Source organism: Streptomyces deserti (assembly GCF_054782695.1).
This window is the reverse complement of sequence record NZ_BAAGRZ010000001.1, coordinates 111739-168716: the sequence shown is the minus strand read 5'-3', so window position 1 is coordinate 168716 and position 56978 is coordinate 111739. Positions and strand designations below refer to the sequence as shown.

The 56978-nt window shown below is 70.2% G+C and carries 48 protein-coding genes, 1 tRNA gene and 4 pseudogenes (2 of these 53 only partly in view); 27 read left to right on the top strand and 26 right to left on the bottom strand.

The genetic code is table 11. The annotated features are described in order from the left end of the window. Positions 1 to 363 carry the final stretch of a cytochrome bc1 complex cytochrome b subunit gene (gene qcrB / locus ACYVMZ_RS00790; protein ID WP_461074319.1) on the top strand. 1290 nt of this gene lie to the left of the window's left edge, so only the last 363 of its 1653 coding nucleotides appear in the window; its start codon lies beyond the left edge, outside the window; the stop codon is at positions 361 to 363. A gap of 84 nt (positions 364 to 447) precedes the next feature. On the opposite strand, the gene ACYVMZ_RS00785 is transcribed toward qcrB, so the two are convergent. Then, positions 448 to 1344 carry a hypothetical protein gene (locus ACYVMZ_RS00785; protein WP_461074318.1) on the bottom strand — a complete coding sequence of 299 codons (897 nt, stop codon included), beginning with the start codon at positions 1342 to 1344 and terminating at the stop codon, positions 448 to 450. Between the two features lie 121 nt (positions 1345 to 1465). Between ACYVMZ_RS00785 and ACYVMZ_RS00780 the strand changes: the two genes are divergently transcribed. From ACYVMZ_RS00780 to ACYVMZ_RS00755, 6 genes are all read left to right on the top strand, one after another. After that, entirely contained in the window at positions 1466 to 1990 is a 525-nt protein-coding gene (locus ACYVMZ_RS00780; protein ID WP_461074317.1) for a GNAT family N-acetyltransferase, read from the top strand. Between the two features lie 11 nt (positions 1991 to 2001). Beyond that, positions 2002 to 2373, top strand: coding sequence for a chorismate mutase (locus ACYVMZ_RS00775; RefSeq protein WP_461074316.1), 372 nt, complete (start codon positions 2002 to 2004; stop codon positions 2371 to 2373). A gap of 168 nt (positions 2374 to 2541) precedes the next feature. Then, positions 2542 to 3093, top strand: a complete 552-nt coding sequence (locus tag ACYVMZ_RS00770; RefSeq protein ID WP_461074315.1) for a response regulator — start codon at positions 2542 to 2544, stop codon at positions 3091 to 3093. A gap of 58 nt (positions 3094 to 3151) precedes the next feature. Then, the gene (gene pepN, locus ACYVMZ_RS00765; RefSeq protein ID WP_461074314.1) at positions 3152 to 5743 is read left to right on the top strand and encodes an aminopeptidase N; all 2592 of its coding nucleotides are present in this window, start codon (positions 3152 to 3154) and stop codon (positions 5741 to 5743) included. A 296-nt stretch (positions 5744 to 6039) separates the two neighbouring features. Further along, positions 6040 to 7413, top strand: a complete 1374-nt coding sequence (locus ACYVMZ_RS00760) for a pyridoxal phosphate-dependent decarboxylase family protein (RefSeq protein WP_461074313.1) — start codon at positions 6040 to 6042, stop codon at positions 7411 to 7413. Beyond that, the gene (locus tag ACYVMZ_RS00755; protein WP_461074312.1) at positions 7410 to 8867 is read left to right on the top strand and encodes a lysine N(6)-hydroxylase/L-ornithine N(5)-oxygenase family protein; all 1458 of its coding nucleotides are present in this window, start codon (positions 7410 to 7412) and stop codon (positions 8865 to 8867) included. The genes ACYVMZ_RS00760 and ACYVMZ_RS00755 overlap by 4 nt, the downstream gene beginning before the upstream one ends. A gap of 38 nt (positions 8868 to 8905) precedes the next feature. Here the strand turns inward: ACYVMZ_RS00755 and ACYVMZ_RS00750 are convergent, their stop codons facing one another. After that, the gene (locus ACYVMZ_RS00750) at positions 8906 to 10711 is read right to left on the bottom strand and encodes a bifunctional metallophosphatase/5'-nucleotidase (protein WP_461076263.1); all 1806 of its coding nucleotides are present in this window, start codon (positions 10709 to 10711) and stop codon (positions 8906 to 8908) included. Between the two features lie 167 nt (positions 10712 to 10878). Here ACYVMZ_RS00750 and ACYVMZ_RS00745 point away from each other — a divergent pair, with 167 nt between their 5' ends. Both ACYVMZ_RS00745 and pyk read left to right on the top strand, forming a co-directional pair. Continuing rightward, positions 10879 to 11604 (top strand): SIMPL domain-containing protein, encoded by a 726-nt coding sequence (locus tag ACYVMZ_RS00745; protein WP_461074311.1) that lies wholly within the window; start codon positions 10879 to 10881, stop codon positions 11602 to 11604. A 168-nt stretch (positions 11605 to 11772) separates the two neighbouring features. Further along, positions 11773 to 13209 (top strand): pyruvate kinase, encoded by a 1437-nt coding sequence (pyk, locus tag ACYVMZ_RS00740; protein WP_461074310.1) that lies wholly within the window; start codon positions 11773 to 11775, stop codon positions 13207 to 13209. Between the two features lie 53 nt (positions 13210 to 13262). Here the strand turns inward: pyk and ACYVMZ_RS00735 are convergent, their stop codons facing one another. Both ACYVMZ_RS00735 and ACYVMZ_RS00730 read right to left on the bottom strand, forming a co-directional pair. Continuing rightward, positions 13263 to 14021, bottom strand: coding sequence for a helix-turn-helix domain-containing protein (locus tag ACYVMZ_RS00735; protein WP_461074309.1), 759 nt, complete (start codon positions 14019 to 14021; stop codon positions 13263 to 13265). Positions 14022 to 14127: 106 nt separating this feature from the next. Then, a tRNA-Leu gene (locus ACYVMZ_RS00730) sits at positions 14128 to 14201 on the bottom strand. A gap of 104 nt (positions 14202 to 14305) precedes the next feature. On the opposite strand from ACYVMZ_RS00730, the gene ACYVMZ_RS00725 reads away from it, so the two are divergent. Next, entirely contained in the window at positions 14306 to 14962 is a 657-nt protein-coding gene (locus tag ACYVMZ_RS00725) for an ANTAR domain-containing response regulator (RefSeq protein WP_461074308.1), read from the top strand. A 77-nt stretch (positions 14963 to 15039) separates the two neighbouring features. Here ACYVMZ_RS00725 and ACYVMZ_RS00720 read toward each other — a convergent pair whose 3' ends face one another. The 10 genes and pseudogenes from ACYVMZ_RS00720 to ACYVMZ_RS00675 form a co-directional block, all read right to left on the bottom strand. Next, the gene (locus ACYVMZ_RS00720; protein ID WP_461074307.1) at positions 15040 to 15756 is read right to left on the bottom strand and encodes an ABC transporter ATP-binding protein; all 717 of its coding nucleotides are present in this window, start codon (positions 15754 to 15756) and stop codon (positions 15040 to 15042) included. Then, complete coding sequence (locus ACYVMZ_RS00715) at positions 15753 to 16661, bottom strand: ABC transporter ATP-binding protein (protein WP_461074306.1); 909 nt, start codon at positions 16659 to 16661, stop codon at positions 15753 to 15755. Before ACYVMZ_RS00715 ends, ACYVMZ_RS00720 begins: the two co-directional genes overlap by 4 nt. 5 nt (positions 16662 to 16666) lie before the next feature. Next, on the bottom strand, positions 16667 to 18496 hold the full coding sequence (locus ACYVMZ_RS00710) for a branched-chain amino acid ABC transporter permease (protein ID WP_461074305.1): 1830 nt from the start codon (positions 18494 to 18496) through the stop codon (positions 16667 to 16669). Positions 18497 to 18501: 5 nt separating this feature from the next. Beyond that, positions 18502 to 19434, bottom strand: a complete 933-nt coding sequence (locus tag ACYVMZ_RS00705; protein WP_461074304.1) for a branched-chain amino acid ABC transporter permease — start codon at positions 19432 to 19434, stop codon at positions 18502 to 18504. Between the two features lie 112 nt (positions 19435 to 19546). Beyond that, complete coding sequence (locus tag ACYVMZ_RS00700) at positions 19547 to 20779, bottom strand: branched-chain amino acid ABC transporter substrate-binding protein (protein ID WP_461074303.1); 1233 nt, start codon at positions 20777 to 20779, stop codon at positions 19547 to 19549. Between the two features lie 292 nt (positions 20780 to 21071). After that, positions 21072 to 21683 (bottom strand): annotated as a pseudogene (locus tag ACYVMZ_RS00695) (Tat pathway signal sequence domain protein); the annotation flags it as partial. After that, positions 21680 to 22090: a hypothetical protein gene (locus ACYVMZ_RS00690; RefSeq protein WP_461074302.1), complete on the bottom strand. Its 411-nt coding sequence runs from the start codon at positions 22088 to 22090 to the stop codon at positions 21680 to 21682. The pseudogene ACYVMZ_RS00695 and the gene ACYVMZ_RS00690, both read right to left, overlap by 4 nt. A 67-nt stretch (positions 22091 to 22157) precedes the next feature. Next, positions 22158 to 23030 (bottom strand): trypsin-like serine protease, encoded by an 873-nt coding sequence (locus ACYVMZ_RS00685; RefSeq protein WP_461074301.1) that lies wholly within the window; start codon positions 23028 to 23030, stop codon positions 22158 to 22160. A gap of 168 nt (positions 23031 to 23198) precedes the next feature. Further along, positions 23199 to 23687: a PaaI family thioesterase gene (locus ACYVMZ_RS00680; RefSeq protein WP_461074300.1), complete on the bottom strand. Its 489-nt coding sequence runs from the start codon at positions 23685 to 23687 to the stop codon at positions 23199 to 23201. A 94-nt stretch (positions 23688 to 23781) separates the two neighbouring features. Further along, on the bottom strand, positions 23782 to 26061 hold the full coding sequence (locus tag ACYVMZ_RS00675) for an FdhF/YdeP family oxidoreductase (protein ID WP_461074299.1): 2280 nt from the start codon (positions 26059 to 26061) through the stop codon (positions 23782 to 23784). Between the two features lie 283 nt (positions 26062 to 26344). Between ACYVMZ_RS00675 and polA the strand changes: the two genes are divergently transcribed. Next, positions 26345 to 29071, top strand: a complete 2727-nt coding sequence (gene polA / locus ACYVMZ_RS00670; RefSeq protein ID WP_461074298.1) for a DNA polymerase I — start codon at positions 26345 to 26347, stop codon at positions 29069 to 29071. A 1027-nt stretch (positions 29072 to 30098) separates the two neighbouring features. Here the strand turns inward: polA and ACYVMZ_RS00665 are convergent. Then, positions 30099 to 30953 (bottom strand): DUF4184 family protein, encoded by an 855-nt coding sequence (locus tag ACYVMZ_RS00665; protein WP_461074297.1) that lies wholly within the window; start codon positions 30951 to 30953, stop codon positions 30099 to 30101. A gap of 340 nt (positions 30954 to 31293) precedes the next feature. On the opposite strand from ACYVMZ_RS00665, the gene ACYVMZ_RS00660 reads away from it, so the two are divergent. The 3 genes from ACYVMZ_RS00660 (at position 31294) to ACYVMZ_RS00650 (ending at position 34373) form a co-directional block, all read left to right on the top strand. Next, a complete protein-coding gene (locus ACYVMZ_RS00660; RefSeq protein ID WP_461074296.1) occupies positions 31294 to 33045 on the top strand; it encodes a lytic transglycosylase domain-containing protein in 1752 nt (583 codons plus the stop codon). Positions 33046 to 33223: 178 nt separating this feature from the next. Next, positions 33224 to 33358 (top strand): SPW_0924 family protein, encoded by a 135-nt coding sequence (locus ACYVMZ_RS00655; protein ID WP_461074295.1) that lies wholly within the window; start codon positions 33224 to 33226, stop codon positions 33356 to 33358. Positions 33359 to 33383: 25 nt separating this feature from the next. Continuing rightward, on the top strand, positions 33384 to 34373 hold the full coding sequence (locus ACYVMZ_RS00650) for a PorA family protein (protein ID WP_461074294.1): 990 nt from the start codon (positions 33384 to 33386) through the stop codon (positions 34371 to 34373). On the opposite strand, the gene hrpB is transcribed toward ACYVMZ_RS00650, so the two are convergent. Both hrpB and ACYVMZ_RS00640 read right to left on the bottom strand, forming a co-directional pair. Further along, the gene (hrpB, locus tag ACYVMZ_RS00645; RefSeq protein WP_461074293.1) at positions 34363 to 36870 is read right to left on the bottom strand and encodes an ATP-dependent helicase HrpB; all 2508 of its coding nucleotides are present in this window, start codon (positions 36868 to 36870) and stop codon (positions 34363 to 34365) included. The two genes, ACYVMZ_RS00650 and hrpB, sit on opposite strands and share 11 nt — an antisense overlap. Positions 36871 to 36944: 74 nt before the next feature. Beyond that, entirely contained in the window at positions 36945 to 37757 is an 813-nt protein-coding gene (locus ACYVMZ_RS00640) for a class I SAM-dependent methyltransferase (protein ID WP_461076261.1), read from the bottom strand. A 367-nt stretch (positions 37758 to 38124) separates the two neighbouring features. On the opposite strand from ACYVMZ_RS00640, the gene rpsA reads away from it, so the two are divergent. The 4 genes from rpsA to ACYVMZ_RS00620 all read left to right on the top strand — a co-directional run bounded on the left by rpsA (position 38125) and on the right by ACYVMZ_RS00620 (position 41879). After that, positions 38125 to 39618, top strand: a complete 1494-nt coding sequence (gene rpsA / locus ACYVMZ_RS00635; protein ID WP_461074292.1) for a 30S ribosomal protein S1 — start codon at positions 38125 to 38127, stop codon at positions 39616 to 39618. Between the two features lie 217 nt (positions 39619 to 39835). Further along, a complete protein-coding gene (locus tag ACYVMZ_RS00630) occupies positions 39836 to 40774 on the top strand; it encodes a PAC2 family protein (RefSeq protein WP_461074291.1) in 939 nt (312 codons plus the stop codon). 54 nt (positions 40775 to 40828) lie between these two features. After that, positions 40829 to 41449, top strand: a complete 621-nt coding sequence (gene coaE / locus ACYVMZ_RS00625) for a dephospho-CoA kinase (RefSeq protein WP_461074290.1) — start codon at positions 40829 to 40831, stop codon at positions 41447 to 41449. Positions 41450 to 41498: 49 nt separating this feature from the next. Beyond that, positions 41499 to 41879, top strand: coding sequence for a tetratricopeptide repeat protein (locus ACYVMZ_RS00620; protein ID WP_461074289.1), 381 nt, complete (start codon positions 41499 to 41501; stop codon positions 41877 to 41879). 21 nt (positions 41880 to 41900) lie between these two features. Here ACYVMZ_RS00620 and ACYVMZ_RS00615 read toward each other — a convergent pair whose 3' ends face one another. Continuing rightward, on the bottom strand, positions 41901 to 42260 hold the full coding sequence (locus ACYVMZ_RS00615; protein ID WP_461074288.1) for a DUF6343 family protein: 360 nt from the start codon (positions 42258 to 42260) through the stop codon (positions 41901 to 41903). Between the two features lie 86 nt (positions 42261 to 42346). On the opposite strand from ACYVMZ_RS00615, the gene ACYVMZ_RS00610 reads away from it, so the two are divergent. The 3 genes from ACYVMZ_RS00610 to ACYVMZ_RS00600 all read left to right on the top strand — a co-directional run bounded on the left by ACYVMZ_RS00610 (position 42347) and on the right by ACYVMZ_RS00600 (position 44906). Continuing rightward, on the top strand, positions 42347 to 43261 hold the full coding sequence (locus tag ACYVMZ_RS00610) for an acyltransferase domain-containing protein (protein ID WP_461074287.1): 915 nt from the start codon (positions 42347 to 42349) through the stop codon (positions 43259 to 43261). Between the two features lie 124 nt (positions 43262 to 43385). After that, positions 43386 to 44084 carry a class I SAM-dependent methyltransferase gene (locus ACYVMZ_RS00605; RefSeq protein ID WP_461074286.1) on the top strand — a complete coding sequence of 233 codons (699 nt, stop codon included), beginning with the start codon at positions 43386 to 43388 and terminating at the stop codon, positions 44082 to 44084. Positions 44085 to 44417: 333 nt separating this feature from the next. Further along, a complete protein-coding gene (locus ACYVMZ_RS00600; protein ID WP_461074285.1) occupies positions 44418 to 44906 on the top strand; it encodes a DoxX family protein in 489 nt (162 codons plus the stop codon). A gap of 147 nt (positions 44907 to 45053) precedes the next feature. Here the strand turns inward: ACYVMZ_RS00600 and ACYVMZ_RS00595 are convergent. The 4 genes and pseudogenes from ACYVMZ_RS00595 to ACYVMZ_RS00580 form a co-directional block, all read right to left on the bottom strand. Then, positions 45054 to 45862, bottom strand: a pseudogene (locus ACYVMZ_RS00595) (helix-turn-helix domain-containing protein). Between the two features lie 137 nt (positions 45863 to 45999). Further along, a pseudogene (locus ACYVMZ_RS00590) lies at positions 46000 to 46503 on the bottom strand (GNAT family N-acetyltransferase); the annotation flags it as partial. 218 nt (positions 46504 to 46721) lie between these two features. Beyond that, complete coding sequence (locus ACYVMZ_RS00585) at positions 46722 to 47192, bottom strand: RNA-binding S4 domain-containing protein (RefSeq protein ID WP_461076259.1); 471 nt, start codon at positions 47190 to 47192, stop codon at positions 46722 to 46724. Between the two features lie 259 nt (positions 47193 to 47451). Further along, positions 47452 to 48075 (bottom strand): hypothetical protein, encoded by a 624-nt coding sequence (locus ACYVMZ_RS00580; protein WP_461074284.1) that lies wholly within the window; start codon positions 48073 to 48075, stop codon positions 47452 to 47454. Between the two features lie 134 nt (positions 48076 to 48209). Here ACYVMZ_RS00580 and ACYVMZ_RS00575 point away from each other — a divergent pair, with 134 nt between their 5' ends. From ACYVMZ_RS00575 to pip, 4 genes are all read left to right on the top strand, one after another. Further along, positions 48210 to 48914: a uracil-DNA glycosylase gene (locus ACYVMZ_RS00575; protein ID WP_461074283.1), complete on the top strand. Its 705-nt coding sequence runs from the start codon at positions 48210 to 48212 to the stop codon at positions 48912 to 48914. A gap of 1228 nt (positions 48915 to 50142) precedes the next feature. Then, positions 50143 to 50883, top strand: coding sequence for a VOC family protein (locus ACYVMZ_RS00570; RefSeq protein ID WP_461076257.1), 741 nt, complete (start codon positions 50143 to 50145; stop codon positions 50881 to 50883). A 401-nt stretch (positions 50884 to 51284) separates the two neighbouring features. Further along, the gene (locus ACYVMZ_RS00565) at positions 51285 to 52085 is read left to right on the top strand and encodes an MBL fold metallo-hydrolase (RefSeq protein ID WP_461074282.1); all 801 of its coding nucleotides are present in this window, start codon (positions 51285 to 51287) and stop codon (positions 52083 to 52085) included. Positions 52086 to 52108: 23 nt separating this feature from the next. After that, complete coding sequence (pip, locus tag ACYVMZ_RS00560; protein WP_461074281.1) at positions 52109 to 53095, top strand: prolyl aminopeptidase; 987 nt, start codon at positions 52109 to 52111, stop codon at positions 53093 to 53095. Here the strand turns inward: pip and ACYVMZ_RS00555 are convergent. Continuing rightward, complete coding sequence (locus ACYVMZ_RS00555) at positions 53092 to 53760, bottom strand: GntR family transcriptional regulator (protein ID WP_461074280.1); 669 nt, start codon at positions 53758 to 53760, stop codon at positions 53092 to 53094. The genes pip and ACYVMZ_RS00555 overlap by 4 nt on opposite strands. Before the next feature lie 178 nt (positions 53761 to 53938). Here ACYVMZ_RS00555 and ACYVMZ_RS00550 point away from each other — a divergent pair, with 178 nt between their 5' ends. Both ACYVMZ_RS00550 and ACYVMZ_RS00545 read left to right on the top strand, forming a co-directional pair. Further along, a complete protein-coding gene (locus ACYVMZ_RS00550) occupies positions 53939 to 55402 on the top strand; it encodes an NCS1 family nucleobase:cation symporter-1 (RefSeq protein ID WP_461074279.1) in 1464 nt (487 codons plus the stop codon). 5 nt (positions 55403 to 55407) lie between these two features. Continuing rightward, positions 55408 to 56136, top strand: coding sequence for an aspartate/glutamate racemase family protein (locus ACYVMZ_RS00545; RefSeq protein ID WP_461074278.1), 729 nt, complete (start codon positions 55408 to 55410; stop codon positions 56134 to 56136). On the opposite strand, the pseudogene ACYVMZ_RS00540 reads toward ACYVMZ_RS00545, so the two are convergent. From ACYVMZ_RS00540 to ACYVMZ_RS00530, 3 genes and pseudogenes are all read right to left on the bottom strand, one after another. Further along, positions 56079 to 56333 (bottom strand): annotated as a pseudogene (locus ACYVMZ_RS00540) (GNAT family N-acetyltransferase); the annotation flags it as partial. The gene ACYVMZ_RS00545 and the pseudogene ACYVMZ_RS00540 sit on opposite strands and share 58 nt — an antisense overlap. Then, a complete protein-coding gene (locus ACYVMZ_RS00535) occupies positions 56270 to 56419 on the bottom strand; it encodes a hypothetical protein (RefSeq protein ID WP_461074277.1) in 150 nt (49 codons plus the stop codon). The gene ACYVMZ_RS00535 and the pseudogene ACYVMZ_RS00540, both read right to left, overlap by 64 nt. Before the next feature lie 40 nt (positions 56420 to 56459). After that, a protein-coding gene (locus ACYVMZ_RS00530; RefSeq protein ID WP_461074276.1) for a gamma carbonic anhydrase family protein crosses the window boundary here: on the bottom strand, positions 56460 to 56978 show its 3' portion. 129 nt of this gene lie beyond the right edge of the window; only the last 519 of its 648 coding nucleotides appear in the window; its start codon lies off the right edge, out of view; the stop codon is at positions 56460 to 56462.

The window sequence follows — 56978 nt, the reverse complement described above, 5'->3', positions numbered from 1 at the left end:
GTGGTGCCGGTCCTCGCCTTCATCGTCACCAAGAAGATCTGCATGGCGCTGCAGCGCCGGGACCGGAACAAGGTGCTGCACGGCAGGGAGACCGGCACCATCAAACGGCTGCCGAACGGCGAGTACGTCGAGGTCCACAAACCTCTCTCCCAGGCGGAGCTGTTCACCCTCACCCAGCACGAGCAGCCCCCGCCGTACGAGATCGGGCCCGTCGTGGACGCGGGCGGCGTCCGCCGCCGGGTCAAGCCGTCGCAGCGGCTGCGCGCCCGGCTCGCCAAGGCCATGTTCGGCCCCGACGCGCGGATCGAGAAGCCGACGGTGGAGGAGTACCGGGAGCTGACCGGCGGGGACCACCAGCACTGAGGACGAGCGCATGCGCTCGGTGCCAGTGATGACCCTTCCGGGCCGGGCCGGTGCCGGGCCGGGCCGGTGCCGGTGACCGAAAACCTAGGTGTCACACTCCAGCACCGTCCGGCACAGCGCACACCGTGCCCGCATCCGCCCCCGTACCGGCACCCGGATCCGCTGGTGGCAGGTCGGGCAGGGGAAGCTGACCCGCAGCGGGCCGTGCCCGTCCGGGGTGAAGGCGTACGGGGTGCCGCCCTCGGCCGGCACGTGCGCGTGGTCCTGTGCGTGCCGCCGGTCGCGTGCGTAGCGGCGGCGCCCGGCCCAGCCCGCCGCCGTCAGCGGCGGCTGCTGCTCGTCGCGGCGGGCCCGCGCCATGCCCTTGACGTACGCCGTGTACGCCTGCGGGCTGGTGAACCACACCGACGGGTCCTCACCGAACAGCAGCGCCCGCTTGGCCAGCACGTACCCGAACTCCTCCGGGGTGAGGTAGCCGAGCTTCTGCGACGACGTGGCGTCCTCCCGGTAGGCGTCGAGCAGCAGCCAGCCCGCGCCCAGGTACGTCGTCGCCGTGTCGGTCAGGATCTCGTTCTCCCGTGTCCCGGGGAACGACAGGTCCAGGCGGTGCAGGTAGACGTGCATGATCTCGTGGGCCAGGGCCGCGCCGATGTCCCGGCGATGCCTGCGGAACCGGTCGTTCAGCTCCACGAAGTACTCCGGCCCCGCCGCGAGTTCGATGTTCGCCGCGTGCGTCATCTCACGGAAGGACACGATCACCCGGGCGTCCGGCAGCCGGTAGTGCCGCACCAGCTCCCGGGCCACGCGCTGCGCCCCGAGATACAGGTCGTCGGTGTCGCAGAACGCCACGTCGGCGGGGGCCACGCTGGTCGAGAACGTCTGGATCGTGTCGTACGACAGCCGTCTGTACAGCGCGGTGATGGCAGCCCGCACCATCTCCAGATGTGGGTAGCCGTGCTCGACCGGTCCGTCGTTCGCCACGCCTCACCCCCAAGACGCCCTGAACCCGATTCCACTCTACGGGGAGGTCACGGGCCGTGGGCTGGGGTGCGGCCGGAAAACCGGTCGTCTCCGGTCGCCCGGCGCTGCCAGAATCCGGGCCGTGACCAGCGAACAGCGTTCCGTCGCCGCCGCGCTGCGGGTGGGCGGCCAGGACGACGACCTCGAACAGCGGCTCGACGACGAACTCACCTCCTTCAACGCCGAGGCGACCGGCGCCTCAGTGCCCGAACCGCTCACCGTCCGCGTCACCGACGACACCGGCGCACTCGTCGGCGGGCTCACCGCCTCGGTGTGGGGCCGTCAGTGCTCGGTCGACATGCTGTGGGTGCGCGAGGACCAGCGGCACGCCGGGTGGGGGAGCCGGCTGATGCGGGCGGCAGAGGAGGAGAGCGTCCGGCGCGGCTGCACGAGCATGACGGTCTCCTCGTACACCTTCCAGGCCCCCGGCTTCTACCGGAAGATCGGATTCCAGGAGGTGGGCCGCATCGAGGGGGTGCCCGGCGGGCACGCGGACGTGTACTTCCACAAGGTCATCGGATCCGGGGGTGAAGCGGATCCCGGTGTGAAAGGGATCCGGGGTGAAGCGGATCCCGGGGTGAAGCGGGGTGAGCGGCCCGCCCCGTAGGCTGACCACCCATGACCACCAGCAACACCGGCACCCGTGACGTCGACCCGGCCGTCCGCGAGGAGCTCGCCCGGCTGCGTGACAGCATCGACAACATCGACGCGGCCGTCGTCCACATGCTCGCCGAGCGCTTCAAGTGCACCCAGCAGGTCGGCCACCTCAAGGCCAAGCACCAGCTGCCGCCCGCCGACCCGGCCCGCGAGGCCCGCCAGATCGCCCGGCTGCGCGCGCTCGCCGAGAACGCCAAACTCGACCCCGCGTTCGCCGAGAAGTTCCTGAACTTCATCGTCGCCGAGGTGATCCGCCACCACGAGCGGATCGCGGAGGAAACGGTGAACGGCGCTACGGAAGCGGTGAACGGCGCCACCCCCACCGTGAACTGACCCGGTGCGCTACGCCCACCGTGAACTGACCCCGGCGGACGTCCCGGGGGGAGTGACACGGCGGCCCACTCGGGGCATGCTGCGCTGTGCACTCCTTGTCAGCTGACGAGCACTGCGCGTCAGCACCCCCGGACACAGCTGGTCGTCCACCAGGAGGGACGTCGGGCCATGCCGTCGGATGCCAGGATCCTCATCGTCGACGATCACGAGGACGCCCTGTACGCGCTGGAGAGCGCCCTGGCCCCGCTGGGCTACCTGCTCGGCCGGGCCACCAGCGGCGACGAGGCGCTCAAACAGGTGCTGCGCGGCCAGGTCGGTCTGCTGCTGCTCGACGTGCGCATGCCCGGCGTCAGCGGCCTGGAGGTCGTGCGCTACATGCGGCGCCTGGAACAGACCCAGCACATCCCCGTCATCCTGCTCACCGGATTCGGCCCCGACCACGAACTGTCCGCCGCCGCCTTCGGGTTGGGCGTCGCCGACCTCGTCATGAAACCCGTCGACCCCTGGACGCTGCGCACCAAGGTCCGCTACCTGTACGACGCCCACCAGCGCCACCTGGCCCTGCAGCGCGAGGTCCGCGAACTGCGCGCCCTGCTGCGGGACCACGCCGAGGCCGCCGAGCACCCTCCGCGTCCCGCCCTGCCCCACCCGGACACGCGCGTACCACCCCAGCGACCCAAGGGGGCGCACGCCGGGGAGCTCGAAAAAGACCGCTCATAGACCGGACATTGGGCGCGTACCGATCCGCCTCTGTGCCCTGCCGGTGCCATCAGGCAGCATGTCCTGCATGTCCGTACTGACGCGCGACGAAGCGCAGACCCGAGCAGAGCTCCTCGACGTCCACCGCTACACGATCGAACTCGATCTGACCACCGGGGACGAGACCTTCGACTCCCGCACCGTGATCAGGTTCAGCGTCCGAGCCGACCAGGACGTCACGGACACCTTCGTCGAGGTCAAGCCCGCCGAGCTGCGCTCCGTCACCCTCGACGGACAGCCCCTGGACCCTCAGACCCTGGACGGCAACCGGCTGCCGCTGAAGAACCTCACCGCGGGCGAGCACGAACTGCGCGTCGACGCCGTCATGCGCTACTCCCGCACCGGCGAGGGCATGCACCGCTTCACCGACCCCACCGACGGCGAGACCTACGTCTACACCCAGCTGTTCATGGAGGACGTCCAGCGCGTCTTCGCCGCCTTCGACCAGCCCGACCTCAAGGCCGTCTTCGACCTGACCGTCAAGGCCCCCGAGCGCTGGACCGTCCTTGCCAACAGCGTCACCGAACACACCGACGGCGTATGGAAGGCCGCCCCCACCCCGCTGATCTCCACCTACCTCGTCGCCGTCGCCGCCGGCCCCTGGTACTCGCTGCGCACCGAACACCGCGGCCTGCCCTTCGGCATCCACTGCCGCCGCTCGCTCGCGCCCTACCTCGACGCGGACGCCGAGGAGATCCTCGACATCACGCGCGCGTGCTTCGACCGCTACCACGAGAAGTTCGAGGAGCCCTACCCCTTCGACTCCTACGACCAGGCCTTCGTCCCCGAGTTCAACGCCGGCGCCATGGAGAACCCCGGCCTGGTCACCTTCCGCGACGAGTTCGTCTACCGCTCCGCCGTCACCGACACCGAGCGGCAGACCCGCGCCATGGTCATCGCCCACGAGATGGCCCACATGTGGTTCGGCGACCTCGTCACCCTCAAGTGGTGGGACGACATCTGGCTCAACGAGTCCTTCGCCGAGTACATGGGCTACCAGACCCTCACCGAAGCCACCCGCTTCACCGACACCTGGACCGACTTCGGAGTCGCCCGCAAGGCCTGGGGCTACGACGCCGACCAGCGCCCCACCACCCACCCCGTCGCCCCCGAGGCCGTCACCGACACGGCCTCGGCGTTGCTGAACTTCGACGGCATCTCCTACGCCAAGGGCGCCTCCGCCCTGCGCCAACTCGTCACCTGGCTCGGCGAGAAGGACTTCCTGGCCGGCATCAACACCCACTTCAGTCGCCACAAGTTCGCCAACGCCACCCTCGCCGACTTCATCGACTCCCTCGCCGCCACCACCGAACGCGACGTCCACGCCTGGGCCGACGCCTGGCTGCGCACCACCGGCGTCGACACCCTCACCCCCGAAGTCAGTACCGACAACGGACACTGGCACCTCACCATCCGGCACCACAGCGGCCCCGCAGTCCGGTCCAAGCCCGGCCCGGCCAAGAACGGCCGCACCCCCCTCGCCACCCTCCAGCCGTCCGGCGGCAGCCGCCCGCACCGCATCACCATCGGCCTGTACGACCACGACCTCCACGACGCGAGCCGGCTGACCCTGCGCGATCGCCTGGAAGCGGATCTCCCCGCCACCGGCGACATCGGCATCAGCGCCGCCGGCCCACGCCCCGCGCTCCTCCTCCTCAACGACGGCGACCTCACCTACGCCAAAATCCGCTTCGACCCCGAGTCCTTCACGGCCATCCGCACCGCCCTGTCCGGCCTGCCCGAGCCGCTCACCCGCGCGGTCGTGTGGAACGCCCTGCGCGACGCCGTCCGCGACGGCGAACTCCCCGCCACCGCCTACCTGGAGACCGCCCGCACCCACCTCCCGCACGAGACGGACCTCGCCCTCGTCCAGGGCGTCCTCGCCTTCGCCTGCGTGCACATCGCCAACCGCTACCTCACCCCGGAGGAACGCCCCGCCGCCCTGAGCACCCTCTCCGCCCTGTGCCGCGACTTCATCCGCCGCACCGAGGACGGCGACCACCCCGGGCTGCGCCTGATCGCCGTACGCCACTGCATCGACGTCGCCGCCCACCCCGACACCATCGCCGCCTGGCTCGCCGACGGCACCGTCCCCGGCGGCCCCGAACTCGACCCCGAACTGCGCTGGCGGATCCTGGCACGCCTCGCCGTCCTCGGCGCCACCGACGAGGCCGCCATCGCCGCCGAACTGGACCGCGACCCGAGCGCCACCGGCCGGGAAGGCGCCGCCCGCTGCCGCGCCGCCCTGCCCGACGAGGACGCCAAGGCCCGGGCCTGGCAGGCGATGTTCACCGACGACGACCTGTCCAACTACCTGTTCACCGCCACCGCCCAGGGCTTCTGGCAGCCCGAACAGGCCGACCTGGTACGGCCGTACGTGCCGCGCTTCTACCAGGACGCCGTCGCCGTCGCCGCCCGCCGCGGCCCCGCCATCGCGGAGGCCGCCGGCCGCTGGGCCTTCCCCGCCCACGCCGTCGACGCCGAGAACCTGCGCCTGGGCGAGGAATGCCTGCGCGACGCCGACCCGATCCCCGCGCTGCGCCGCAAGCTGGCCGACCAACTGGACGACCTGGCACGCGCGTTGCGGGTACGGCAGGCGCAGGCGTCGTAGGACCGGCGACGCAGGGCGCGCCCTCCGGGACGAGAGGGGGTCCGGTCCGGCTCCGGCACGGGACACGGGGACGAGAGGCGCCCGGCACCGGACACCGGGTCGAGAGGCGCCCGGCACCGGACACCGGGTCGAGAGGCGCCCGGCACCGGCGCCGGGCGCCTCCAACACGCATTCCCCGCACGGACGTACCCCCTTTCGGGTTCCGCTCGTTGGGCTATTCGGGCGCGACCGCGCAGCCGGGTACAAGCTGGAATCCTCCCCGCGGAACTCCCCGCCCCCGCGCCCCGGAGGACCCCATGAGCACCCCGCCCCTCGCCTCAGGCCCCCAAGGCCCGCACGCCCTGCGGCCCTTGCTCGACACCGTGCTCGACGCCCTGCACACCGGGACGCTGGCCCGCGGCGGACCGCTGCCCGCCGGCGGACCGGAGCACGTCGCCGCCCGGGTACGGGACGCGGTGGGCGACATCCTGCCCGACCACGGCGACCCGGACGCCCTGCGCACCTTGGTCCACGCGTTCGCCGAAGGCGCCGCCGACCCCGCCGACCCGCTGTGCGCCGCCCACCTGCACTGCCCGCCCCTCGCCGTCGCCACCGCCGCCGACCTCGCCGCCTCCGCCCTCAACCCCTCCCTCGACTCCTGGGACCAGGCCCCCGCCGCCTCCGCACTGGAAACCCTCGTCACCCAGGCCCTGGCCCGCGAGACCGGCCACGCCGACGCCCTCGTCACCACCGGCGGAACCGAAGCCAACCACCTCGCCCTCCTCCTCGCCCGCGAAGCACACGGCGGCACCGTACGGCTCGTGTGCGGGGCCAACGCCCACCACTCCCTGCCCCGCGCCGCCTGGCTGCTCGGCCTGCCCGAACCCGTCGTCCTCCCCACCCCCACCGGCCTCCTCGACCCCGCCGGCCTCGACGAAGCCCTCACCCACCAGCCCGGCCCCGTCCTCGTCGCCGCCACCGCCGGCACCACCGACGCCGGCCTCATCGACCCGCTGCCCGAGATCGCCGCCCGCTGCGCCACCCACGGCGCCCGCCTCCACATCGACGCCGCCTACGGCGCCGGACTGCTCTTCAGCAACCACCACCGCACCCGACTCACCGGCCTCGACACCGCCGACACCGTCACCCTCGACCTGCACAAACTCGGCTGGCAGCCGGTCGCCGCCGGCCTCCTCACCGTCAAGAACCCCCACGACCTCACCGCACTCCACCAGCACGCCGACTACCTCAACGCCGACGACGACACCGACGCCGGCCTCCCCGACCTCCTCGGCCGCTCCCTGCGCACCTCCCGCCGCCCCGACACCCTCAAGATCGCTGCCACCCTCACCACCCTCGGCCGCACCGGCCTCGGCCACCTCGTCGACCAGGTCTGCGCCCTCGCCCAGCACTTTGCCGAACTCGTCCACGAACACCCCGGATTCGAGCTGTACGACCGTCCCACCCTCAGCACGGTCCTGTTCCGGCCCACCGGCGCGCCCGACGACACCGTCGCCGCCGTACGCCGCACCCTCCTCACCCACGGCCGCGCCGTCCTCGGCCGGGCCCACCTCGACGGCCGGCTCTGGCTCAAAACCACCCTCCTCAACCCCACCACCCGCCCCGGCGACCTGGCCGCCCTCCTCACCCTCGTGGAAGCGCACCTCGCGGAAGGAAACACCCCCGGATGAACCCCCCGACGCACCCCACCCCTCCGGCGACCCCCGCCCCCCGCCCCCCGCACCGCGAGGCCTACGCACCCCGCGACCTGGTCGGCATCGGCATCGGACCGTTCAACCTCTCCCTCGCCGCGCTCGCCCACCCACTCACCGAACTCGACACCGTCTTCTACGACCAGCACCCCGCCTTCGGCTGGCACCCCGGCCTCCTCCTCGACGGCGCCACCCTCCAAGTACCGTTCCTCGCCGACCTCGTGACCCTCGCCGACCCCGCCAGCCCCTGGACCTTCCTCAACTACCTCAAAGCCCGCGAACGGCTCTTCCCCTTCTACTTCGCCGAGCGCTTCCACATCCAGCGCGCCGAGTACGACGCCTACTGCCGCTGGGTCGCCGAAAACCTCCCCGGACTCCACTTCGGCCACCAGGTCGACGCCGTCCGCTGGAACCCCGAACGCGACCTGTTCGAAGTCGACTACACCCAGCTCGACACCGACGGCGAGGCCGAAGCCCTAGGCCGCACCTACACCAGGAACGTCGTCCTCGGCATCGGCACCGAACCCCACATCCCCGAACCCCTCAAACCCCTCGCCGAAGCCCCCGGCGTCCCCGTCGTGCACGCCGCCGACTACCTCGACCACCGCGACACCCTCCTCACCGCCGAGCACGTCACCGTCATCGGCACCGGACAGTCCGGCGCCGAGATCTTCCTCGACCTGCTGCGCCACCGGCCCCCCGGCCGCGAGAACATCCACTGGCTCGGCCGCACCGAGGCCTTCGCACCCATGGAGTACTCCAAGCTCGGCCTGGAACACTTCACCCCCGACTACACCCGCTACTTCCACGCCCTCGCCGAACCCGTCCGCGACCGGCTCGTCGCCACCCAATGGCAGCTCCACAAAGGCATCGACGCCGACACCATCGCCGCCATTCACGACGAGCTCTACCGCCGCAGCCTCGACGGCGGCTGGCCCGACGCCGTCCTCACCCCCGGCGTCCACGTCCGCACCGCCGGCCGCATCGCCACGACCAAAGTCGAACTCCACCTCGAACACACCCAGCAGGACACCCGCTCCCGCCTCACCACCGACGCCGTCGTCCTCGCCACCGGCTACCGCGAGCGCCCCCTCGACCGCATCCTCGCCGGCCTCGACCCCTACCTGCGCCGCGACAGCCGCGACCGCCCCCGCATCGACGAGCACCACCGGCTCGTCCTCGACCCCTCCGTCACCGGCGCGGGCGGTCACGTCTACGTACAGAACGCCGAAACCCACACCCACGGCGTCGGCGCCCCCGACCTCGGCCTCGCCGCCTGGCGCAGCGCGACCATCCTCAACTCCCTCATCGGAAAGGAGACCTACACGCTCCCGCGACGCACCGCCTTCACCACCTTCGGCCTGCAGCAGCAACCACAGATCCCGCCCGCCCGGCAGACACCGGCGCTCACCCCGCTCGTCGACCGACGGTAGTTCTTTGCCGGGACGGACGTCCGGAGCGAGCCGAGCCACTAGAACACCGGCGTACCGTCCCGCGTCAGCCTCCAGTCCACCGAGGCGAACTCGGCCGGATCCAGCACACCCTTCGCCTTCACCCAGGCGATCATCGTGTTGCGGATCTCGTCCGAGTTCGACCACAGCAGCTGAGCCGCCGCCACATGCGGGAAGTTCCCGCCACCGTTCGCCCGATAGTTGTTCACCGCGAACACGAACCTCGCGTCATCCGCGAGCGGCGCACCCCCGAACCGCACATTCGTCACCCGCGACCCGGCCGGCCGCGCGATGTCGATCTCGTACGTCAGACCACTCACCACGTCGTAGTTGTAATCCGGCGTCCCGTTCGCGTTCGTCAGCTTCGCCGGATCCACCTGAGCACCCGCCGGCGTCTGCACGAAATAACTCGCCGAATACTCCAGGTACGCCTTCATCTGCGCACCCGTCATCAGACGCGCCTCCAACGTGTTCTCGAACACGTACAGCCCCGCCACATCCCGGATCGTCACCTCACCCGCCGGAATCCGCGCACTGCGCGAGAAACACGCCGCCTGCGACAACACCGGCAGCGACGCGTACTCCGTACCCGCCAGCGCCTGCCGCACCGTGTCCGCCTGGATGTGGTTGATCAGATCGATGATCGGCACATCCTTGTACGGCGCCTCCGCCGACGCCATCTCGACGGCATTCGTACCGATGACCTGATTGACGTACGCCACGACCTTCTCGTGCTCGTCACCGAGCAGCTTCACGATCTTCGGATCCTCCTCGACCGTGTTGGAGTTGAGGACCCTGGCACTCACCTTCTCGACCGCCCAACGGCCCTCGCCCCACACCAGCTCGAAATCGAAGAGCGTCAGCCGCTGACCCCACTTCAGCGGCTCGGACAGCACGACCTGCTTGCCCGTCTCCTTGTTCGTCACGAAGTACTCGGGAATCTCCGTGTGCGCATGCCCCACCAGAATCGCGTCGATCCCCGGCACCTGCTCCGCCACCAGCCCCGCCGCGTTCTCGACGTACGGCAGCTGATCACCGTACGACGACGTCCCCGACGACCCACTGTGCGCCGACACCATGACGACGTCCGCACCCATCGACCGCAGCCTCGGCACCCACTTCGCCGCCTGCTCCTCCAGACCCGGGAACGTCATCTTCCCCTGCACATGCGCCTTGTCCCAGATCGCGATCCCCGGATTGGTCAGCCCCAGGACCGCCACCTTCACATCACGACCGAACGGCGTCCGCAGCCGGTGCATGCTGTACGGCGGGAAAGCGGGCTTCAGCGTCTTCGCGTCCAGCGCGTTCGCACCCAACAACGGGAAACGACACTGCTCCTCGAACTTCCGCAGCACCGGAATGCCGTAATTGAACTCGTGATTGCCCAGCGCCGCGGCGTCATACCCAATCGCATTCATGGCCTGCGCCATCGGGTGCACCGGACCGCCCTGCGCCGTGATCGGATCCACCTTGGCGTAGTAGTACGACAACTGCGTGCCCTGGATCGTGTCACCCGCGTCGATCAGCAGCGTGTTGTCACGGCCCTTCTCGGCCCGCACCTGGTTCACCAGCGTCGAGATCTTCGCCAGACCGACGTCGTTGTGCGCCTTGTCGTCGAACTCGGCGTCCGTGAAGTAATCCCAGTTGAAGACATTGCCGTGCAGGTCGGTCGTGCCCATCACGGTGAAGGAGTACCGCTTGACCGGCTTCTTCGCCGGGACGCCCTCCGAAGCCTCAGCAGCCGGAGCCGCCGCCGCACCGGCCAGCGCCACCCCCGCCCCCGTCACGGCGGACTTCTTCAGGAACTTCCGGCGGTTCAACGGCATGGCTGGCTCTCCTCGGGCATGAGCGACGACGCGCTCGAGCAACAACGCGCGTAGATAACGCGCGTAGATTCTGACCTGGCCATGACGCACCGGAACAGACCCCGCAGGTTTCGATCTGGTGACCGGACAGGGCCACAACCAGGGTGAGAACTGACAGAGTGGGACGTATGACCACCCCTACGCCCTCGCCCGAAGAACCCCAGCCCGCCGCCGTCCCCTACGGCACCCCCGACGCCCCCCGCATCGCCGTCCGCGGCGAAGCACACCTCGAAGTCGACCCCGAAATCGCCCGCATCGGCATCACCGTCACCGCCCGCGGCCGCGACCGACGCACCGCCCTCGACGACCTCACCCACCGCAACGCCACGGTCCTCGACCTCGTCAAGTCCTACGGCGACGCCGTCGAACGCCTGGAAACCGGAGCCTTCTCCATCACCCCCGAACTGACCAAGCACGGCCGCGGCGAACGCGTCCGCACCTACCACGGCACCGTCCACATCACCGCCGAACTCACCGACTTCACAGCCCTCGGCGAACTCACCACCCGCCTCGCCGACTTGGACCTCACCCGACTGGACGGCCCCTGGTGGGCCCTACGCCCCGACTCCCCGGCCCACCGCCAAGCACGACAGAAGGCAGTACGGGAAGCAGTCCAACGCGCCCGCGAATACGCCGAAGCCCTCGGGACCTCCCTGGCCGCCCTCGTCGAACTCGCCGACATCGGCGCGGAGACCCCCCAGGCCTACACACCACCCCCCGGCCACATGCGCACCATGGCCTACGCCGCAGCCGCCGAGGACACGGCAGCGGCACCCCTCGACCTGGAACCTCAACGGCAACAGGTCCACGCCCAGGTGAACGCACGCTTCACCATGGTGCCGCCACAGCTGTAGCCACCCCGGAATTCGACATTCTCGAAAGCGCATCCGAAAACGCCCCGAATGCTCATCGGAGCGCCCCGCCGCACAATTCAACACTTGTCAATAACGCTTCACCAAGAGTCTCTTGAGTAGTCACGCGCGACCAATTGTCTACCGGCCGGTAAGTCATAGGCTCGACCCATGCGCCGAGCAAAGATCGTCTGTACCCTTGGGCCCGCCACCGATTCCTACGACCAGATCAAAGCCCTGGTCGACGCCGGAATGGACGTCGCCCGATTCAACCTCAGCCACGGCACCTACGCCGAGCACGAGAAGCGCTACCAGCGGGTCCGCGAAGCCGCCGACGAAACCGGCCGCAGCGTCGGCATCCTCGCCGACCTTCAAGGCCCGAAAATCCGGCTCGGCCGCTTCGCCGAAGGCCCCGTACTCCTTGAACGCGGCGACACCTTCACCATCACCGTGGAAGAAGGCGTCGAAGGCGACCGCGCCATCTGCGGCACCACCTACGCCGGCCTCGCCGACGACGTCACCCCCGGCGAACGCGTCCTCGTCGACGACGGCAAGGTCTGCCTCGAGGTCACCGACGTCGACGGCCCCCGCGTCCACACCAGGGTGGTCGAAGGAGGCATGGTCTCCGACCACAAGGGCCTGAACCTGCCCGGCGTCGCCGTCTCCGTCCCCGCCCTCTCCAAGAAGGACGAGGACGACCTCCGCTGGGCCCTGCACACCGGCTTCGACGTCATCGCCCTGTCCTTCGTCCGCAGCGGCCGCGACATCAAGGACGTCCACCGCATCATGGACGAGGAAGGGCGGAGGTTGCCCGTCATCGCCAAGGTGGAGAAACCCCAAGCCGTCGAGAACCTCGACGACATCGTCGCCGCCTTCGACGGCATCATGGTCGCCCGCGGCGACCTCGGCGTCGAAATGCCGCTGGAACAGGTCCCGATCGTCCAGAAGCGCGCGATCAAACTGGCGAAGCGCAACGCCAAGCCGGTCATTGTTGCCACGCAGATGCTCGACTCGATGATCGACAACTCGCGTCCGACGCGTGCGGAGGCCAGCGATGTGGCGAACGCGGTCATCGACGGCACCGACGCGGTGATGCTGTCCGGCGAGACGAGCGTCGGCAAGTACGCGATCGAAACGGTGCGGACGATGGCCCGCATCGTCGAAGCGGCGGAAGAGGACATCCTGGCCAAGGGCCTCCCGCCCCTGACCGAACGCAACAAGCCCCGCACCCAGGGCGGCGCGGTCGCCCGGGCGGCGGCGGAGATGGGCGACTTCCTGGGGGCCAGGTTCCTGGTGGCCTTCACCCAGTCGGGCGACACGGCGCGACGCCTTTCGCGATACCGCTCGCCGATTCCGTTGCTTGCCTTCACCCCTGATCCGGCGACGCGTTCGCAGTTGAGCCTGACGTGGGGTGTGGAGACATTCCTGGGACCGCATGTCGACTCGACGGACGCGATGGTCGACCAGGTGGATGAGCTGTTGTTGCAGTACGGGCGTTGTCAGCAGGGCGACGTGGTCGTGATCACGGCTGGGTCGCCGCCGGGGGTGTCGGGGACGACGAACATGGTGCGGGTGCACCACATCGGGGAGGACGAAGGTTCCGAGTAGTGGGAGAGGGCCCCTCTTGATCTCTTGGGGAGGGGCCCCTTCTTTGTGAGTGGTCAGTGTTTGGGGCCTACGTGGAGGTCCATCAGGGCTACGGAGGCTTTGCGGGCGACGGAGATGTTGTATGGGTTGCCGTTGCGGGTGCAGTACGTCCATTCGACGCCGAGCTTGTCCAGGGTGTCGGTGCAGAGCCGCCGGATGTCCTCGGAGACGTTGGTGAAGAAGTACCGGGGGTATTCGTAGCGCTTGCGCTCACCGGCGACCATGCGGGTCGTCCAGTTCGTGATGCGGCAGCCGTCCGAGTGGATCAGGCCCCGGACGAACTCCCAGGGGTGGGCATCGACGATTTCCTGTTGCCAGGGCTCCAGGGTGATACGGCGCTCGTGCTTCTTGCCGGGGCCATGCTGAGGAAATAGATGGGGCCAGTGCTGGCTGTAACTGACCACGGAAACATAGCCCTGGGCTTGCGTGCGATAAGCCCGGCCAGCCGGGTTGACCGTGCGCATGCTGGTCTCGCAGGCGTCGATCAGGCCTGGCCACGAGTTCGCGCACGCGATCCTGAGGTAGTAGCCGGTGCCGCGAGGGCGCGCGCTGATGCAGCCGTCGCCGAGATAGAGGCCAAGCAGGTAGGCGTACGCGCACTCGTCGGCAGGTGGCCCGGGATCTGGATGCGCCATGCGGAGCGACGGCTCGAGGCGATCCTGCCAGGAGCGGGTCGCGGCCCGTGAGATGCCTGTCTCGCGGCTCACCGAGTTCAGGCTGCGGCCCTGGGCCACCAGTGCGAGCGCTCGCTTGCGTGTGCTGATGTCGTACATATGGCCACTCTGTGCTACTGATCGTGACCGCGGGCAGCAAAAAGCGGATGTTCGCGAGAACGTGGACGTCCGCTTTCTTGGTGCGACCTTGGAATCGAAGGAAAAGTGCCCCGGGTGGGATTCGAACCCACACTGAATACCTTTTGAGGGTATCGTCTCTGCCGATTGGACTACCGGAGCTCCTGCGAATCGAAGATTACCTTCGACCCGCCGCCCGTCCACCATACCGCAGCTAGGTACGCTCTTGGGAGCAGTACCAGCCTGCCCCGCACCAAGGAGCCCACGTGAGCGCCCCCGAGTCGCCCCAGCCCGTTGACGTGCCCGATGACGACAAGTCGCACGTGCCTCCGCTGACGACCCGTGTCGTCATCGCCGAGGACGAGGCCCTGATCCGGCTCGATCTCAAAGAGATGCTGGAGGAGGAGGGCTACACGGTCGTCGGTGAGGCCGGGGACGGTGAGCAGGCCGTCGAGCTGGCCCGTGAGCACAAGCCGGACCTGGTGATCCTGGACGTGAAGATGCCGAAGCTGGACGGCATCTCCGCGGCGGAGAAGATCGCCGAGGAGCGGATCGCGCCTGTGCTGATGCTGACCGCCTTCTCGCAGCGCGATCTCGTCGAGCGGGCCCGGGACGCCGGTGCCATGGCGTATCTGGTGAAGCCGTTCAGCAAGAGCGATGTCGTGCCGGCGATCGAGATGGCCGTGTCCCGGTTCACGGAGCTGAAGGAGCTGGAGAAGGAGATCGCGGATCTCTCGCAGCGGCTGGAGACGCGGAAGCTCGTGGATCGTGCCAAGTCGATCCTTCAGACGGAGTATGGGCTGACCGAGCCGGCCGCGTTCCGGTGGATTCAGAAGACGTCGATGGACCGGCGGATGTCGATGCAGCAGGTCGCGCAGGCCGTGATCGACGACGCGGAGGAGAAGAAGGCGTCCAAGGGTTGATTCCAGAGCAGTACGCGATGAGGCCCGCGTCCCCGGAGCAGGGGGCGCGGGCCTCATCGTACGGCCGACAGGGGACCTCAGTCCTCGCCGAGGTAGGCCTTGCGGACCGATTCGTCGTGGAGGAGGTCCTGGCCGGTGCCGGACAGGACGATGGTGCCGACCTCCATGACGTGGCCGTGGTCGGCGAGCGAGAGGGCGGCCTGGGCGTTCTGTTCGACGAGGAGGATCGTCGTGCCCTGGGCCTTGAGCTCGGCGATGGTGGCCATGATCTTCTGCATCATGATCGGAGAGAGGCCCATGGAGGGTTCGTCGAGCATGAGCAGTTTGGGCTGGGACATCAGGGCGCGGCCCATGGCGAGCATCTGCTGCTCACCGCCGGAGAGGGTTCCGGCGGCCTGCTTCCTGCGTTCTCCGAGGATGGGGAAGAGGTCGTAGGCGCGCTGGATGTCCTTTTCGATGCCGGGTTTGTCGCTGCGGAGGAAGGCTCCGAGGCGGAGGTTGTCCTCGATCGTCATGCGGGGGAAGATGTGCCGCCCCTCGGGGGAGTGGGCGAGGCCGAGGGAGACGATCTGATGGGCGGGGATCTTCTTGAGCGACTTGCCGTTGAACTTGATCTGGCCGCCGACTGGCTTGAGCAGACCCGACAGGGTGCGCAGGGTGGTGGTCTTTCCGGCGCCGTTGGTGCCGATGAGGGTGACGACTTCGCCTGCGTCGACTTTGAAGGAGATGCCCTTGACGGCTTCGATCTTGCCGTAGGCGACGCGGAGGTCCTCGACTTCGAGCAGTGCGGTCATCGGTCGTTCTCCTTGCCGGGCGCGGCGTCCGTGGTGGGCTCGGCCTGTGCCTCCGCCGCCTCGACCTCGGCGATTTCTTCCTTGCCGGATGCGTCTTCGAAGGGTTCGCCGAGGTAGGCGGCGACGACGCGTTCGTCGCCCTGGACGGTGGCGCTGTCGCCTTCGACGAGTTTTTCGCCCTGGACGAGGACGGCGACGCGGTCGCAGAGGTTGAAGATGAACCGCATGTCGTGCTCGATGACGAGGACGGCGATGCCCTGGTCGCGGATGGCGAAGACGAGTTCTTCGGTGGCGCGGGTCTCCTGGGGGTTCATGCCGGCCGTCGGCTCGTCCAGGAGCAGCAGGCCGGGTTCACTGGCCAGGGCCCGGGCGATCTCCAGCTTGCGCTGTTCGCCGTAGGGGAGGTTGCGGGCGAGGTGTTCGGCCTTGTTCGCGAGGCCGACGAACTCGAGGAGTTCCATGGCGCGTTCGCGGGAGGCGGCTTCGGCCTTGTGGAAGCCGGGGCCGCGCAGGAGGGCGGACCAGAGGCCTTCCTTGGTGCGGGTGTGGCGGCCGACGAGGACGTTTTCGAGGACCGTCATGTTGGCGAACAGGCGGATGTTCTGGAAGGTGCGGGCGATGCCGGCGGCGGTGACCTTGAAGGACTTCGGAGGCAGGACCTGGCCTTTGTAGCGGACTTCGCCTTCGGTGGGGATGTAGAGGCCGGTCAGGCAGTTGAAGAAGGTGGTCTTGCCGGCGCCGTTGGGCCCGATGAGGCCGACGATCTCGCCGCTGTTGACCTGCAGGTCGACGTTGCGGACGGCGGTGAGGCCGCCGAAGCGCATGGTGACGCCGCGTGCGTCGAGGACTGTCTGGCCGGGGGTGGTGCCCGCGGTGGCGTCCTTGGTGGTGGTGTTGGTGGTCATGGTGGTCAGACCCCTGCCTTGCTGAGGACTGTGGGCGCTTCGGCTTCTTCGTGGAATTCGAGCTGGCGGCGCTTGTTGGGGATGAGGCCTTCCGGCCGGAAGCGCATGAGCAGGACGAGTGCGAGGCCGAAGGCGAAGAGCTGGTAGTCGCCGAGGAACTGGAGCTTGGCGGGGATGAGGTAGAGCAGTGCGGCGCCGACGAGGGGGCCGAGGATAGTGCCCATGCCGCCGAGGACGACTGCCGCGAGGAGGAAGGCGGAGTTGGGCGGGACGACGTGGGCGAACTGGTACTGCTCGGGGGTCACGGTGTAGGTGACGTGGGCCTGGACGGTGCCGGCGAGGCCGGCGAGGCAGGCGCCGAGGGCGAAGGCGATGAGCTTGACGCGGAAGCCGTTGATGCCCATGGCGAGTGCGGCGGTCTCGTCCTCGCGGATGGCGACCCAGGCGCGGCCGATGCGGCTGTCGCTGCTGCGCCGGAAGACGATGACGACGACCAGCGTGATGAGGAGCATCAGCAGGAAGTAGTTGGCGAACCGGGCGATGGTGAAGCCGGCGATGGTGTGTTCCTGGCCGAAGTCGAAGCCGAGGATGTTGAGGTTGGGGATCGAGGAGATGCCGTTGGATCCGTTGGTGATGTCGGGTCCGGAGGTGCCGTCCATGTTGAGGACGGCGATACGGAAGATCTCACCGAAGCCGAGGGTGACGATCGCGAGGTAGTCGCCGCGCAGGCGCAGGGTGGGGGCGCCGATGATGACGCCGAAGACCATGGCGACGGCCGCGCCGAGGAGGGCGGAGAGCCAGAACGGCAGCTGGAGGTCGAAGGGGGAGGAGGGGGAGCCGGAGACCATGGCCGCGGTGTAGGCGCCGACGCCGAGGAAGGCGACGTATCCGAGGTCGAGGAGGCCGGCGAGGCCGACGACGATGTTCAGGCCGAGGGCGACGGTGGCGAAGATGAGGATGTAGACGCCGATGGTGGCGTACTGGTCGTCGGACTGGGTGAAGGGGAAGGCGGCGGCCGCGACGAAGGCGCCGGTCATGGTGATGACGCGGTGCTTGGCGGTGATCGCGGAGATCCGGCTGACGAGTCCGGCCTTGGCGACGGCGGCGAAGCCGAAGCCGGCGGTGATGAGGAAACCGATGAAGAGTTCGTCGTACTCGGTGCCGATGCCGTAGGTGAAGACGGTCAGGCCGACGGCGAGTGCGGCGACGATGACGAGGATTTCGGCGTAGGCGGGGAGTTTGCGGGTCACCGGGGTGACGGGGCCGGTGGCGAAGGCCGCCTTGATGAGGGCGCCCTTGGTGCGCAGGCCGTGGCGGAACTGCTCCCAGCCGGTGTCGTCGGGGTCGTGGGGTTCGGGTGCCGGGTGGTCGAACGGCAGCGCGAGGGCGCCGAGCAGCCCGGCGAGGGTGACGGCGGCGACGATCCAGCCGCCGGGTTCGAGGTTGACCAGGCCGCCGAGCTTCACGCTGATGGCGACGACCGTGTACCAGGCGGTGGCGAAGGTGCCGAGGGCGGCCAGCTTGAGGGCGCTGTCGGCTCCGGCGGGGGTGAGCCAGCGCAGGCCCTTGACGCCGTAGGAGGCGAGTCCGAACAGGGCGGTGAGGGCGCCGCCGACGAGGACGAGGACCTGCAGGCCGCCGGGGTAGCCGTAGACGGTGAGGTTGCCGGGGAATTCGGCGGTCCAGGTCCAGGCGAGGAAGGTGGATATGACGGCGAGGACGCCGCCGCCGGTGGCGAGGGCGCGGCCGATGTTCTCGGGGATGCCGATCAGGCCCTTGCGGGGGGCGCCGGCGGGGGTGCTGGGGGTGCTGTGCGCTGTGGTCTGTGTCGTCATCGGTGTCACGCCCTGTCCGCGACGCGCTCGCCGAGCAGGCCCTGGGGCCGGAAGAGGAGCACGAGGATGAGGAGTACGAAGGCCCAGACGTCTGCCCAGGACTGGCTGCCGAACTGCTCCATGCCGGGGATGTCGGCGATGTAGGCCGTGGACAAGGCTTCGGCGATGCCGAGGACGACGCCGCCGATCATGGCTCCGTAGATGTTTCCGATGCCGCCGAGGACGGCTGCGGTGAAGGCCTTGAGGCCGAGGATGAAGCCCATGCGGAACTGGACTTCGCCGTACTTGAGGCCGTAGGCGACGGCTCCGACGGCGGCGAAGGCGGCTCCGAGGGCGAACGCGATCACGATGATGCGGTCGGTGTTGATGCCCATGAGCTTGGCGGTGTCGGGGTCCTGGGCGGTGGCCTGCATGCCGCGTCCGGTGCGGGTCTTCATGACGAAGTAGGCGAGGATCGCCATGCTGAGGGGGGCGGCGATGAGCAGGAAGATGTCACCGGTCTGGATGGTGACGCTGCCGATGTTGAAGGGGCCGCCGTCGATCTGGGGGAAGGTGACCGCGGAGCGTGCGTTGGGGTACCAGGCCCAGACGGCCTGCTGGAGGGCGAGGGAGAGGCCGATGGCGGTGATGAGGGGGGCGAGGCGTGGTGCGCCTCGCAGGGGGCGGTAGGCGAACCGTTCCGCTCCCACGGCGACGAGGACGGCGACGATGATGCCTCCGATGAGCATCAGGGGTAGTGCTACCCACATGGATGTGCCGTCGGGCAGTGCGTACAGGTAGACGGTGAGGGCGCCGAAGCCTCCCACCATGAAGATCTCGCCGTGGGCGAAGTTGATGAGCTGGACGATGCCATAGACCATCGTGTAGCCGATGGCGACCAGCCCGTACATGGATCCCAGTAGCAGGCCGTTGACCAGCTGCTGCGGCAGTTCGTTCACCGCATGTCCTCCGAGACGTTTCGGAAATGTTCGACGGATGGGGCCGGATGTGAGTCCGCGCGGGGCGCCAGTGGAACAGCGCCCCGCGCGGCTCTGGTTGGTGCGCGGTGGGTCAGCCGGTGTAGGTACCGGACTTGACTGGCTTCCAGCCACCGTCCTTGACGGCGTACACGGTGAGCTGCTTGTTGGTGGCGTCACCGTACTCGTCGAAGGAGACCTTGCCGGTCACACCGTCGAAGGAGACGTTCTGCATGGCCTCGGTGACCTTGGCGCGGGCGTCGTCGGGGAGCTTGCCGCCGTTGTCGTCGACGACCTTCTTGACAGCCTCGATGATCGCCCAGCCGGAGTCGTAGGAGTAGCCGCCGTAGGCCTCGTAGGCCTCCTTGTAGCCCTGGGCCTTGTAGTTGGCGACGAATTCCTTGGCGGAGGCGAGCTCCTCGACCGGGGCACCGACGGAGGTGGCGAGGTCGCCCGCGCCGCTGGCGCCGGCGAGCTTGATGAAGTCGGCGCTGTAGATGCCGTCGCCGCCGACCAGCGGGACCTTGGCGCCGGCGGCCTTGATCTGCTTGCTGAGGGGGCCGGCCTGCGGGTATTCGCCGCCGTAGTAGACGACGTCGGCGCCGGAGTTCTTGACCTTGGTGGCGACCGCGGAGAAGTCCTTGGTGTCGGGGTTGATGTGCTCGGTGCCGACGACCTTGCCGCCGAGCTTCTTGAACTCGGCGCTGAAGGTGGCGGCGAGGCCGGCGCCGTAGGTCTTCTTGTCGTCGATGACGAAGACCTTCTTCTTCTTGGCGTCGTTGTAGAGGTACTGCGCGGCGAACGGGCCCTGGATGGCGTCCGTGGTCGCGGTGCGGAAGTACGACTTGTACGGGCGGGTCTTGCTCTTCTGCCAGTCCGGGCCCTGGGTGAGGGCCGGATTGGTGTTGGCGGGCGAGACCTGGACCAGCTTGGCGTCGTCGAAGACCTTCTGCATGGACTCGGCGACGGAGGAGTTCAGCGGGCCGACGACGCCGAGGACGTCCTTGTTGGCGACCAGCTTGGTGGCGTTCTGCTGGCCCGAGGAGGGCTGGGCCTGGTCGTCGAGGGCCTGGATCTCGAACTTGATCCCGTCGACGTAGTTCTCCTTGTTGGCGGTCTTGGCCGCGAGGTCGACGGAGTTCTTGATTCCGAGGCCCAGCGCGGACAGGTCACCCGTCAGCGGCGCGTCGACGCCGATGACTACGGTGGTGCCACCGTTGCCTTTGTCCGAGCCGCCGCCGCTCTCGTCGCGCGAGCCGCAGGCGGTGAGGGTGAGTGCTCCCGCCGCCAGCGCGGCGGTGATGGCGATGAGCGAACGTTGACGCACGATCAGTCCTTTCCCCAGGCAGCCGCTTCCGGTCGGAACGGCCGAGTCGAGCGCTGGGCCGACGTGACTATCGGACGGCGCGGTGACTGGCCGTGACTCTAAGCGTGTGTGGGGAACGTGGAGGAGAGTCTGACCAAGGCTGTGACGCTCTTGTTATGACACGACGTATTGCAGAGCGGTACTGAGTGGGGGGAACAGCAGAATTCTTGCCGATTCGTCCGGTCCACATAGTGAGAACTCGCAGGACTCGCGGGGGCGCATTCAGGTGTGTTCGGGGTTTTGGTAATGACGCGGAATCGTTGCTACAGGCTACTTGTAGGGCCTTGGAGAGGTGCTGTGCGTAGCGCGGACCCAGGATGAAACTGTGAACTTGTATTGCGCGCGCATTACGGAGCGTTACGTCAAGGAAAGGCAGTCCGGCATCTCCCGGTACTTTTCCGCATTCCGTCACCTGCACGGTGATGGTGATCTTTCGGGGGTTGCCCGTCGTTGTCCGGAAGGGTGCGGGCGGCCTGGAGGTCACCCGGAGCCCGGCGTACGGCTGGTCGATCCGGGTCACGGTGATGGGTGGGCCGGAGGCCACGGTGACGGCCGCGTCGAAGCTGAAGCTGCGCGCCGGGGCGTCTCGAGGCGTGGACCGCGCGCTCAGGTAGGAGATGGTGACCACTTGGGAGGGGTACGGCGGGGGTGGCGCGGGCGGTTCCTGGGGCCGGGTGGCGTACAGGTAGCCGCCGCCCGCCAGGACGGCGGCGGCCGTCGCGGTGCCGAGGACGGCCCGGCGGTGCTCGGCATACAGACGTATGAGGCGGTTGTGCGGGGGCTCGGAGATCTGCGGGGTGTGCGCCTTCTGGGTGTCCCACGCGTGCGTGCCCTCGCCCGGTTCGACGGGCCCGACACCGCTCACTGCCACGGGCCCTTGCTGGGGACGCCGTCGCGGTAACGGTCGGCGCAGCGCTCGCGTGCCTCGCGGCCGATCAAAGCGTCGGCGGCTTGAGGGCCTTGGCGTTCTCGTTGGGCCCGTGCGGCGTCCACGACCTCGCGGAGGATCTCGTACTGCCGGTTGGACAGCCCCATCGACTGGTAGTCCCCGTAGGTGCCGCCGTCCAGGGCCTTGCGGGACCAGTAGGCGACGACGCGGGCGCACAACTCCGCGGGGGGTGTGGCGCGGGGGGCGGGGGTGGTGGGCGCGGTGGCGGGGTTCCGTGCCGTGCCCGACGGGCCGCATCCGGCGACCGGGGCCGCGAGCAGCAGGCCCGCGAGCAGTACGGGACCCAGTGCCGTCCGCGGCCGGAGAGCTCCTCCCGTTGCCATGCCCTGACGTTAGGGGCTGGGCGGTGGGTCGGGCCAGGGGGAGGAGCCCTCCGGTGGCGGTCTCCGGCTACGGCAGCGCGACGAAGGGTGCCAGGAAGGAGCGGGCGCCCGGTGTGTCCAGGCGGTAGGTCACGTTCGTGGCGTAGCACGGGCTGTCACCGGTGATGGTGGTCGAGGCGAGGATCCGCTTGCCGCCGATCATCGCGAAGTTGGGTCCGCCCGAATCGCCGTAGCAGGCACCGCCGTTGCCCTGCGGCGCGGTCATCGCGAGGCGCGCCCAGGAGGCGTTGAGGGCGTCGAAGGTGACGGGTGCCTTCATGCGGACGCCGCCGCCGGGGTGGGTGTGGCCGCCCGGCTGGCGTACGGCTTCCTGGGTGCCGTATCCGGCGACGAACCAGTCGGTGGAGTTCAGGCGCTGCGGGCCGAGCCTGCCGAGCTGGTCGGCGGTGGGCAGGGTGGCCGGGGTGAAGGTCCAGCGGGCCTTCATCTGCGCGGCGGGCAGTTCGATCACCGAGATGTCGTGGGTGTCGGAGGCGGGCCCGGGGTAGTCGGGGTGGCTGTGGGCGGCGCCCTGGACGGCGACGGCCCCGGCCTGCGCGGCCGGGTCGCCCGGGTACTTCTTCGCGGCGGCGTCCAGCCCGGCCTGCACGTCCTGGTCCAGCGACACGTAGAACCTGACGTTGTCCGGCCAGTCGGTGGTGCAGTGCGCGGCGGTCAGGAAGGTGTCCGCGTCGATCATGGTGCCGGAGCAGACCCAGTCGACCCGGTCGGGGGTCGCGGGGTTGTCGTCGTTGTCCCACGTGGCCACGAGCGCGCCGACCTCGGTGCGTTCGGGGGCGGGCGTCGCGTTGTACGAGTTGATCGCGGAGGAGGGCGGCGCGGTGGCGAGTACGGCGGCGCAGGCCGCGGCGGTGACGACGAAGGCGCGTAGGGCGGTCAAGAGAAACCCTTCTGGGGGGTGGACGGGGGTTCTCCTGTGGGGGTGGAGCAGCGTCAGTGAAGCGCGTGGGGGGCGGGCGCGACAAGAGCGCGCCCGCCCCTCCAGGGTTTTCCCTATGTGCGAGTGGGGGGTGGGGTCGGCTCGCCTCACGGGTCAGGGGCTGTGGGGTCAGCTCGTCGCGCGGATGTGCTGCTCGTCGCCGGGATTCACGTCCCGCAGCAGGCAGGTCAGCCGGGCGGTGCACACCCTTTTGTCGTTTTCGTCCGTGATGGCTATTTCGTAGGTGGCGGTCGACCGGCCCCGGTGCACGGGCGTGGCCACGCCGGTCACCAGGCCGGAGCGCACGCCCCGGTGGTGGGTGCAGTTCAGGTCGACTCCCACGGCGATCTTGGAGCTGCCGCCGTGCAGCATGGAGCCGACCGAGCCGAGGGTCTCGGCGAGGACGGCGGACGCGCCGCCGTGCAGCAGCCCGTACGGCTGGGTGTTGCCCTCGACCGGCATCGTGCCGACGACGCGGTCCGCCGAGGCCTGGACGATCTGCACGCCCATGCGCGTGCCGAGGTGCCCCGCGGAGAACAGCGCCTGCAGGTCCACACCGAGCGCGGCGTACTCGTCGATGACCTCTTGCGGGAACGTCACGTGCTGCTGCTCGCCCATGCGGCTCCGTTCGTCGTCGATCACTCTGGTTCGATCGTCTGGCTCGATCGTCAGGTTCGATCGTCTGGCTCGATCACTCTGGCTGAGCAAACGCTCAGTCGGTCGCCGATTGTTCCAGACGGACGACGACGGACTTGCTGGCCGGGGTGTTGCTGGTGTCCGCGGTGGCGTCCAGCGGGACCAGGACGTTGGTCTCCGGGTAGTACGCGGCGGCGCAGCCGCGTGCCGTCGGATAGTGCACCACCCGGAAGCCGGGCGCGCGCCGCTCCACGCCGTCCTTCCACTCACTGACCAGGTCGACGTAGGAGCCGTCGGCGATGTCCAGCGCCCGCGCGTCCTCGGGGTTGATCATCACCACCCTGCGGCCGTTCCTGATGCCGCGGTAGCGGTCGTCCAGGCCGTAGATCGTGGTGTTGTACTGGTCGTGCGAGCGCAGCGTCTGCAGCAGCAGCCGCCCCTCGGGCAGCTCCGGGTACTCCACGGGTGCGGCGGTGAAGTTGGCCTTGCCGGTGGCGGTCGGGAAGCGGCGCTCGTCGCGCGGGGCGTGGGGGAGGGCGAAGCCGCCGGGGCGGGCCACGCGCGCGTTGAAGTCCTCGAAGCCGGGGATCACGCGCGCGATGCGGTCCCGGATGGTCGCGTAGTCCTTCTCGAACTCCTCCCACGGTGTGGTGCTGCTCTCGCCCAGCACGCGGCGTGCCAGGCGGCACACGATGGCCGGCTCGGACAGCAGGTGCGGGCCGGCCGGCTCCAGGCGCCCGCGTGAGGCGTGCACCATGCCCATCGAGTCCTCCACCGTCACGAACTGCTCGCCGCTGCCCTGCACATCGCGCTCGGTGCGGCCGAGGGTCGGCAGGATCAGCGCACGCGCGCCCGTGACCGCGTGCGAGCGGTTCAGCTTCGTCGACACGTGCACGGTCAGCCGGGTCCGGCGCATCGCCGCCTCGGTGACCTCCGTGTCGGGGGAGGCGGAGACGAAGTTGCCGCCCATGGCGAAGAAGACCTTCGCCTCGCCGTCGCGCAGCGCGCGGATGGCCCGTACGACGTCGTAGCCGTGCTCGCGCGGGGGCGCGAAGCCGAACTCCTTCTCCAGGGCGTCCAGGAACGCGGGCGCGGGCCGCTCGAAGATGCCCATCGTGCGGTCGCCCTGCACGTTGGAGTGGCCGCGCACCGGGCACACGCCCGCGCCCGGGCGGCCGATGTTGCCGCGCAGCAGAAGGAAGTTGACGACTTCCTTGATGGTCGGGACGGCGTGCTTGTGCTGGGTGAGGCCCATGGCCCAGCAGACGATGGTGCGCTTGGAGGCGAGGATCATGCGCAGGGCGTCCTCGATCTCCTGCCGGGACAGGCCGGTCGCCGCGAGGGTCTCGTCCCAGTCGGCGGCGCGGGCGGCCGCGGCGAACTCCTCGTAGCCGTGGGTGTGTTCGCGGACGAAGTCCTCGTCGACCGCGCCCTCCGTCTCGATGATCAGCTTGTTGAGGAGGCGGAAGAGGGCCTGGTCGCCGCCGATGCGGATCTGCAGGAACAGGTCGGTGAGGGCGGATCCGGTGGCCAGGCCCTTGGGGGTCTGCGGGTTCTTGAAGCGCTCCAGGCCCGCCTCGGGCAGCGGGTTGACGCTGATGATCCGCGCGCCGTTCGCCTTGGCCTTCTCCAGGGCGGACAGCATGCGGGGGTGGTTCGTGCCGGGGTTCTGGCCGGCGACGATGATCAGGTCGGCCTTGTAGAGGTCCTCCAGCAGGACACTGCCCTTGCCGATGCCGATCGTCTCCGACAGGGCCGAGCCGGACGACTCGTGGCACATGTTCGAGCAGTCCGGCAGGTTGTTCGTGCCGAGCTCGCGGGCGAACAGCTGGTAGAGGAAGGCGGCCTCGTTGCTGGTGCGGCCGGAGGTGTAGAAGACGGCCTGGTCGGGGGAGTCCAGGGCGGCGATCTCCTCGGCGATGATGTCGAAGGCGCGCTCCCAGGTGACCGGCTCGTAGTGCTCGCCGCCCTCGGGGAGGTACATGGGGTGCGTGAGCCTGCCCTGCTGGCCGAGCCAGTAGCCGCTGCGGCCGGCGAGGTCGGCGACGGAGTGCGCGGCGAAGAACTCCGGGGTCACCCGGCGCAGGGTGGCCTCCTCGGCCACCGCCTTCGCGCCGTTCTCGCAGAACTCCGCCTTGTGCCGGTGCTCCGGCTCCGGCCAGGCGCAGCCCGGGCAGTCGAAGCCGTCCTTCTGGTTCACGCTCAGCAGCGTCAGCGCGGTGCGCTTCACGCCCATCTGCTGCTGGGCGATGCGCAGGGTGTGGCCGATGGCCGGGAGCCCCGCCGCCGCGTGCTTCGGTTCGGCGACCTGCGGCGCGTCCTGAACCGGGTCACTCTTGGGCGGCTTCGTGGCCATCGCGCGTCCCCTTCGACTGCTTAGGTGCGGTACGTCTTCGACTGCGTGTGTTGCGTATGTGCGGTACGTCTGTGCGGTACGTCGTCGACTGCCTGTGTGAGGTACGTCTCCGATCCTCGCACGGGACAGTGACAACGATCAGGGGTGGGCGGCGGCCGCTCAGGTGTGGGCGGGCGGCCGCTCAGTTGTGGGCGGGGAGCGGCTCGGTGTGGGCGGTCGGCCGCTGTCCCGGCGACCGTGGGGCCGGGGCCGACTGTCAGTGGCTCGTGGCAGGATCGGGGGCGTGGCAGAGACAGCATCGAAGAAGACCGACAGCACCCCCGGCGGCGACCGTCCGCGCCTGATGCTCATGGACGGGCACTCGCTGGCCTACCGCGCGTTCTTCGCGCTGCCCGCGGAGAACTTCACGACCGCGACGGGCCAGCCGACGAACGCGATCTACGGCTTCGCGTCGATGCTGGCCAACACACTGCGCGACGAGGCGCCCACGCACTTCGCGGTCGCCTTCGACGTCTCCCGCAAGACCTGGCGCTCCGAGGAGTTCACGGAGTACAAGGCGAACCGCTCCAAGACCCCCGACGAGTTCAAGGGCCAGGTCGAGCTGATCTGCGAGCTGCTCGACGCCATGCACGCCGCCCGCTTCGCGATCGACGGGTACGAGGCGGACGACGTCATCGCCACGCTCGCCACCCAGGCCGAGGCCGAGGGCTTCGAGGTGCTGATCGTCACCGGCGACCGGGACTCCTTCCAGCTGGTCAGCGAGCACACGACGGTGCTGTACCCGACGAAGGGCGTCTCCGAGCTGACCCGGTTCACCCCGGAGAAGGTCTTCGAGAAGTACGGGTTGACGCCCGCCCAGTACCCGGACTTCGCGGCGCTGCGCGGCGACCCGTCCGACAACCTGCCGGGCATCCCCGGCGTCGGTGAGAAGACGGCCGCGAAGTGGATCAACCAGTTCGGTTCCTTCGCGGAACTGGTCGAGCGCGTCGACGAGGTCAAGGGCAAGGCCGGGCAGAACCTCCGCGACCACCTGGAGGCGGTCAAGCTCAACCGCCGCCTCACGGAGCTGGAGCGGAACGTGGACCTGCCCAAGGGGGTCGCCGACCTCGCGCGGGCGCCGTACGACCGCAAGGCCGTCGCGATGGTCCTGGACACCCTGGAGATCAGGAACCCCTCGCTGCGCGAGCGGCTCTTCGCCGTCGACCCGGGCACCGAGGAGGCCGAGGCCACCCCGATCGCGGCGGACGGCGTGGAGCTGGACGGCACCGTGCTGGGCACCGGGGAGCTGGCCCCCTGGCTCGCCGAGCACGGCACGCAGACCCTCGGTGTCGCCACGGTCGACGCCTGGGCGCTGGGCACCGGCTCGGTCGCCGAGATCGCGCTCGCCGCGCCTACGGGGGCGGCCGCCTGGTTCGACCCGTCCCAGCTGGACGAGGCCGACGAGACGGCGTTCGCCTCCTGGCTCGCCGACGCGAGCAAGCCCAAGGTCTTCCACAACGCCAAGGGCGCGATGCGCGTCTTCGCCGAGCACGGCTGGGCCGTCGAGGGCGTCACCATGGACACCGCACTCGCCGCCTACCTCGTCAAGCCGGGCCGCCGCTCCTTCGACCTGGACGCGCTGTCCCTGGAGTACCTGCACCGGGAGCTGGCCCCCGCCGCCGCGGCCGACGGCCAGCTGGCCTTCGGCACGGAGGACGGCGCCGAGGCCGAGGCCCTCATGATCCAGGCCCGCGCGATCCTCGACCTCGGCCAGGCCTTCGAGGGCCGCCTCCAGGACGTCGGCGCCGCGGACCTGCTGCGCGACATGGAACTGCCCACGTCCGCGCTGCTGGCCCGCATGGAGCGGCACGGCATCGCGGCCGACCGGGCCCACCTGGAAGCCATGGAGCAGATGTTCGCCGGCGCGGTGCAGCAGGCGGTGAAGGAGGCGCACGCGGCGGCCGGACACGAGTTCAACCTGGGCTCGCCCAAGCAGCTCCAGGAGGTCCTCTTCGGCGAGCTGGCCCTGCCCAAGACGAAGAAGACCAAGACCGGCTACACCACGGACGCCGACGCCCTGGCCTGGCTCGCCACCCAGACCGACAACGAACTGCCTGTGATCATGCTCCGGCACCGCGAGCAGGCCAAGCTGCGCGTCACCGTGGAGGGCCTGATCAAGACCATCGCCGCGGACGGCCGTATCCACACCACGTTCAACCAGACGGTCGCCGCGACCGGCCGCCTGTCGTCGACCGACCCGAACCTGCAGAACATCCCGGTCCGCACCGACGAGGGCCGCGCGATCCGCCGTGGCTTCGTGGTCGGCGAGGGCTTCGAGTCCCTCATGACGGCCGACTACAGCCAGATCGAGCTGCGGGTGATGGCCCACCTGTCCGAGGACGCGGGCCTGATCGAGGCGTTCACCTCCGGCGAGGACCTGCACACCACGGCTGCCGCCCAGGTGTTCTCGGTCGAGCCGACCGCGGTGGACGCCGAGATGCGCCGCAAGATCAAGGCCATGTCGTACGGCCTCGCCTACGGTCTGTCCGCCTTCGGCCTGTCCCAGCAGCTGAACATCGAGGCCGCGGAGGCCCGCGCCCTGATGGACGCCTACTTCGAGCGCTTCGGCGGCGTACGGGACTATCTGCGCCGGGCCGTCGACGAGGCCCGGGCGACCGGCTACACGGCAACGCTCTTCGGGCGTCGCCGCTACCTCCCCGACCTCAACAGCGACAACCGTCAGCGCCGCGAGGCGGCCGAGCGGATGGCCCTGAACGCGCCCATCCAGGGCACGGCGGCGGACATCGTCAAGATCGCCATGCTCAAGGTGGACCAGGCCCTGCGCGAGGCCGGCCTCAAGTCCCGCATGCTCCTCCAGGTCCACGACGAAATCGTCCTGGAGATCGCCCCCGGCGAGCGGGAGACCGCGGAGGAACTGGTCCGCCGCGAGATGGCGAACGCGGTGCACCTCCGTGTCCCCCTGGGCGTCTCGGTGGGCGCGGGCCCCGACTGGGAGTCGGCGGCGCACTGAGCCCCCCGGGGGAGGCGCCGGGGTCTTCGGCGGTGGCAGGCGGTGAGGTGCCTCCGGCTCGGGGAGCGGAGGGCCGGGGCACTCACCGCGTGCGCGGCCGTGCCTCGGCGGCTGCCCCGGTCGGAACCCCACCGCGAATCGACGGTCGGGCACCCCCACCGCCGGGTGTCGGGACTGTGGCTGGTCGTCGGGGCTGCGGCCGGTCACGGGTCCCCTCCAGCCTGGTCGGGACTCCGGCCGGTGACGGGTCACTCTCGCCGGTCGTCGGACAACGGTCGGTTGCCGGGATTCCGGCCGGTCATGGGTCCCCTCCAACCGGTCGCCGGGACTCCGGCCAGTCGCCGGGACTCCGGCCGGTCACGGTCCCCCGCCGGTCACCGGCCCGGCCGGTCACCGGCCCCCACCAGTCCCTGAGCCCCACCAGCAACCGGAACCCACCAGTCACTGAAACGCCCGGACACTCCACCCCCCGAAACCCCGGAGAACCACTTCACCCACCCGGCCCCCGCGAAAAAGCCCCCACCCCCGGCGCCCGCCAAGATGCCGGACATGGGCATACGACTGCTTCTCCGCCGGACGGCATCCGCACCCCCGTGGGCAGACGCCGACGGACCCATCCGCGTGGCGCCCCCGCCGGTCCCGGCCTTCGCGGCCGCCGCGAGCACCGCCCGCATTCCCGCCACGCTCGCGACGGCTCTGCACCAGGCGACGGCGGACCTCCGACGCCGCCTCGCCGACGGATGGCGGCCCACCGGCCCTGGCCCAATCGGCCCCGGTCCCACCCGCCCCGGTTCCACCCGCCCCGGTTCCACCCGCCCCGGCTCCACCGGCCCCAGCTCAATGGGCCCCGACCCCGCCGGCCCCGGCCCCATCGACCGCGACCCGGCCGCCGTACCTCCCGCCGAGCCGTCTGCCTGGCGGCTGTGGGCCGACCTGGCCCGCGGCTACCTCACGCTCGTTCTCGCACTGCTTCCACGGCCCCGCCCCGCGCCCGCCCTCACGGTGTTCATCGCGACCGCCGACACCCTCAGCGGGCGGCCGGACGGCTCGGCTTCTTGTCGACGTCTCCCGGGCCCTCAGGGACCGCAACCGGGCGCCACAGCCTGACCCCCACGGCGTACAGCAGCACCCCCAGCACGAGCCCCGCGCCCGCCCCGAAGCACACCGTCGGGATCAGCTCCCAGGGACGCGCGGACGAACCTTGGTACGCCCACCACCGCGACGCCCGCTGCACCGCCGCCACCAGCGCGCAGCCGCCGATCAGCGCGGCAGCCAGCGACCGGTCCCGTACGGACAGCACCGCGACCCCGGCCGGCTCCGCCCGGGGCGCCCGCCGCAGCGCGTACGCCACGAACACCGCGATGACCACCGCGGCCACCGCCGAACCGCCGTACTGCAGGTACCAGTACAGCGGCGAGCCCGCCACCTCCCGCCCCAGAACCGGGAAAAGCCGCATTCCCCACCGGTCGAGGTGCGTGAACGCGTCCCAGACGACATGCGTCAGCGCGCCCAGCGCGGCCGACACGTACCAGCGCGCCACCAGCGACGGCCGTACCCGCGCGCGTGCCGCGCCGCAGCGCGTCAGCCACGCCGGCCGCCCCTGCCGGCCCCGCGGCAGCAGCGCCACCAGCGGCTCACGCACCAGCAGCCACAGCCCGACCAGCGCCCAGGCGAGGAGCACATCGACCGTGAACACGCCCGGGAAGGAGTGCGTGACGTCACCGAACTCCATCGCCCCGGGCAGGACACTCGCCGCGTAATAGGTCAGGTCGGGCGAGAAGGAACCCGCCACGAGCACGGCCGGCACCAGCGTCGCCCGGCCGGTTCCGTCGGCACGGACGGCCGGCAGGACGGCCGCCGCATGGCTCAGTGTGAACGGCAACTCGGCTCCCCGCGACGGTCGTTGACAAGGCCGGCCGGCCCCTGCTGATCACTGGGCCCCAGTATGCGGGACCCCGTGTGCCACCGCCCGCCGCGGCCGGGTGCGCAGGTCGCACGTCCAACCGGCGAAAACCGGGCCCGAACGGGTGCCCGGGCAAAGCAAGTTGTCGTAGGGTCGCGAGGGTCGGCGTGCCGGTTGAGCACGTCGAACGTGTGAACAGAACGCAACAGAACAAAGACCCGCCCGTCGAGGGCAACCCCATCGGCGGGTCGATCGTCACAACAGGTCGGAACAACAGACAGAGACGGGCGCTCGGGCGTCCACGGGAGGGGTTCACTCTATGGCGGCGCAATTCGGCAGGAGGCTGCGCAAGGGGGCGGCAACCACCGCCGTGGCCGCGGCCGCGGTCGCGGCCCTGTCCGCCTCTCAGGCGCCTGGGGTGACGACCGACAGCCACGGCAGACAGACCGCCTCGGACGCCACCCCCTCACCCGAAGCGAACGCCGAGGGCAGCGCGACCGGCAACTCGCCGTACTACACGGACCTGCCGCCGCTCAACAGCCCCAGCCCGTCACCGACCACCGGCACCACCCCCGCCGTACCGGGCACGACCGAGGCGGGCATCCCCGCGACCGTCCTCGACGCCTACAAGAAGGCCGCGGCCGCACTCGGCGAGTCCAAGCCCGGCTGCAACCTGCCCTGGGAACTCCTCGCCGCCATCGGCAAGGTGGAGTCCGGCCAGGCCCGCGGCGGCCGCGTGAGCGCCGACGGCACCACGCTCTCCCCGATCCGCGGCCCGCAGCTCAACGGCGACGGTTTCGCGAGCATCAGGGACACCGACAACGGCGCCTACGACGGGGACAGCGCGTACGACCGTGCCGTCGGCCCCATGCAGTTCATCCCCTCCACCTGGGAGTGGGCGGGCCGCGACGGCAACGGCGACGGCAAGGAAGACCCCAACAACATCTACGACGCCGCGCTCGCCGCAGGCCACTACCTGTGCCGCTTCGGCTGGGACCTGTCCGTCCAGGCCGACCTCAACCGCGCGATCCTCAGCTACAACAACTCTCAGGACTACCTCAACACGGTCCTGTCGTGGCTGGAGTACTACCGCAGGGGCAGCCACGAGATCCCCGACGGCACCGGCACGCTGCCCGTGGACCGCAGCGACGACGAGGAGAAGGCCAACCCCAAGCCGTCGCCCCAGGAGCCCAGGACGCCGGGCACGAAGCCGCCGAGCAGCGACAAGCCCAAGGACCCCGGCACCTCTCCGAGTCCCAAGCCGCCCACACCGCCCACGCCGGGCTCACCGAGCCCCACCCCGCCGGCCACCCAGACCCCCACCGACACGGTGGACCACCTGGAGGACGCGGGCACCGCCAAGCTCACCGCGATGGCCGGAGACGCGTTCTCCTCGAGGATCAGCACCCGGGCCGAGACCGAGGCCGGCAAGGCCGTCGGGAAGGTGCGGATCCGCTTCACCATCGTCGGCGACACCGACGCGACCTTCACCGGCGGCGAGAGCGTGGCCACGGTCGTCACCAACAGCTCCGGTGTGGCCGTCGCCCCCGCCCTGCGCGCCGGTGAGAAGACGGGCGACTTCACCGTCCGTGTCACCGTCGTGGGCCGTGCGGTCCGGGGCCTGGACTACACGGCCACCGTCACCGAACGCGCCGCCGACACCCTCGTCCGCACCAGTGACGCCCCGCTGACCTGCACCCCCGGCGGTGAGTTCGCGGGCCGGGTCGAGGTGAAGGCCACGTACAAGGGCGCCGTCGCGGACAAGGTCGCGGCCACCGCCACGCTCATCAAGTCGGCCGACGACCCGACCGTCAACGACAAGGGCCCCTACTTCAAGGACGCCGACGGCAAGGCCGTCCGCACCCTGACGGGCCTGCGGACCGACGCCGCCGGCCTGCTGAAGCTGCCGCAGCTGTACGCGGACGACACCACCGGCACGTTCCTGCTCCGCATCACCACCGCGGGCGGCGCGGTGCTCACCGTCGAACTGACCGTGGCGGCGGCCGAGACCTCGTCACCCAGCCCGTCCACGAGCGCGTCCACGAGCCCGTCGGCAAGCCCCAGCGCGTAGCACTCGGCGGTCCTCCGTACACCTGCGTACACCTGCGCACGTCTCCCTACGACGACGGCGCCCCTCCCGGCCGGAGGGGCGCCGTCGTTGTGTGTGCAACGTGTTCTCATCTCCGCCGCCCGTTGCTACGGTGCCGGACCTGACGACGTATCAGCTCATGCCCGTGGGGAGGCCCCGCATGCGCGCCCTGATCGCCGCCGCGACCGGTCTCGCCGTCGCGTTCGCCCTGGTCCTGACGATGACCGCCCTCGGCTCCCCCTCGGGCGAGACGTCCCCCAAGCCGCTGCTGACGACGGTGCCCGCACACCCCTGACCGCCCGCCCGCAAGGGAGGCCGCCATGCGCCGCAAGGCCAGCCTGGTCCTGCTCGCCCTCGCCGTGTTCTGCACGGCGCTGTCCCCGCTGCTGCGCTGGTACGCCTACCCGCGCCTGGTCAAGGTCCCGGCGCACCAGTACCAGGACATGGTCCTGGAGGCGAAGGACGCCACCCTCCTCGACTACGGCACGATGCGGGCCAGGAAGGTACCCGAGGTCACCATCGTGCAGACCCTCAGGGGCAACGTGGAGGCCTCCGAACGCGTCGAGAAGACGACGGACCGCGATGTGGTGGTCTGGGACGGCCTGTCCTATGTCGTGGGCCCCGACGGGAAGATGGTGTCGAAGATCCCCGAGCGTTACATCTTCGACGCCCACACCCAGGAACCCGTCCACGCCGCCGGCGAGATGGTCGACGGCGATCCCGTGAAACGGGAGGGCGTCGAGTTCAAATGGCCCTTCCGCACCGAGAAACGGGACTACGCGTACTTCGACGCACAGGCGCGCGTGACGGCCCCCATCCACTACAAGGGCACCCAGAACTTCCGCGGCCTGGAGGTCTACTACTTCGAACAGACCATCCCCTGGACGAAGGTGAAGTTCCCCAAGGCCCTGCCGGTCGAGGGCCTCACCCCCGAGTCGGTCGCGCGGACCGGCACGACCCGCTGGTACACCACCGTCCGCAAGTTCTGGGTCGAACCGCTCACCGGAGCCCCCGTCTACGGCGAGGAGATCCACAAGGAGGAACTGCGCGGCGGCACCCTCCTCGGCGACCGCGACAAGGTCACCGCGTTCGCGGGCCACGTGAAGATGCGCGAGGACTACATCCGGCACACCGTCGACCTGGTGAAGTCCCAGCGCGTCCTCATCCTCCTCATGACGTCGTACCTGCCGTGGGGCTTCCTCACCCTGGGCGTCCTGCTGCTGGCTCTGTCCCTGTACCTGGAGGCCCGCGGCCGCCGCGCCGGCCCCGCCCCCGCGCAGGCCGCGGAACCGGCCCCGGTCAGCGCCTGAGCCGGGCGTTGGTGTGCCGCGTCGGCTCGGCGGACGCCGGGTCCTCGGGCCACGGATGCTTCGGATACCGGCCGCGCAGCTCGGCCCGAACGCCCCGGTAGCCGTCCTTCCAGAACGAGGCGAGGTCGGCGGTCACCGCGGCGGGCCGCCCGGCGGGCGAGAGCAGATGCACGAGCAGCGGCACCCCGGCGACTTCCGGAGACTCCTGGAGCCCGAACATCTCCTGCAGCTTCACCGCGAGGACGGGCTGCGCCGGGTCCGAGTAGTCGACCCGGATCCTGGACCCGCTCGGTACGTTGATCCGCTCCGGAGCGAGCTCGTCGAGCCGCGCGGCCTCCCCGGAGGCCCAGGGAAGCAGCCGGCCGAGCGCCTCCCCGGCGTCGAGGCGGGCCAGGTCGCCCCGCTTCCGCGCCCGGCTCAGCTCCGGCTCCAGCCACTCCTCCGCGCGCGCGTGCAGCGCGTCGTCGGAGACGTCGGGCCAGGGCTCACCGAGGTGGAGATGGAGAAAGGCGAGCCGCTGCCGCAGGACCTCCGCCTCGGCCGACCAGCGCAGCAGCCCGAGACCCTCCCGGCGAAGCCCTTCGAGCAGCGCGGCCCGTACGAGGCCGGGGTCGGCGTCCTTCAGCGGACGCACCGCCAGCTCGACGGCCCCCAGCCGCACGACGCGCCGCGCGACGACATCCCCGTCGCCCCAGCGCACCTCGTCCCGCACCTCGAGCAGCGATCCCGCCGCCAGCCGGGCGACCTCCTCGTCGACGACCGCGCCGAGCTGCACACGCGCGTGCCCCCGACCGACGGGCCGGTCGGCCACGGCGACGGCGATCCAGGGAGCACCACGCAACTGCGTTCCTTCCCCGAGCTCGGCCCGGGTCCCGGAGACCATGAGATACGACCCGCCGTCGGCCTTGGCCACGCGCTCGGGAAAGGCGAGAGCGGCGACGATCCCGACGAGCCTGTCCTCCGAGGCAGAGTCATGGGCGGCCGGGTGGGAGAACTCCGAAGCGAGGGCCCGCAGGCGCCGTACTTCCGCCCGCCACCGCCCTGAGTAGGCATCACCCCCACGCCGCGCAGCCCGCAACGCACCGGCGAGATCATCCCCGTACTCCCGCGGAGGCTCCTCGCTGAGCAAGGCAACCACCTCGGCGACACCACCGGAGGCACCCGCGTCCAGCAGCGCCCGACCGAGCCGAGGGTGCACCCCCAACCGAGCCAGCCGCAGACCCCGCTCCGTGGCCCGGCCGACGGAGTCCACCGCCCCGATGGCCGTCAGCACGGCCCGCGCCGCCGCCATCGCCCCACCCGGCGGCGCGTCCAGCAACGCCAGCCCGGACGCGTCCGGATCGCCCCAGCACGCCGCCTGAAGGGCGAACGCCGTCAGGTCGGCCACCTTGATCTCGGGGGAGGGGAAGCGCGGCAGACGCGTGTCCTCGGCCTCCGCCCAGCACCGGTACACCGCCCCCGGCGCCTCACGCCCGGCCCGCCCCGCCCGCTGCCGCCCGGCCGCCTGCGACGCCCGGACCGTCGTCAGCGCGCTCAGCCCGCGCGCGTGATCCACCCGCGGCTCCCGGGCGAGCCCCGAGTCCACGACCACCCGCACACCCGGCACCGTCAGCGACGACTCGGCCACGGACGTCGCCAGCACCACCCGGCGCCGCTCCCCGGGAGCCAGCACCGCGTCCTGCACGGCCGCCGGCGCCCGCCCGTGCACCTGAAGCACCTCGACGTCCCCGAAGCCGGCCAGATCCCCCAGCTGCCCGGCGACCCGGGCGATCTCTCCGACCCCGGGCAGGAAGCACAGCACGTCGCCTTCCCGCTCGGCCAAGGCCCGCCGTACCACCGACGCCACATGCGTCAGCAGCGCCGGATCGACCCGCATCCCGTGCGGCGGCCGTACGGGACGCGCGGGCGGCGCCCACACCACCTCGACCGGATGCGACGCGCCCCGCGCCTCGACCACCGGCGCCCCGCCCAGCAGCCGCGCCCACCCCTCGGCGTCGGTCGTCGCCGACGCCGCCACCAGCCGCAGCTCCGGCCGCAGCGCCTCCCGTACGTCCCACAGGAACGCGGCCGCCGTGTCCGCGTCCAGATGCCGCTCGTGGCACTCGTCGAGGAGGACGACGTCCACACCGTTCAGCTCCTGATCCCGCTGCAGGCGCTGCAGCAGCACACCGGTGGTGACGACCTCCACGCGCGTGTGCCGCCCGACGACCCGCTCCCCGCGCACGGTGTGGCCGACGCTCTCGCCGGGCTTCTCGCCCAGCAGCCACGCCATCCGGCGAGCCGCCGCCCGCGCCGCGATCCGCCGCGGCTCGGCGACGACCACGCGCCGCTTCGGTCCCTCCCCGAGCAGCCCGGCCAGTACCAGCGGCACCAGGGTCGTCTTGCCGGTGCCGGGCGGCGCGACGAGCACCGCGGTCCCGTGCGCGTCCAGGGCGTCGTTCAGACCGGGCAGGGCATGACGTACGGGCAGGGCGTCCAGGGCGTCGTAACGGATCACGCCCCTAGTGTCGTACGCCCTGCGAAGCAGCCCTCACGCGCGCGTGCCCCGGTACGGCTGTACCGCTGGTTCCGCTAATCCCGCTCGCACACGAAGATCGCCGTCCCCGGGATCAGGCTCCCGCGCAGCGGCGACCAGCCGCCCCACTCGGACGTGTTCCAGGCCGGCCACTCCGGCTCCACCAGGTCCACCAGCCGGAAGCCCGAGGCCACGATGTCCCGGACGCGGTCGCCGAGCGTCCTGTGGTGCTCGACGTACACCGCCCGGCCCTCCTCGTCCTGCTCGACGTACGGCGTGCGGTCGAAGTAGGAGGACGAGACGCTCAGCCCCTCCGGCCCCGGCTCGTCCGGGAACGCCCAGCGGATCGGGTGGGTGACGGAGAAGACGAAGCGCCCCCCGGGGCGCAGCACGCGCCGCACCTCCCGCAGCACCAGGCGCGGGTCGGCGACGAAGGGCAGCGCCCCGTACGCCGAGCACGCCAGGTCGAAGGAGCCGTCCGAGAAGGGCAGCGCGCCCGCGTCGGCGCACACCAGAGGGAACGGCCCGCCGATGCGCAGCGCGTGCTGGAGCTGCCGGTGCGAGATGTCAAGGGCGACCGGGCGGGCACCCTGGGCGGCCAGCCAGCGCGAGCACTGGGCCGCGCCGGCGCCGATCTCCAGGACGTCCTTGCCCTTCAGCTCCTCCAGCGGGCCGAGCAGCTCCGCCTCCACCTCGTCCAGACCCTCGGGGCCCCACACGAAGCGGTCGTCGCCGAGGAACGTGCCGTGCTCGACCTGGTACTCGTCCGCGTTGCGGTCCCACCAGCCCCGGTTGGCCCGGGCGCTTTCCGTGACGTCCGCGTCACGGCGGGTGGCCTCCGGTTCGGGCGCATCGGGCTCTTGGATGATCGGCTCCTTCGTCGTACTCTTCCGTCCAGCCTGTCCCGGTCGTGCCCTGTAAGGGACTTCGCGGGGTCCGCGTGACCTCGGGAGGAAGGACTTGTGCCGGGAATGCGGCGATCCGCCCCGGGTGGGCGGCTTCGCGCATTGACCCTGCCCGGCTGCCCCCGTATGCTACAAGTTGCGCTGCGGGCCTGCGCACCTCAGACGTAGCAGGCTGCGCTCGCATCTGTTGTATGTCCCCTCGGTTGTCGAGGCGCCATCACCGGATCTCCTGGTGGGGCGCTTCCTTGGCTGTCCGGCTTCTGCAGAGCGAAACGGGCTCCAGCGTGAGCAGTACCTACGACTCAATGTCCGTACCGGAGCCCTTTTCCACATGACGAGCAGCACCGAGACCACCGCTTCCACCCCGCAGGTAGCGGTCAACGACATCGGTAACGAGGAAGCATTCCTCGCAGCGATCGACGAGACGATCAAGTACTTCAACGACGGCGACATCGTCGACGGCGTCATCGTGAAGGTCGACCGGGACGAGGTCCTGCTCGACATCGGTTACAAGACCGAAGGTGTGATCCCGAGCCGCGAGCTCTCGATCAAGCACGACGTCGACCCGAACGAGGTCGTCGCCGTCGGTGACGAGATCGAGGCCCTGGTTCTCCAGAAGGAGGACAAGGAAGGCCGCCTGATCCTCTCGAAGAAGCGCGCCCAGTACGAGCGTGCCTGGGGCACCATCGAGAAGATCAAGGAAGAGGACGGCATCGTCACCGGTACCGTCATCGAGGTCGTCAAGGGTGGTCTCATCCTCGACATCGGCCTCCGTGGCTTCCTCCCGGCTTCCCTGGTCGAGATGCGCCGCGTCCGCGACCTCCAGCCCTACGTGGGCAAGGAGCTCGAGGCGAAGATCATCGAACTGGACAAGAACCGCAACAACGTGGTCCTGTCCCGCCGTGCCTGGCTGGAGCAGACCCAGTCCGAGGTCCGCCAGACGTTCCTCACCACCCTGCAGAAGGGTCAGGTCCGTTCCGGCGTCGTCTCCTCGATCGTCAACTTCGGTGCCTTCGTGGACCTGGGTGGCGTCGACGGTCTGGTTCACGTCTCCGAGCTGTCCTGGAAGCACATCGACCACCCGTCCGAGGTCGTCGAGGTGGGCCAGGAGGTCACCGTCGAGGTCCTCGACGTCGACATGGACCGCGAGCGTGTCTCCCTGTCGCTGAAGGCGACCCAGGAAGACCCGTGGCAGCAGTTCGCCCGCACCCACCAGATCGGCCAGGTCGTGCCCGGCAAGGTCACGAAGCTGGTTCCGTTCGGTGCGTTCGTCCGCGTGGACGAGGGCATCGAGGGTCTGGTCCACATCTCCGAGCTGGCCGAGCGCCACGTGGAGATCCCGGAGCAGGTCGTCCAGGTCAACGACGAGATCTTCGTCAAGGTCATCGACATCGACCTCGAGCGCCGTCGCATCAGCCTCTCGTTGAAGCAGGCCAACGAGGCGTTCGGCGCCGACCCGTCGGTCGTCGAGTTCGACCCGACCCTGTACGGCATGGCCGCGTCCTACGACGACCAGGGCAACTACATCTACCCCGAGGGCTTCGACCCGGAGACCAACGACTGGCTGCCGGGTTACGAGAAGCAGCGCGAGGAGTGGGAGCGCCAGTACGCCGAGGCGCAGGCCCGCTTCGAGCAGCACCAGGCGCAGGTCATCAAGTCCCGCGAGGCGGACGCCCAGGCTGCCGCCGAGGGCGGCGAGGCCGCCGCTCCGGCCGCGTCCGGTGGCGGTTCGTACTCCTCCGAGGGCCCGGACAACTCCGGCGCGCTGGCCTCGGACGAGGCGCTGGCCGCGCTGCGCGAGAAGCTGGCCGGCGGCCAGAGCTGAGCGCACGCCGCTAGGCACTAGCCGATGACTGTGGGCCCACCCCTTCAGGGGTGGGCCCACAGTCGCGTTCCCGGCCTCCTACGGTGAACGGCGGACGTTCCCGGTCTTCTCCGGTGAGCGGCGCACACGGACAGCGGCGGACAAAGATCGCGTCGGCCGGGAATGCCCGTGCCGTGCATCACGTTGTGGAGTACGAACACAAGGAGGAGCGGTCACTGTGCTTGATCCGCAGGGTTTGTACGCATGGGAGCCGAAGGGCCTGGCCGTGGTGGACATGGCACTCGCCCAGGAGTCGGCCGGCCTTGTCATGCTCTACCACTTCGACGGATACATCGACGCGGGTGAGACCGGCGACCAGATCGTCGACCGGCTGCTCGACTCGCTGCCCCACCAGGTCGTCGCCCGCTTCGATCACGACCGGCTCGTCGACTACCGCGCCCGCCGCCCGCTGCTGACCTTCCAGCACGATCGCTGGACCGAGTACGAGGACCCCGCCATCGAGGTGCGGCTCGTCCAGGACACCACCGGAGCGCCCTTCCTGCTGTTGTCCGGCCCCGAGCCGGACGTGGAGTGGGAGCGCTTCGCCGCAGCCGTACAGCAGATCGTGGAGCGGCTCGGCGTCCGCCTGTCCGTGAACTTCCACGGCATCCCGATGGGCGTCCCGCACACCCGTCCCGTCGGCCTCACCCCGCACGGCAACCGCACCGACCTCGTCCCGGGCCACCGCAGCCCCTTCGAGGAGGCCCAGGTGCCCGGCAGCGCCGAGTCCCTCGTCGAGTACCGCCTCATGCAGGCCGGGCACGACGTGCTGGGCCTCGCCGCACACGTGCCGCACTACATCGCCCGCTCCCCGTACCCGGACGCGGCGCTGACCGTCCTGGAGGCCATCACGGCGGCGACCGGACTGGTCTTGCCCGGCATCGCGCACGCCCTGCGCACCGACGCCCACCGCACCCAGACCGAGATCGACCGCCAGATCCGCGAGGGCGACGAGGAGCTCACCGCACTCGTCCAGGGCCTGGAGCACCAGTACGACGCCGCCGCGGGCGCCGAGACGCGGGGCAACATGCTCGCCGAGCCCGTGGAGATCCCGTCGGCCGACGAGATCGGGCGCGAGTTCGAGCGGTTCCTGGCGGAGCGCGAAGGCGACAACTGAGTCCGGGGAGGCCTGGCCTGTGCCCCGTCGGTGGCAGGGCCTAAGCTTCCGCTCATGCTGAAGGTGGGCCTGACCGGCGGAATCGGCGCCGGCAAGAGCGAGGTGTCCCGGCTGCTCGTCGAGTGCGGAGCGGTGCTGATCGACGCGGACCGCATCGCCCGCGAGGTCGTCGCGCCCGGGACCCCCGGTCTCGCGGCGGTCGTCGAGGCCTTCGGCACGGACGTGCTCGCCCCGGACGGCAGCCTGGACCGGCCCAAGCTCGGCTCCATCGTCTTCGCCGACCCGGAGAAACTCGCCGTCCTCAACTCGATCGTGCACCCCCTGGTGGGCGCCCGCTCCCGCGAACTGGAGCAGGCCGCCGCCGGGGACGCCGTCGTCGTCCACGACGTCCCGCTCCTCACGGAGAACGGCCTGGCACCGCTGTACGACGTCGTGATCGTCGTAGAGGCGAGCCCCGAAACCCAGCTCGACCGGCTCGTACGGCTGCGCGGCATGACCGAGGAGGACGCCCGGGCACGGATGGCCGCGCAGGCGACGCGCGAGCAGCGCCGGGAGATCGCCGACATCGTCATCGACAACGACGTACCCCTGGACGAGCTGGAGCGCCGCGTCAAGGAGGTGTGGGCCGAGCTCGTCCGCCGAGCCCATGCCTCGCCTCCGCCGCCACAGGAATAGCCGCCTGTTGCGGGGCGTTGAACGCCCCCAGCGAGGGAAGGACTGTGCCGTGCCCGAGACCAGCGGACCGACCGGACGTACTCCGGAGACGCACGTCATCGACTTCCGTGCCGCCGAGCAACTGCTCGCCGCACGGGACCCGCGCGGCGCGGTGAAGCTGCTCGACGGCGTCATCGCCGCACACCCGGAGAACACCGCCGCGCGGCTGCTGCGCGCGCGTGCCTTCTTCGCGGCGGCGCAACTGCGGCCCGCCGAGCTGGAGTTCTCCATCGTCCTGGAGCGCGAGCCGGACAACGCGTTCGCGCACTTCGCGCTCGCCCGCACCTACCAGCGCCAGGGACGCCCCGCCCAGGCCAGGCGCCACTTCCGCCTGGCGGCCGCGCTGGATCCGAACCCCCAGTATCTGGAGGCGGCGCGGTTCGACGCGTGAGCGCGCGCCCGCACGACAGGCTCAGGGGCGGTCCTCCGGTGGTCCCGGTGGCGGCGGTACGTCGCTGCCCGGCGGGCGGTACAGCGGTACGTCGCTGCGCCGCGGACGGTGAGGCGGCGCGCTGCGCTCGTCCACCGGCCGGTACGGCGGGACGTCGCGGCCCGGCTGGTAGTGCGGGCCCTGGCGGATGTGCCTGAGGATCACGGCCATGTCGATCGTGACGACCAGCCACAGCACCCCGCAGGCGGCGGCCCAGCCGGGCCGGCCGGCAAGCGCGAAGGCGACCGTTCCGAAGACCGCCCAGACGAGCCCCCACACGCTCAGCCAGAACCGCGTGCGCAGCGCACTGCGCGCGGTCCTCGGCTCACTGCCCGTACGCATCGGGATCACCACTCCTGTTTGAAACGTACTCTTCGATGCGCACGTTCACCAAAGGGCGCGGACACGCACAGGAGGGGGAACAAGCCATGCTGCCGGACGCCGACGAATTACCCGAAGTGCTGCTGGACCTCGCGGTACCCCACGAGGACATCAACGACCTGGTCGCCCTGCGGCGGACGCTCGTCGCGGACGCCGGGGCCATGCGACTGCTGCGGGAGTGCGTCGACGAGCTGGTGCGGGACATCGGGGAGATCGGCGGGAAGACCGGCGGCGACGCGCCGTTCGGGAACCTCCTCGCCGAGGCCCCGGCGCCGCTCGGCCCCTACTTCCCCGCGTACGTGTTCGTCGCGGCGCTGCCGCACACGCGCGCGTACCACCGCGAGCGCGGCATCCCGGCCGACGTCACCCGGCGCACCCTCGCCGACCTCGGACGGAACATGGCCGGCCACCGGCGGCGGCACGGCACGGGCGGAGTACAGGCCCCGCAGTGGCTCACGCACCACTTCCGCGGGGAGCTCTACCAGCTGGGCCGGCTGCAGTTCGAGCGGGCGCGGCTCGGGCGGCGCACGGGGCGGGCGGTCGCGGCGGCCGGACTGGACGTGACCCCGGGTGCGCCGTGCCTGAACCTGCACATACCCGACTTCCGCGGGCCCCTGTCACCGGCCGCCTGCGACCGTTCGCTGACGCTGGCCCGCGCGTTCTTCGCCCGGCACTTCCCGCAGGAGCCGTACCGGGTCGCGGCGTGCCACTCCTGGCTCCTCGACCCGCAGCTGAAGCGGTATCTGCCCGCCGGCTCCAACATCGTCCGCTTCCAGGAGCGCTTCCGGGTCGCCCACGAGGAGACGGAACCGGCCGACACCGAACCGGTCCGGTTCGTCTTCGGGAACCCGGACCTGCCGGTGGCGAGCCTGCCGAGGCGGACCTCGGTGGAGCGGGCCGTGGGGGACCACCTGCGGGCGGGCGGTCACTGGTACGTGGGGCACGGCTGGTTTCCTCTGTAGTGCGGTGGGCGCTCCGCCGGTCTCCTGACCGCCCGCCGGGTTCCTCGTCACTCGGTCGGGTGAACCCGTGTCGGGTGGGAACGGGTGTGCGGAGACGGTCCGTTGGAGGGGCATGGAGCTGAACATGCGTGAGGGGTACGAGGGGACGGGACCCGGGGCGATCACCCCGGACGGCTGTGCGGTGGAGCTGTACTCGCGGCTGCCCGTCGCAGACGAGCCGGACATCATCGCCGCCGCCGTGCCGGCGGGTGCGCGGATCCTGGAGCTGGGCAGCGGCGTGGGGCGTATGACGCACGCCCTGCTGGAGCGGGGGTTCACGGTCACGGCGGTGGACGAGTCCGCCGAGATGCTGGAGCGGGTGCGCGGGGCGCGGACGATATGCAGCCCGATCGAGGACCTGGACCTGGGCGAGACGTTCGACGTGGTCCTGCTCGCGTCCTTCCTGGTGCACGTAGGAGATGCCGAGGTGCGGCGGGGGATGCTGCGCACCTGCGCACGGCACGTGGCGGAGGACGGCTGCGTGCTCATCCAGCGGGAGGGCGAGGACTATCACACGAACGTGCCGCGCGAGCGGGTCGATCCCAGAGGCTTCACCGTGCGGATCGTGTCGGCGGAGCCGGTCGGCGACGGGGTCGACTCGGTGCGTGCGGAGTACGTGTTCCCGGACGCGATCTGGACACAGACGTTCCGGGCCCGGCCGTTGACGAAGGAGCAGTTCGAGGAGGCGCTCGGGGAGGCGGGGCTGAGGGTGGACCGGTATCTGACGCCAGATGGGGTGTGGGTGCGTGCGGTGGCGGCGGGCGGGAGGAACGCGAGGCACTGAACGGGCCTGTGCGGCGGGGAAGAAACCCCCGGCGACCTCGCAGGAGGCTGCGCCGTCTCTGGAGGAGCCTGCGGCGAATCCGCGGGAGGGCACGGCAATCCCGGAGGTGGCAGCGGCGATCCTCATGCGGCATCCGCCGCTCGCGGCGGTGGTGACGGACTTCTGCGGGAGGCTGGTGGGGGAGAGCAGGGAGACGCCGTATCCCTGGAGAGCGTCCGGCGGGTCCTGGAAGCAGACGGGGTGCGAAATTCCGCCCGGAAGCGATGAGTTCCGCGGCACGGGCCGGTCTACCTGTGTGACCGCATCACGGACCGCATCACACAGGAGAGCACCATGTCCGAGACCACCGCCCGCGTCGCATCCGTAGCCTCTGCCGCCGCTGTTTCGTCCGGCACCGTCTCCTCAGGCACGGTCGTCACCGAGTCCGCGACCGCCCGCGGGCGGCGTGCCCGTATCGCGCTGCGCGGACTGCAGGTGCTGCTCGCCCTGTTCTTCGGGATCGCGAGTGCCCTGCCCAAGCTGATCGCGCACGCGTCGGCCGTCGAGTCCTTCGACAGGATCGGCTGGGGCAGCGCGGGCATGTACACCATCGGAGCCCTCGAACTGGCCGGAGCCGTGGCCCTGTTGGTCCCGGTGCTGCAGTCGGCGTCGGCGATGGCGCTGAGCGCGCTGATGGTGGGCGCGTTCGTCGTCCAGGTCACCGTCTTCGACGGGCAGTACGCGGCGACACCGCTGATCCTGATCGTGCCGCTCGTCCTCATCGCCTGGGCTCGGCGGGGGCACAACGCGGATCTGCTGCGGCTGGTGCGCCGACGCGGGTGATCGTTGATCGTGCAGTACGGCGTCGGCGGTGTCCGGGAGGGCCGAGGGGCCCGTCCCGGACACCGCCGTGGCGGACTCCATCACGGGTGATGGGTGTGGCCGTCCCGGCCCACCGGATCAGGGCGCGCCCGCCAGACTAGTGCCGCATCAGGCAACGTTCGCCCTGTCGACCACGGCTCGTAGCCACTGGTCGTCAGCGTGGCGGTTTCCCCAGATGATGTAGCGGCGGATGATGCTGCCTTGTTCTTGTGGCGGGTGTGGTCGGTGCCGTCGAGGGCGAAGTAGCGCAGGGCAGTGAACTGGGCCTCGATGCGGTTCAGCCACGAGGAGTTGGTCGGTCGGGGTGCAGGCAATCTCGACGTTGTTGGCCTCGGCTCAGTCGCCGACCCGGGTGTCGCGCCGCGTGGTCAGGTGCGGCGAGAAGTTGTCGACCACGATACGAGGCGGACCTCGGGCGGATAGAGGTTGCGGCGGTCCTGTCCAGGGCACGAACAGGTGCCGGACCCCGTGCGGGCGGGTGTAGGTTGCCCGTCGTCGGGGTCTGGGCTCGCGATCGGGGTCCTTGTGCCAGCCGCCGCGCTCGGCCCACTGCCGGCCTGGGTGCGGCTGGAGGTTGAGCAACGGCAGGCCGTGCTCGGCCGGTCGGGACTTGGCGATCTTGTTGATCTCCCGGCGCTCGGGCAGCGTGAAGGTCTTCGGCCGGCCGCCCCGGTACTGGGGACATAGGGAGTCGAAGCCGTCGGCGTTGAAGTTGTGGATCACATCGCGGACCCGATCCGCGCTGGTGAAGGTCGCCTCGGCGATCTTCCCGACGGGCAGGCCCTGCGCAGACAGCAGCACCATCTGGGCCCGCCGCCAGGTCACCACCGAGCGGTGCCGCGGCGGAGGATCCGCAGCAGCCGTCTGCCCTCATCGTCGTCGATCTCGCGGACGCGTACTCGTTCTGCGGCCCGCACAGCCTGACGGTCGTTCAGGCTCAGGGGGCGAAACCGGCTTCGTTCACGTCTCGGGGACAGCGTCTGTCCGTGCCGTTCGGCAGCGGCAGTGTGCAACGGCTCCGGGGACGCCCGGCACAGACGGCACCGTGGTGTAACAGTGCCCGGCGCATGCAGACCCGCGGCCACCGGTCCAGTCCATGGGCCGCCTCGCGCTCGCGGATCTTCCGCAGACCGGGAGTAAGCCTGCTGTCGTCCATGAGCTGAAAACCACAGCGTGCGTAGTAGGGGGCGTTCCACGGGACCTGGGTGAACGTGGTGAGGGTCAGGGCAGGTGCACCCTCGCTCCTGGCGTGGGCCGACAGATGTTCCAGCAGCAACCGGCCGACACCGTGGCGTGAGCTGTCCGGGTGCACTGAGACCTGCTCGACGTGGAGGTTGCCGTCGACGCGGTCGGCGATCAGGTAGGCGACCGGGGCGTCGGCGTCGTTGGCCGCGCCCCAGGCCCGCCCGGCGTGGTGATAGCGGGCGAGCTCACCGAGCGGGAGCGGCTCATCCTCGGCGATCTCCGGCATGCCGATGTCTCGGAAGCACTGCCCAGCGGCCCTCTCGATGTCCTGGAGGGCGGGCAGTTCGTCCAGGCGCACGGCTCGGATATGCATGGACGCATTCTCCACAGCACGCCGGATGGTGCCACCGATTAAAGGGGCCTGTGACGGCGGTCTACCGGTGGTGACTGCGCGGCGCAGGCGCGCATCGACAGGGCCGCGCGGTGCTCACGCCGGATGCGCGCCTCTCACATCACAACAGGGCGAACGTTGCCTGATGCGGCACTAGGGCGCGGCTGTCGGACGAGGGTGGGGTCGCGGATGAGCCGTGCTCACGGCCTCGGTTTGCCGAATCCTCCTCCGGGGCCGGCCAGGCCGCGCAGGCGTTCCAGTTCGCGGCGGTCCCGCTTGGTCGGGCGGCCGGCGCCGCGGTCGCGGATACCGGCCGGGGCGACGGCCTCGCGGGGCGGGGGCGGCGGAGAGTTGTCGATGTAGCACTGCGCGGCCACAGGGGCGCCGACCCGCTTGCGGATCAGCCGTGTGACGACGAGGATCCGCTCCCGGCCCTCCTGCCGCACCCGCACCTCGTCACCGACGCGGACGGCGTGCGCGGGCTTCACGCGCTCGCCGTTCAGCCGGACGTGGCCGCCCCGGCAGGCAGCGGCAGCGAGGGAACGGGTCTTGAGCAGGCGTACGGACCAGATCCAGCTGTCGATGCGGACGGTCTCACCGTTCTGCGGACCGGCTGCTTCAGCGGCGGCCACCGCTGCGGCGATCTTCGGATCCATGGCCTTCGAGTCCATGGCCTTCGAGTCCGTGGCCTTGGAGTCCTTGGTCTTCGAGTCCGTGGGCTTCACGTCTTCAGTCCGTGCGCCAGTCTGCGCGACTTCGGCCTGTGCGGCGTCGGACTTCGACCCCTCGGCCCCGGTCTTCGCGCCGTCGCTCCTCACGCCCCCGGCCGTCGTCTGCCCGGTCGTCGTGTCCCGGGTCGCCGTGTCCCGGGCCCCGCCCGTCTCCTCGTGCTCCACGTTCTCCGCGCCCTCAGCAGCCATGTCTCCGACCTTAGTCCTCCCCTTCGGCCGACCGTACGGGGATTACGGTCGGCGGTGTGACCTCCAGGATCGTCGCCGTGCCGACGGGCGGTCGGCCCTCGTGCATGGTGACCTCGTCACCGGGCGCCAGATGCCGCCGCCGGTCGGGGCTGAGGGGAGCCAGCCGGACCGTCGCGCTCTCGCCCGGCGCCAGCCAGGCCGCACCCTCCACCCACAGCGGCGCGACGTACAGCTCCAGCTCACCCCCCGGCGTGCGACGGCCGATGTCCCACGCGGGCCTGAGCTGCCCCTGCCCCGCGAGCGCGGTCCGACGTCCGTCCTCCTGCGTCCTCAACAGGCTCAGCCTGGCTCGGACGGTGCCGTGCCGGACCTCCCAGGCCCGCCAGCTGCACCACTGCGCGCTGTACTCCAACCTCATCTGACGCGCCGCCTCCTCGAGAAGTGCCCAGAAGGCCTCCGGAACGGGATGGGCGTCCCCGAACTCCATCAGCAGGTCCAGCACGAACTCCCACTCCTGCTGCCGCTGGTACTCACGCACGTCGTCGACCGACGCGCCGATGTCCGTACGGACATCCCGAGGGAGCAGGTCGGTCGCCCGTCGCAGGAGCGTGAAGGCGTCGTCCATGCCGGGCATTCTCCCTCCATCGTTGAGTCGGGCTGATCCAGCAGATCCAGCAGATCCAGCAGATCCAGCAGATCCAGCAGATCCAGCAGATCCGGAAGACCCAGAAGATCCGGAAGCCGTGCCTGCGGCCTACCGTGGAAGCCATGGATGCCAACGCCGTCCCTGGTCTCCCCGGTCTCGACCGGCGTATCGCGGGCTGCCGGGCCTGCCCGCGGCTGGTCGCCTGGCGGGAAGAGGTGGCTCGTACCAAGCGCGCCGCCTTCGCGGACTGGACGTACTGGGGCCGCCCGGTGCCGGGCTTCGGGCCGGCGGACGCCCGGCTGCTGATCGTCGGGCTCGCTCCGGCCGCGCACGGCGGCAACCGTACGGGCCGGATGTTCACCGGTGACCGGTCCGGGGACGTCCTGTACGAGGCGCTGTACGACGTCGGCCTCGCCTCGCAGCCGACGTCCGTGCACGCCGACGACGGCCTGGAACTGTACGGCGCACGCGTCACCGCGCCCGTGCACTGCGCCCCGCCCGCCAACAAGCCCACCCCTGCGGAACGGGACACCTGCCGGCCCTGGCTCGTGCAGGAACTGCGGCTGCTGCGGCCGACGCTGCGGGCCGTGGTCGTGCTCGGCGCCTTCGGCTGGCAGGCCGCGCTGCCCGCGTTCGGGGAGGCGGGCTGGACCGTGCCGCGCCCCCGCCCCGCCTTCGCCCACGGCACCCATGTGGACCTCGACGGACTCGATCTCTTCGGCTGCTTCCACGTCAGCCAGCGCAACACCTTCACCGGGCGCCTCACCCCAGCGATGCTGCGTGAGGTGCTGCGCACGGCGGCGGAGGCGGCCGGGCTGGGAAAATGAGGCGCCGGTGACGTCGTGGGGGCGTCAAGAAGCTGGTGCGACGGAGGAGGATCTTCATCCGGTCGTCGCGGAGGCCATCACCGAGTCGTATTTCACGGAATGGGGCGCCCGCGCCGATGGCCTCCCAGTGGATTTCACGTACGTGAGGTCGATGGATTCCCAATTCTGACCACGCGGAATTGGGCCTGCTGCAAAAGCTGTTGTGTGAGCCGGAGCACGATAGTGGTCATCAAGGCAAGCTTGTTGCCACCAGGGCTTCCGAACAGAGATCCAGGCGGCCGTGCGAGAGTTCCTTACCAGGGTCGGGGACAGTTCGACGTGGTCCGTCTGGAGGGCGCTGGAGCTGCTACGCGAGCGGGTGGGGGTCGCGGTGGCCGCCATCGGCCATGCCTTTGGCATCCCAATCGATGGAGATCTGGCTCGAATCATGCCTAGGGATCTTCACCGCTGCCTAAACTCTGCCGAGGAGACGTAGCCGGGGCGATCCTCGGCGACTGACTGGCCGCCTTTGACACCACCTCAAGGATCACGCTCCGGCATCTGCCCGCGACGAGGCTTCGTGAGCTGAGTGGGAAGGCGGTCTTCCCGTCACCTTTGGATCAACTATCGCTGACCACACGGTGCTATTCCTGTGGGTCCGCAGGGGCAGCTCAGGTAGATGGCGGAGCACCGAAGCTGGTGACACCGACCCTGCTTCGCGCGCTGCTGGTGACAGGTAGCGCGCCAACTCGGTGACAACCACCGTGCTTCGCCGGACAGAAGCCGCAGGTCAGCCAATGCCGATGGTGACAATTCTCGTGGTTCGGCTCATGTGCCTGAGCGCTGTATCCGGCCCCTGAGCGTTGCAGTTGGCCCGGGCGAGCGCCGTAGGTGGCCCCGCAGGCCCCATCCTTGCGCTGGCTGGCAGGCCAGTGCTGACCGCCAAGGCGCCCCGTCAACGGGCCCTGGGACTGGACTGCCTTCGACGGAGAAGCCGCCGGCGCGAGGCCCGAGTGGCCGCTCGTCCGCTCACCCACGCCCTAACCGGTCGGGACCTCCTCCTTCGCCGTCTCCCCTGGGGCTGAGCACGGACCTGGCCCATCGGGCCAGCTACAGCGCTCAGTCACGCCTGTTGTGGCTGAGCACTTCAGTCAGCGAGCTGCATTGCGATTGGTGAGCGAGTTGATCTCCTGGTCGGCGACGGTACTTGCGCATGTCGCTGCACGGCGGTGTGCATAGGATCGCGAGCATGACATTACGGCTTGTTCAGATTGCGATGAATGCTCGGGATGACTCCGCGCTCGGCCGGTTCTGGGCGGAGGCGCTCGGCTGGAGTACCTCCGTCGAGGAACCCGGCGTGGTGACCAACCTCGAACCCGAGGGCTTCACCTATCCCGACCCCGCCGCCGTCTGCATCGACATCATCACCGTCCCGGAACCCAAGACGGTGAAGAACCGCGTGCATATCGACCTCGCCACCACCTCTGCGGCCCATCAGGCAGACCTGGTCGCGCGCCTGAAGGATCTCGGCGCGACGCCCGTCGACGTGGGCCAGGGCGACGTCCCGTGGACGGTCCTGGCCGACCCGGAAGGCAACGAGTTCTGCGTGGCGGAGCCTCGGGAGATCTACCGCGACACCGGGCCGATCGCCGCGGTCGTGGCCGACTGCACCGATCCGCGGGCCATGGCCCGATTCTGGGACGCGGCGATGGACTGGACCCTGCACGAGGTCACCGACGATCATGCGCTATTGCGCTCCGCCAAGGGCGTCGGCCCGTATCTCAAGCTCCTCCGCACACCCGACGCCAAGACCGTGAAGAACCGCGTCCATCTCGACCTCCGGCCCTACCCCGGTGACGATCAAGCGGCGGAGGTGACCCGGCTGCGGGCCCTCGGTGCCACCGACATCGACCTCGGCCAGGGCGACGTGTCGTGGACGTGCCTCGTCGACCCGGAGGGCAACGAGTTCGACGTCCTCGCTCCGGGCTGACGCGGAGCCTTGACGACACCCCGACACGTGAGCACACGTGGGTGCCGGCTCAGGCGCTCAACTCGCCCATCAGGGCGCTCAGTCACACCTGTTCGTGGGCCGTCGTACAGCGCTCTGGCGGCGGCCACGTTTCTTCCGCAGCGACGAAAAACGAGGCCTTGAGGAGCAGCTCATCCAGGACGAGTCGGTGAAGCTTGGCCTACACCCGGGCTTTGGTTCGCCGCCAGAACTTCACGGTCGCCGTGCCGCCGTCGGCCGCCGCGCTGCGGCCGACTCGGAACCGAAGGCACTACCCGCTGCAACAGCTCCCACAAAGTCTCCGGATCAGAGTCTCGACCGTCGCCCTTCATGCTCTGAAATCGCATGCTCACAGCTAATGCACGGCGCTAGGGTCTCGTGTCATGCAACTGACGGTTCTCGGCGGCTGCGGTGCGTGGCCCACAGCAGTCCAGGCATGTAGCGGCTACCTCGTCGAGTACGCCGGATTTCGTCTGCTCATCGACCCCGGATATGCCACACTGCCGCGGTTGCTCCAGCACAGCACCGTCGACGCGGTCGACGCCGTGCTCGTCAGCCATGGGCACCCCGACCACTGCGCCGACCTCAACCCTCTACTACGGGCCCGGGGGCTGAGCGATGACCCGCCGCCCGCTCTGCCCGTCTACGCCCCGCACGGCGCGGTCGATGTCGTTCTGGCGCTCGACAAACCGAGCATGCTCGCCAAGGCGTACCACCTTTACGGGTTCGACCCCGGCGACCGGTTCGATATCGGTCCCTTCACCACCGACACCTGGCTCCTGCCGCACTTCGTACCCAATGCCGGCATTCGGCTCACGACACCCGAAGCCGTCCTCGCGTACACCGGCGACACCGGCCCCAGCTCCGACATCCCGCGCCTTGCGCAAGGAGTCGACCTGTTCTTGTCGGAAGCCACGTACATCCACCAGGTACCAACCGCCGACGCACCGTATCTGCTGACCGCACGATTGGCCGGCCAGTATGCCCACCAGGCAGGCGCCGCCCGACTCATGCTCACCCACCTTTGGCCGGGAACAGATCCGGCCATCGCCAAAGAAGTAGCCGCGGAAGCCTTCGAGAGCCCCATCGGCGTCGCTGCCCCCGGTCTCGTCACCCACCTTCGCGACGAGGGTCAGAGGTCCAACAGTGCCGAGCAACACGACACCTTGCGCCGGAAAAAGTGACCATCAACAGGTCACATCACCCAATGAGACGACCTCCAAGTTGCCCCGATGGCCCCTACCCGGAGATCGAACCGTACGCCCACGGCATGCTCGGCGTCGGTGACGGCAACCGTGTGTACTGGGAGACCTGCGGCAACCCGCGGGGCAAGCCCGCGGTGGTGCTGCACGGCGGGCCGGGCTCCGGCTGCACCCCGCACTTCCGGCGCTTGTTCGACCCGGCCGCGTACCGGATCGTGCTGCTCGACCAGCGCGGCTGCGGGCGGTCCACCCCGCACGCGAGCGCGTACGGCACCGACATGAGCGTCAACACCACGGCCCACGTCCTCGCCGACCTGGAGCGGCTGCGCGGGCACCTGGGGATCGAGCGGTGGCTGGTGTGGGGCGTGTCGTGGGGGTCGGTGCTGGGGTTGCGGTACGCGCAGACGCACCCCGGGGTCGTGTCCGAGCTGGTGCTGACGGGAGTGGCGACCGGGTCCGACGCCGAAGTCGCCCTGCTGACCAGGGGACTGGGGAAGATCTTCCCCGAGGCCTTCGAGCGGTTCGTCGGCGCACTGCCCGAGGGCGAGCGCGACGGCAACCTCGCCGCCGCGTACAACCGGCTCCTCGAGTCGCCCGACCGGGCGGTGCGGGAGCGGGCCGCACGCGCCTGGACCGACTGGGAGACGGCGACCATCCCGGCGCCGCCGCGTTCGGTCCAGCGGTTCGAGGACCCGGAGTTCCGGATGGGCTTCGCCCGTACGGTCACGCACTACTGGGGCAACGGCCACTTCCTCGGCACCGGCAACGACGAGGGCGTCGTCCTGCGCGACGCGCACCTGCTCAAGGACCTCCCCGGCACCCTCGTCCAGGGCGGCCTCGACTTCGGCAACCTCCTCGGCATCGTCTGGCGGCTCCATCAGGCCTGGCCCGGCAGCGAGTTGGTCGTCGTCGACGAGGCCGGGCACGACGCAGGCGCGCCCGGGGTGACCCGGGCACTGGTGGCGGCGACGGACAAGTACGCGCGGCGCTAAGGCAGGTCGGCTTCCTCGCCGAACAGGTGCCGCACCGTCGAGCGGTAGTTGGTCCGGACGTGGGTGAGGGCGTGCGCGCGGGCCCGCTCCGGGTCGCCCGAGGCGATGGCCTCGTACAACTCCCGGTGCTCGACGAGGAGTTGCGGCCACTCCTCGTTGCGCCGGGTCATCCAGCGCAGGCGGCCGGCGACCGGCTCCAGGGCGGCGGTCAGCAGGCTGTTGCCCGCCATCGCCACGATGCGGTCGTGGAGGCGGCTGTTGACGTCCGTGATCGCCTCGGCGTCCCCCGCCTCCGTCGCGGCGGCCGCGAGGTCCAGGAGCTTCTCGACCTCGGCCAGGTCCTCGCGCGTCGCCCGTGACGCGGCCAGCCCCGCCGCGTACACCTCCAACGCCTCGCGCAGCTCGAAGAGTTCCTTCACATCCGTCGGCGTCAGACGGCGTACGACCGTCCGGCGCGGTGTCTCGAAGTGGACGAAGCCCTCGGCGACCAGCGCGCGGATCGCCTCCCGGACCGGCACCCGCGACACCCCGAAACGCTCCGCCAGCTCGCGTTCCACCAGACGGTCGCCGGGGCGGAGGCGGCCCGCGATGATCTCCTGCCGCAGCTCCGCGAGGACGCGTTCGCGCACCGCACCGAGAGGTTCGATCTTCGTCGTGGAGCTCATGGGGCCATCTTCGCCGACTCCGGGCGTCTTTTACGGAGCGTTAACAAGAGCGACATCGGTCGGAACGGTTGACGGGAGGACTATGTCGGCAGTTTGGTATACCAAACGCCGTCCGGGTGGCAGCCCTACTGCTTCTCGCCCAGCAGTCCTCCTCCGTCCCCTCGCTCAGGGAGGCCCCGTGTCCCTCGCCGACCGCGCCGAAGCCACCGGCACCCCAGCGTTCGTCCCCGATCCCCGGCTCACCAACGAAGACCTCGCGCCCGCGGGCAAGCGCAACTGGAAGGTGTTCGACCTCTTCGCCCTGTGGATGTCCGACGTCCACAACCTCGGCAACTACACCTTCGCCGCCGGACTGCTCTTCCTCGGCATGAACGTCTGGCAGATCTTCACGTCCCTGCTCGTCGGCTTCGTGCTCATCTACATCGGCATGAACTGGATGGGGAAGATCGGGCAGCGGCACGGCGTCCCGTTCCCCGTGGTCAGCCGCATCAGCTTCGGCGTCTGGGGCGCCAACATCCCCGCGCTGATCAGGGCCGTCATCGCCATCATGTGGTACGGCATCCAGACCTATCTGGCCTCGGTGGCGGTGAACGTGATGCTGCTCGCGGCCTGGCCGGGCCTGGAGTCCTGGACGCACAGCTCCTTCCTCGGCCTCGACGCCCTCGGCTGGGTCTCCTTCATCGCGCTGTGGCTGGTCCAGGCGGCGATCATCAGCCGGGGCATGGAATCGGTCCGGAAGTTCCAGGACTTCTGCGGCCCGGCGATCTGGCTGGTCATGATCGCGCTGGCGGTCTGGATCCTCGCCAAGGCCGGCTGGACGATCTCGCTCACCTCCACTCCGCACCCGGTGTCCGTGGGCGAGCAGTGGCGTCAGTGGTTCGGCGCGATCGGCCTGGTGCTGGCCACCTACGGCACGCTGATGCTCAACTTCTGCGACTTCTCCCGCTTCTCGCCCGACTACCGGACCGTCAAGCGCGGCAACTTCTGGGGCCTGCCGGTCAACTCCACGGCCTTCGTGATCGTGTCGGTGATCGTCACGGCGGGCGCGTTCGAGGTGTTCGGCAAGGAGATCACCGACCCCGCGTACCTCGTCGCCGAGATCGGCAACACCTGGGTGCTGGTGCTGGGCGCCCTGACCTTCGCCATCGCCACCATGGGCGTCAACATCGTCGCCAACTTCGTCTCCCCGGCGTACGACCTCGCCAACGTCTGGCCGCAGAAGATCACCTTCAAGGTCGGCGGCATGATCAGCACGGTGGCGGCGCTGGTGGTCACCCCCTGGAACCTCTTCTCCAACCCGACCGTCGTCAACTACTTCCTCGGCGGCCTCGGCGCCTTCCTCGGCCCGCTGTTCGGCGTGATCATGGTCGACTACTTCTGGGTCAAGCGCGGCCGGATCGACGTCGACCAGCTCTTCAGCGCCGAGCCCGGCTCCCGCTACTACTACCGCAAGGGCGTCAACCCCAAGGCGTTGTGGGCCTTCCTGCCGGCCGCGGGGGTCGCGGCGGTGCTCGCGCTGGTGAAGACCTTCAGCGACGTGGCGCCGTACTCCTGGTTCATCGGTACGGCGCTGGCGGCCGGGCTGTACGTGGTGCTGTGCCGGAGCGAGCGCGCCGTGGTTTCCGAGCCGACGGGGGTCTGAGAAACGTGCGGATCGTCGTCACCAACTGCAACACCACGCAGGAGATGACCGAGGAGATCGTACGAGGTGCCCGGGCCGCCGCGGGCCCGGGCACCACCGTGACCGGACTGACCCCCGTCTGGGGACCGGAGTCCGCCGAGGGCTGGCTGGACAGCTACCTGTCCGCCGCGGCGGTCATCGACATGCTGCGGACCTACGACGGACCGCCGTACGACGCCGTCGTCATGGCCGGCTTCGGGGAGCACGGGCGCGAGGGCGTCCGGGAGCTGGTGGACGTACCGGTCGTCGACATCACGGAGGCCGCGGCCCACCTGGCCTGCCTGCTCGGGCGGCGCTACGGCGTCGTCACCACGCTGGAGCGGTCCCGCGGCCAGATCGAGGACAGCCTGGAGACGGCGGGCGTCGGGCGCAACTGCGCGGCCGTCGTCGGCACGGGACTGAGCGTGCTGGACCTCGGCGACGACGGCGAGCGTACGGAGGCCGCCTTCCTGGACGCCGCCGAGCGGGCGTGCGCGGCCGGGGCCGAGGTGCTGGTGCTGGGCTGCGCCGGGATGACCGGGTTGCAGCGGGCGGTGGGGGAGAAACTCGGGCTGCCGGTCGTCGACGGGGTCTCGGCGGCCGTCCGGCTCGCGGAGTCGCTGGTGGCACTGGGGCTGAGGACGAGCCGGACCGGCAGCTACGCCAGGCCGCTGCCGAAGCGGCGGCTGTGGGGGCCGCCGCTTTCCGCGGGGTGACCCGGGCGCCAGACGTACCGCACATCCGGTTCCCGCTCCTCGTTGCCGCTGCCGTCCGTCCACTCGACGGCGGTGAAGCCGTGGCGCTCGTAGAAACGGTGGGCGGGCCTGTTGACCTGGAAGGTCCACAGGCTCAGCCCCCGCGGGCGGCGCTCCTTGGCGAGTCCGACGAACCGGTCGCCGATCCCGCGGCGGCGAAGGACCGCAGCCAGACGTCCGCCGCCGCGTCGGCGTCGGCCGGTGAGGTGGCCCGGCGCAGGGTGACGGAGGGTCCGGTACTCATGGTCAGAGTCCTGTGGTCGGGGTCGGGGGCATGGTCATGGTCAGGGCCCGTCAGCCGGTCGCCGGGGAGAGGCCGTATGCCGGGGGGAGGGGTCGTCGAGGGTGAGGTCGCCGCGATGAGCTCCGTAGAAGTCGACCTGGCGGGCCATGATCTCGCGCATCGAGGTGCCGCGCGGGACGCCGTACACGGTGCCGGGGAAGTCCAGACCCTCCTGTGCCTGCCACAGTTCGTCGTGCTCGCCGGGCGCGAAGAGCCGGGCCCGGGGCGCTCCCGCCGCGATCCAGCCGATGGGCAGGACACTGCCGGGCGGCAGTACGGAGTTCACGTGCAGCACACTGTTGATCCGCAGCTCGCAGCCGGCGCCCGCGACGGCCCCGGGGAAGACGGAGGCGCCGGTGGCCACGAACACCTCGTCCTCGATGGTCGCCCCGTTGACGTGGGCGTGCGGACCGACGAGCACCGCGTCGCCGATGACGGCGGGATGCCCCGACCGCCCCCGCACCAGCGCGTTCTCCATGACGACGACGTCCGAGCCGACGCGGACCTCCCCGTCCTCCGC

Excerpts from the sequence above, each read along its gene's own strand:
- ACYVMZ_RS00775 (WP_461074316.1), top strand. The coding sequence starts at position 2,002 with ATGACCACCAGCAACACCGGCACCCGTGACGTCGACCCGGCCGTCCGC.
- ACYVMZ_RS00615 (WP_461074288.1), bottom strand. The coding sequence starts at position 42,260 with ATGCGTACGGGCAGTGAGCCGAGGACCGCGCGCAGTGCGCTGCGCACG.
- ACYVMZ_RS00735 (WP_461074309.1), bottom strand. The coding sequence starts at position 14,021 with ATGTACGACATCAGCACACGCAAGCGAGCGCTCGCACTGGTGGCCCAG.
- ACYVMZ_RS00745 (WP_461074311.1), top strand. The coding sequence starts at position 10,879 with ATGACCACCCCTACGCCCTCGCCCGAAGAACCCCAGCCCGCCGCCGTC.
- ACYVMZ_RS00580 (WP_461074284.1), bottom strand. The coding sequence starts at position 48,075 with ATGCCCGGCATGGACGACGCCTTCACGCTCCTGCGACGGGCGACCGAC.
- ACYVMZ_RS00565 (WP_461074282.1), top strand. The coding sequence starts at position 51,285 with ATGCAACTGACGGTTCTCGGCGGCTGCGGTGCGTGGCCCACAGCAGTC.
- ACYVMZ_RS00760 (WP_461074313.1), top strand. The coding sequence starts at position 6,040 with ATGAGCACCCCGCCCCTCGCCTCAGGCCCCCAAGGCCCGCACGCCCTG.
- ACYVMZ_RS00660 (WP_461074296.1), top strand. The coding sequence starts at position 31,294 with ATGGCGGCGCAATTCGGCAGGAGGCTGCGCAAGGGGGCGGCAACCACC.
- ACYVMZ_RS00535 (WP_461074277.1), bottom strand. The coding sequence starts at position 56,419 with ATGAGTACCGGACCCTCCGTCACCCTGCGCCGGGCCACCTCACCGGCC.
- rpsA (WP_461074292.1), top strand. The coding sequence starts at position 38,125 with ATGACGAGCAGCACCGAGACCACCGCTTCCACCCCGCAGGTAGCGGTC.
- ACYVMZ_RS00655 (WP_461074295.1), top strand. The coding sequence starts at position 33,224 with ATGCGCGCCCTGATCGCCGCCGCGACCGGTCTCGCCGTCGCGTTCGCC.
- ACYVMZ_RS00570 (WP_461076257.1), top strand. The coding sequence starts at position 50,143 with ATGACATTACGGCTTGTTCAGATTGCGATGAATGCTCGGGATGACTCC.
- pepN (WP_461074314.1), top strand. The coding sequence starts at position 3,152 with ATGTCCTGCATGTCCGTACTGACGCGCGACGAAGCGCAGACCCGAGCA.
- coaE (WP_461074290.1), top strand. The coding sequence starts at position 40,829 with ATGCTGAAGGTGGGCCTGACCGGCGGAATCGGCGCCGGCAAGAGCGAG.
- ACYVMZ_RS00680 (WP_461074300.1), bottom strand. The coding sequence starts at position 23,687 with ATGGGCGAGCAGCAGCACGTGACGTTCCCGCAAGAGGTCATCGACGAG.
- ACYVMZ_RS00710 (WP_461074305.1), bottom strand. The coding sequence starts at position 18,496 with ATGACGACACAGACCACAGCGCACAGCACCCCCAGCACCCCCGCCGGC.
- ACYVMZ_RS00650 (WP_461074294.1), top strand. The coding sequence starts at position 33,384 with ATGCGCCGCAAGGCCAGCCTGGTCCTGCTCGCCCTCGCCGTGTTCTGC.
- ACYVMZ_RS00770 (WP_461074315.1), top strand. The coding sequence starts at position 2,542 with ATGCCGTCGGATGCCAGGATCCTCATCGTCGACGATCACGAGGACGCC.
- pip (WP_461074281.1), top strand. The coding sequence starts at position 52,109 with ATGAGACGACCTCCAAGTTGCCCCGATGGCCCCTACCCGGAGATCGAA.
- ACYVMZ_RS00600 (WP_461074285.1), top strand. The coding sequence starts at position 44,418 with ATGTCCGAGACCACCGCCCGCGTCGCATCCGTAGCCTCTGCCGCCGCT.
- ACYVMZ_RS00755 (WP_461074312.1), top strand. The coding sequence starts at position 7,410 with ATGAACCCCCCGACGCACCCCACCCCTCCGGCGACCCCCGCCCCCCGC.
- ACYVMZ_RS00610 (WP_461074287.1), top strand. The coding sequence starts at position 42,347 with ATGCTGCCGGACGCCGACGAATTACCCGAAGTGCTGCTGGACCTCGCG.
- ACYVMZ_RS00690 (WP_461074302.1), bottom strand. The coding sequence starts at position 22,090 with ATGGCAACGGGAGGAGCTCTCCGGCCGCGGACGGCACTGGGTCCCGTA.
- ACYVMZ_RS00585 (WP_461076259.1), bottom strand. The coding sequence starts at position 47,192 with ATGGACTCGAAGGCCATGGATCCGAAGATCGCCGCAGCGGTGGCCGCC.
- ACYVMZ_RS00605 (WP_461074286.1), top strand. The coding sequence starts at position 43,386 with ATGCGTGAGGGGTACGAGGGGACGGGACCCGGGGCGATCACCCCGGAC.
- ACYVMZ_RS00715 (WP_461074306.1), bottom strand. The coding sequence starts at position 16,661 with ATGACCACCAACACCACCACCAAGGACGCCACCGCGGGCACCACCCCC.
- ACYVMZ_RS00555 (WP_461074280.1), bottom strand. The coding sequence starts at position 53,760 with ATGAGCTCCACGACGAAGATCGAACCTCTCGGTGCGGTGCGCGAACGC.
- ACYVMZ_RS00750 (WP_461076263.1), bottom strand. The coding sequence starts at position 10,711 with ATGCCGTTGAACCGCCGGAAGTTCCTGAAGAAGTCCGCCGTGACGGGG.
- ACYVMZ_RS00575 (WP_461074283.1), top strand. The coding sequence starts at position 48,210 with ATGGATGCCAACGCCGTCCCTGGTCTCCCCGGTCTCGACCGGCGTATC.
- ACYVMZ_RS00720 (WP_461074307.1), bottom strand. The coding sequence starts at position 15,756 with ATGACCGCACTGCTCGAAGTCGAGGACCTCCGCGTCGCCTACGGCAAG.
- ACYVMZ_RS00675 (WP_461074299.1), bottom strand. The coding sequence starts at position 26,061 with ATGGCCACGAAGCCGCCCAAGAGTGACCCGGTTCAGGACGCGCCGCAG.
- pyk (WP_461074310.1), top strand. The coding sequence starts at position 11,773 with ATGCGCCGAGCAAAGATCGTCTGTACCCTTGGGCCCGCCACCGATTCC.